Annotated in this window: 56 protein-coding genes and 1 pseudogene (2 of these 57 running past the window's edge); 42 read left to right on the top strand and 15 right to left on the bottom strand. The window is 42.5% G+C overall.

Translation table 11 applies throughout. The annotated features are described in order from the left end of the window. From NSQ34_RS14845 to NSQ34_RS14830, 4 genes are all read left to right on the top strand, one after another. Positions 1–803, top strand: the 3' portion of a protein-coding gene (locus NSQ34_RS14845) for an iron-siderophore ABC transporter substrate-binding protein (RefSeq protein ID WP_176967231.1). It extends 151 nt beyond the left edge of the window; 803 of the gene's 954 nt are visible here — the last part of the coding sequence; its start codon lies off the left edge, out of view; its stop codon occupies positions 801–803. A 73-nt stretch (positions 804–876) separates the two neighbouring features. Continuing rightward, positions 877–1893 (top strand): iron ABC transporter permease, encoded by a 1017-nt coding sequence (locus NSQ34_RS14840; RefSeq protein WP_034282660.1) that lies wholly within the window; start codon positions 877–879, stop codon positions 1891–1893. After that, positions 1886–2923 (top strand): iron ABC transporter permease, encoded by a 1038-nt coding sequence (locus tag NSQ34_RS14835; protein ID WP_342500960.1) that lies wholly within the window; start codon positions 1886–1888, stop codon positions 2921–2923. The genes NSQ34_RS14840 and NSQ34_RS14835 overlap by 8 nt, the downstream gene beginning before the upstream one ends. A gap of 21 nt (positions 2924–2944) precedes the next feature. Further along, a complete protein-coding gene (locus NSQ34_RS14830; protein WP_268456000.1) occupies positions 2945–3688 on the top strand; it encodes an IucA/IucC family C-terminal-domain containing protein in 744 nt (247 codons plus the stop codon). 13 nt (positions 3689–3701) lie between these two features. Here NSQ34_RS14830 and NSQ34_RS14825 read toward each other — a convergent pair whose 3' ends face one another. Beyond that, entirely contained in the window at positions 3702–4580 is an 879-nt protein-coding gene (locus NSQ34_RS14825) for an endonuclease (protein ID WP_268455999.1), read from the bottom strand. A gap of 171 nt (positions 4581–4751) precedes the next feature. On the opposite strand from NSQ34_RS14825, the gene NSQ34_RS14820 reads away from it, so the two are divergent. The 3 genes from NSQ34_RS14820 (at position 4752) to NSQ34_RS14810 (ending at position 8354) form a co-directional block, all read left to right on the top strand. Then, entirely contained in the window at positions 4752–5987 is a 1236-nt protein-coding gene (locus tag NSQ34_RS14820; protein WP_268455998.1) for an alanine--glyoxylate aminotransferase family protein, read from the top strand. 158 nt (positions 5988–6145) lie between these two features. Further along, positions 6146–7345, top strand: coding sequence for an MFS transporter (locus tag NSQ34_RS14815; RefSeq protein ID WP_342500959.1), 1200 nt, complete (start codon positions 6146–6148; stop codon positions 7343–7345). A gap of 280 nt (positions 7346–7625) precedes the next feature. Beyond that, positions 7626–8354: an NPP1 family protein gene (locus NSQ34_RS14810; protein WP_041115772.1), complete on the top strand. Its 729-nt coding sequence runs from the start codon at positions 7626–7628 to the stop codon at positions 8352–8354. Between the two features lie 64 nt (positions 8355–8418). Here NSQ34_RS14810 and NSQ34_RS14805 read toward each other — a convergent pair whose 3' ends face one another. Together NSQ34_RS14805 and NSQ34_RS14800 are read right to left on the bottom strand one after the other, a co-directional pair. After that, positions 8419–9576 (bottom strand): oxalate decarboxylase family bicupin, encoded by a 1158-nt coding sequence (locus NSQ34_RS14805; RefSeq protein ID WP_034282645.1) that lies wholly within the window; start codon positions 9574–9576, stop codon positions 8419–8421. A 64-nt stretch (positions 9577–9640) separates the two neighbouring features. After that, positions 9641–10810: a helix-turn-helix domain-containing protein gene (locus NSQ34_RS14800; RefSeq protein ID WP_254001429.1), complete on the bottom strand. Its 1170-nt coding sequence runs from the start codon at positions 10808–10810 to the stop codon at positions 9641–9643. Positions 10811–11102: 292 nt separating this feature from the next. Between NSQ34_RS14800 and NSQ34_RS14795 the strand changes: the two genes are divergently transcribed. The 4 genes from NSQ34_RS14795 to yunB all read left to right on the top strand — a co-directional run bounded on the left by NSQ34_RS14795 (position 11103) and on the right by yunB (position 14607). Then, entirely contained in the window at positions 11103–11954 is an 852-nt protein-coding gene (locus NSQ34_RS14795) for a DUF72 domain-containing protein (RefSeq protein WP_041115777.1), read from the top strand. 66 nt (positions 11955–12020) lie between these two features. Continuing rightward, entirely contained in the window at positions 12021–13394 is a 1374-nt protein-coding gene (locus NSQ34_RS14790; protein WP_041115779.1) for a bifunctional UDP-sugar hydrolase/5'-nucleotidase, read from the top strand. 67 nt (positions 13395–13461) lie between these two features. Continuing rightward, complete coding sequence (locus tag NSQ34_RS14785) at positions 13462–13767, top strand: DUF1805 domain-containing protein (RefSeq protein ID WP_034282637.1); 306 nt, start codon at positions 13462–13464, stop codon at positions 13765–13767. 69 nt (positions 13768–13836) lie between these two features. Continuing rightward, positions 13837–14607 (top strand): sporulation protein YunB, encoded by a 771-nt coding sequence (gene yunB, locus NSQ34_RS14780; protein ID WP_080701219.1) that lies wholly within the window; start codon positions 13837–13839, stop codon positions 14605–14607. A gap of 27 nt (positions 14608–14634) precedes the next feature. Here the strand turns inward: yunB and NSQ34_RS14775 are convergent, their stop codons facing one another. After that, positions 14635–15582 carry a M23 family metallopeptidase gene (locus NSQ34_RS14775; protein WP_240491056.1) on the bottom strand — a complete coding sequence of 316 codons (948 nt, stop codon included), beginning with the start codon at positions 15580–15582 and terminating at the stop codon, positions 14635–14637. A gap of 326 nt (positions 15583–15908) precedes the next feature. Between NSQ34_RS14775 and lipA the strand changes: the two genes are divergently transcribed. Then, on the top strand, positions 15909–16805 hold the full coding sequence (lipA, locus tag NSQ34_RS14770) for a lipoyl synthase (protein WP_008360456.1): 897 nt from the start codon (positions 15909–15911) through the stop codon (positions 16803–16805). A gap of 39 nt (positions 16806–16844) precedes the next feature. Here the strand turns inward: lipA and NSQ34_RS14765 are convergent, their stop codons facing one another. Next, entirely contained in the window at positions 16845–17480 is a 636-nt protein-coding gene (locus NSQ34_RS14765; protein WP_176967238.1) for a YhcN/YlaJ family sporulation lipoprotein, read from the bottom strand. A 120-nt stretch (positions 17481–17600) separates the two neighbouring features. On the opposite strand from NSQ34_RS14765, the gene NSQ34_RS14760 reads away from it, so the two are divergent. From NSQ34_RS14760 to NSQ34_RS14750, 3 genes are read left to right on the top strand one after another with little or no spacing between them, the layout of a single operon-like run. Beyond that, entirely contained in the window at positions 17601–17876 is a 276-nt protein-coding gene (locus tag NSQ34_RS14760) for a YutD family protein (RefSeq protein WP_024423368.1), read from the top strand. Positions 17877–17895: 19 nt separating this feature from the next. Then, positions 17896–18330, top strand: coding sequence for a DUF86 domain-containing protein (locus NSQ34_RS14755; protein WP_034282630.1), 435 nt, complete (start codon positions 17896–17898; stop codon positions 18328–18330). Positions 18331–18348: 18 nt separating this feature from the next. Continuing rightward, positions 18349–19122 (top strand): TIGR01457 family HAD-type hydrolase, encoded by a 774-nt coding sequence (locus tag NSQ34_RS14750; RefSeq protein ID WP_176967281.1) that lies wholly within the window; start codon positions 18349–18351, stop codon positions 19120–19122. Positions 19123–19160: 38 nt separating this feature from the next. Here the strand turns inward: NSQ34_RS14750 and NSQ34_RS14745 are convergent, their stop codons facing one another. Next, positions 19161–19661 (bottom strand): phosphatidylglycerophosphatase A, encoded by a 501-nt coding sequence (locus NSQ34_RS14745; RefSeq protein ID WP_025094161.1) that lies wholly within the window; start codon positions 19659–19661, stop codon positions 19161–19163. Positions 19662–19793: 132 nt separating this feature from the next. Between NSQ34_RS14745 and yutH the strand changes: the two genes are divergently transcribed. The 6 genes from yutH to NSQ34_RS14715 all read left to right on the top strand — a co-directional run bounded on the left by yutH (position 19794) and on the right by NSQ34_RS14715 (position 27650). After that, positions 19794–20816, top strand: coding sequence for a spore coat putative kinase YutH (yutH, locus tag NSQ34_RS14740; protein WP_176967240.1), 1023 nt, complete (start codon positions 19794–19796; stop codon positions 20814–20816). Between the two features lie 74 nt (positions 20817–20890). Next, positions 20891–21859: a D-glycerate dehydrogenase gene (locus tag NSQ34_RS14735; protein WP_111926663.1), complete on the top strand. Its 969-nt coding sequence runs from the start codon at positions 20891–20893 to the stop codon at positions 21857–21859. A 223-nt stretch (positions 21860–22082) separates the two neighbouring features. After that, a complete protein-coding gene (locus NSQ34_RS14730) occupies positions 22083–23387 on the top strand; it encodes a homoserine dehydrogenase (RefSeq protein ID WP_041115785.1) in 1305 nt (434 codons plus the stop codon). Beyond that, positions 23384–24445 carry a threonine synthase gene (gene thrC, locus NSQ34_RS14725; RefSeq protein ID WP_034282619.1) on the top strand — a complete coding sequence of 354 codons (1062 nt, stop codon included), beginning with the start codon at positions 23384–23386 and terminating at the stop codon, positions 24443–24445. Before NSQ34_RS14730 ends, thrC begins: the two co-directional genes overlap by 4 nt. Beyond that, positions 24442–25374: a homoserine kinase gene (gene thrB / locus NSQ34_RS14720; RefSeq protein WP_070325983.1), complete on the top strand. Its 933-nt coding sequence runs from the start codon at positions 24442–24444 to the stop codon at positions 25372–25374. Before thrC ends, thrB begins: the two co-directional genes overlap by 4 nt. 305 nt (positions 25375–25679) lie before the next feature. Beyond that, a complete protein-coding gene (locus tag NSQ34_RS14715) occupies positions 25680–27650 on the top strand; it encodes a S9 family peptidase (protein ID WP_342500958.1) in 1971 nt (656 codons plus the stop codon). Positions 27651–27866: 216 nt separating this feature from the next. On the opposite strand, the pseudogene NSQ34_RS14710 reads toward NSQ34_RS14715, so the two are convergent. After that, positions 27867–28166, bottom strand: a pseudogene (locus NSQ34_RS14710) (NifU family protein). A 121-nt stretch (positions 28167–28287) separates the two neighbouring features. On the opposite strand from NSQ34_RS14710, the gene NSQ34_RS14705 reads away from it, so the two are divergent. Beyond that, entirely contained in the window at positions 28288–28617 is a 330-nt protein-coding gene (locus NSQ34_RS14705) for a YuzD family protein (RefSeq protein ID WP_034282615.1), read from the top strand. Positions 28618–28717: 100 nt separating this feature from the next. Continuing rightward, a complete protein-coding gene (locus NSQ34_RS14700) occupies positions 28718–28948 on the top strand; it encodes a hypothetical protein (protein WP_046313316.1) in 231 nt (76 codons plus the stop codon). A 50-nt stretch (positions 28949–28998) separates the two neighbouring features. On the opposite strand, the gene NSQ34_RS14695 is transcribed toward NSQ34_RS14700, so the two are convergent. Then, the gene (locus NSQ34_RS14695; RefSeq protein WP_034282611.1) at positions 28999–30066 is read right to left on the bottom strand and encodes an NAD(P)/FAD-dependent oxidoreductase; all 1068 of its coding nucleotides are present in this window, start codon (positions 30064–30066) and stop codon (positions 28999–29001) included. 255 nt (positions 30067–30321) lie between these two features. On the opposite strand from NSQ34_RS14695, the gene NSQ34_RS14690 reads away from it, so the two are divergent. The 3 genes from NSQ34_RS14690 to NSQ34_RS14680 all read left to right on the top strand — a co-directional run bounded on the left by NSQ34_RS14690 (position 30322) and on the right by NSQ34_RS14680 (position 32119). Beyond that, a complete protein-coding gene (locus tag NSQ34_RS14690) occupies positions 30322–30558 on the top strand; it encodes a YuzB family protein (RefSeq protein WP_008346813.1) in 237 nt (78 codons plus the stop codon). Positions 30559–30828: 270 nt separating this feature from the next. Then, positions 30829–31683, top strand: a complete 855-nt coding sequence (gene dapF / locus NSQ34_RS14685) for a diaminopimelate epimerase (protein WP_034282609.1) — start codon at positions 30829–30831, stop codon at positions 31681–31683. A gap of 73 nt (positions 31684–31756) precedes the next feature. Beyond that, positions 31757–32119 (top strand): iron-sulfur cluster assembly accessory protein, encoded by a 363-nt coding sequence (locus tag NSQ34_RS14680; RefSeq protein WP_024423354.1) that lies wholly within the window; start codon positions 31757–31759, stop codon positions 32117–32119. A 275-nt stretch (positions 32120–32394) separates the two neighbouring features. Here NSQ34_RS14680 and NSQ34_RS14675 read toward each other — a convergent pair whose 3' ends face one another. Next, positions 32395–33162: a MerR family transcriptional regulator gene (locus NSQ34_RS14675; RefSeq protein ID WP_342500957.1), complete on the bottom strand. Its 768-nt coding sequence runs from the start codon at positions 33160–33162 to the stop codon at positions 32395–32397. A gap of 244 nt (positions 33163–33406) precedes the next feature. Here NSQ34_RS14675 and NSQ34_RS14670 point away from each other — a divergent pair, with 244 nt between their 5' ends. Next, the gene (locus NSQ34_RS14670; protein WP_024425965.1) at positions 33407–33613 is read left to right on the top strand and encodes a hypothetical protein; all 207 of its coding nucleotides are present in this window, start codon (positions 33407–33409) and stop codon (positions 33611–33613) included. A gap of 46 nt (positions 33614–33659) precedes the next feature. On the opposite strand, the gene yumC is transcribed toward NSQ34_RS14670, so the two are convergent. Then, a complete protein-coding gene (gene yumC / locus NSQ34_RS14665) occupies positions 33660–34658 on the bottom strand; it encodes a ferredoxin--NADP reductase 2 (RefSeq protein ID WP_034282604.1) in 999 nt (332 codons plus the stop codon). 391 nt (positions 34659–35049) lie between these two features. Between yumC and NSQ34_RS14660 the strand changes: the two genes are divergently transcribed. From NSQ34_RS14660 to NSQ34_RS14645, 4 genes are all read left to right on the top strand, one after another. Beyond that, the gene (locus tag NSQ34_RS14660) at positions 35050–36267 is read left to right on the top strand and encodes an NAD(P)/FAD-dependent oxidoreductase (protein ID WP_170825856.1); all 1218 of its coding nucleotides are present in this window, start codon (positions 35050–35052) and stop codon (positions 36265–36267) included. Positions 36268–36403: 136 nt separating this feature from the next. After that, positions 36404–36529, top strand: coding sequence for a YuiA family protein (locus NSQ34_RS14655; RefSeq protein ID WP_157840088.1), 126 nt, complete (start codon positions 36404–36406; stop codon positions 36527–36529). A gap of 81 nt (positions 36530–36610) precedes the next feature. Then, the gene (locus NSQ34_RS14650; protein WP_024423349.1) at positions 36611–36931 is read left to right on the top strand and encodes a YuiB family protein; all 321 of its coding nucleotides are present in this window, start codon (positions 36611–36613) and stop codon (positions 36929–36931) included. Between the two features lie 99 nt (positions 36932–37030). Next, positions 37031–37675 carry a 3D domain-containing protein gene (locus NSQ34_RS14645; RefSeq protein WP_024423348.1) on the top strand — a complete coding sequence of 215 codons (645 nt, stop codon included), beginning with the start codon at positions 37031–37033 and terminating at the stop codon, positions 37673–37675. A gap of 40 nt (positions 37676–37715) precedes the next feature. On the opposite strand, the gene NSQ34_RS14640 is transcribed toward NSQ34_RS14645, so the two are convergent. Further along, the gene (locus tag NSQ34_RS14640; protein WP_024423347.1) at positions 37716–38192 is read right to left on the bottom strand and encodes a divergent PAP2 family protein; all 477 of its coding nucleotides are present in this window, start codon (positions 38190–38192) and stop codon (positions 37716–37718) included. Between the two features lie 324 nt (positions 38193–38516). On the opposite strand from NSQ34_RS14640, the gene NSQ34_RS14635 reads away from it, so the two are divergent. The 3 genes from NSQ34_RS14635 to NSQ34_RS14625 all read left to right on the top strand — a co-directional run bounded on the left by NSQ34_RS14635 (position 38517) and on the right by NSQ34_RS14625 (position 42413). Continuing rightward, a complete protein-coding gene (locus tag NSQ34_RS14635) occupies positions 38517–40007 on the top strand; it encodes a leucyl aminopeptidase (protein WP_176967244.1) in 1491 nt (496 codons plus the stop codon). Between the two features lie 141 nt (positions 40008–40148). Further along, positions 40149–41477: a Na+/H+ antiporter family protein gene (locus NSQ34_RS14630; protein WP_034282597.1), complete on the top strand. Its 1329-nt coding sequence runs from the start codon at positions 40149–40151 to the stop codon at positions 41475–41477. Between the two features lie 159 nt (positions 41478–41636). Continuing rightward, the gene (locus NSQ34_RS14625) at positions 41637–42413 is read left to right on the top strand and encodes a sporulation protein (RefSeq protein WP_034282596.1); all 777 of its coding nucleotides are present in this window, start codon (positions 41637–41639) and stop codon (positions 42411–42413) included. Positions 42414–42452: 39 nt separating this feature from the next. Here NSQ34_RS14625 and NSQ34_RS14620 read toward each other — a convergent pair whose 3' ends face one another. The 3 genes from NSQ34_RS14620 to NSQ34_RS14610 form a co-directional block, all read right to left on the bottom strand. Next, complete coding sequence (locus NSQ34_RS14620; RefSeq protein WP_034282595.1) at positions 42453–43049, bottom strand: biotin transporter BioY; 597 nt, start codon at positions 43047–43049, stop codon at positions 42453–42455. 117 nt (positions 43050–43166) lie between these two features. Continuing rightward, positions 43167–44303, bottom strand: coding sequence for an alanine dehydrogenase (ald, locus tag NSQ34_RS14615; protein WP_034282594.1), 1137 nt, complete (start codon positions 44301–44303; stop codon positions 43167–43169). 110 nt (positions 44304–44413) lie between these two features. Then, the gene (locus tag NSQ34_RS14610; protein ID WP_034282592.1) at positions 44414–45643 is read right to left on the bottom strand and encodes a PucR family transcriptional regulator; all 1230 of its coding nucleotides are present in this window, start codon (positions 45641–45643) and stop codon (positions 44414–44416) included. 406 nt (positions 45644–46049) lie between these two features. On the opposite strand from NSQ34_RS14610, the gene NSQ34_RS14605 reads away from it, so the two are divergent. From NSQ34_RS14605 to NSQ34_RS14570, 8 genes are all read left to right on the top strand, one after another. Then, a complete protein-coding gene (locus tag NSQ34_RS14605; protein WP_003213769.1) occupies positions 46050–46343 on the top strand; it encodes a WXG100 family type VII secretion target in 294 nt (97 codons plus the stop codon). Between the two features lie 95 nt (positions 46344–46438). Continuing rightward, the gene (locus NSQ34_RS14600; protein WP_003213579.1) at positions 46439–46678 is read left to right on the top strand and encodes an EsaB/YukD family protein; all 240 of its coding nucleotides are present in this window, start codon (positions 46439–46441) and stop codon (positions 46676–46678) included. A 14-nt stretch (positions 46679–46692) separates the two neighbouring features. Beyond that, positions 46693–48003, top strand: coding sequence for a type VII secretion protein EssB (essB, locus tag NSQ34_RS14595; RefSeq protein ID WP_041115803.1), 1311 nt, complete (start codon positions 46693–46695; stop codon positions 48001–48003). Positions 48004–48054: 51 nt separating this feature from the next. Beyond that, entirely contained in the window at positions 48055–52530 is a 4476-nt protein-coding gene (gene essC, locus NSQ34_RS14590) for a type VII secretion protein EssC (RefSeq protein WP_342500956.1), read from the top strand. Next, entirely contained in the window at positions 52527–55412 is a 2886-nt protein-coding gene (gene esaA / locus NSQ34_RS14585) for a type VII secretion protein EsaA (protein WP_144496357.1), read from the top strand. Before essC ends, esaA begins: the two co-directional genes overlap by 4 nt. After that, positions 55402–55887: a type VII secretion protein EssA gene (essA, locus tag NSQ34_RS14580; protein ID WP_041115809.1), complete on the top strand. Its 486-nt coding sequence runs from the start codon at positions 55402–55404 to the stop codon at positions 55885–55887. Before esaA ends, essA begins: the two co-directional genes overlap by 11 nt. A 99-nt stretch (positions 55888–55986) precedes the next feature. Further along, on the top strand, positions 55987–56730 hold the full coding sequence (locus NSQ34_RS14575; protein WP_254001746.1) for a (S)-benzoin forming benzil reductase: 744 nt from the start codon (positions 55987–55989) through the stop codon (positions 56728–56730). Between the two features lie 144 nt (positions 56731–56874). Further along, positions 56875–57408 carry an HD domain-containing protein gene (locus NSQ34_RS14570; RefSeq protein WP_024423336.1) on the top strand — a complete coding sequence of 178 codons (534 nt, stop codon included), beginning with the start codon at positions 56875–56877 and terminating at the stop codon, positions 57406–57408. Here NSQ34_RS14570 and NSQ34_RS14565 read toward each other — a convergent pair. Beyond that, positions 57405–57671, bottom strand: partial view of an alpha/beta hydrolase gene (locus tag NSQ34_RS14565; protein WP_242025997.1) — the 3' portion only. It continues 1221 nt past the right edge of the window; 267 of the gene's 1488 nt are visible here — the last part of the coding sequence; its start codon lies off the right edge, out of view; its stop codon occupies positions 57405–57407. The two genes, NSQ34_RS14570 and NSQ34_RS14565, sit on opposite strands and share 4 nt — an antisense overlap.

Below are 57671 nucleotides of genomic sequence, written 5' to 3'. Positions count from 1 at the left end.
CGCCTAAACGTGTGGTGACACTGTACCAAGGTGCAACGGATGCAGCAGTCGCTATGGGCATTAAACCAGTAGGTGTTGTAGAATCTTGGCTTGAAGCACCTACGTATAAATATTTAAGAGATGACTTAAAGGATGTTAAAATTGTTGGGCAGGAAACACAGCCAAACTTAGAGGAAATTGAAAAGCTCAAGCCTGATTTGATCATTGCATCAAAAATCCGCCATGAGCAAATTTTTGATCAGCTACAAGAAATCGCTCCAACTGTTGCAACAGAAACAGTGTTCACCTTTAAAGACACAGTGAAATTAATGGGTGAAGCATTAAACAAGCAAGACAAATCAAAAGAATTGCTGACGAAGTGGGATGACCGCGTCGCTGATTTCAAAGAAAAAGCGAAAAAAGACATCAAAAACTGGCCGATGAGTGTATCTGTGGTGAACTTCCGTGCAGATCATGCTAGAATCTATCAAACTGGTTTCGCAGGATCCATTTTAACAGAGCTAGGCTTTGAAGGACCTAAGAATGTCAAAGATAAAAAGCAAGACATCATTACTCTTACAGACAAAGAGAGCATTCCACAAATGGATGCAGATGTGATTTATTACTTTATGGATGATCAGGATAAAGCAGTTGAAAAAGCATATAAAGAGTGGACGAGTCATCCTTTATGGAAGCAGCTTGACGCAGTGAAAGCGAAACAAGTGCATAAAGTAGATGAAATCACTTGGAACATGGGCGGCGGTATTATCGCAGCAAACATGATGCTTGATGATATTTACGATCGTCTAGGAATTGATAAATAAGACATAACAGAGGAGAAAATGTGAACATACCATTTTCTCCTTTTTTCCATAACAGATTGAAAGCGGGAATCAGATGAGAAGTTTATTAAAAAAGGATTCAAGCAAGGCACTGCTTTTTGCTGGATTCATTGTGTTGATGTTGGTCTTTTTTATGCTCAGTATTTCCCTTGGGCAAACCTCTATTTCCCTCAAAGCCACCATCCATGCTTTTCTTCAATTTGATGAATCGGATCCAAACAGTGTCATTGTCATGACATCCAGATTATCAAGAGCTTTAATCGCAACGGTCGTTGGATCTAGCCTGGCGATTTCAGGTGCACTCATGCAGGCATTGACAAGAAATCCGCTTGCGGCGCCTGATTTATTAGGAATTAATGCAGGCGGGCTATTTTTTATCGTGATTTCGATTGTTTTCTTTTCAACAGAGTCGTTAACAGGCTATATGTGGACAGCCTTTCTAGGCGCAGCGATTGCTGGGATGCTCGTTTTTCTATTGGGCTCCATTGGAAGAGATGGATTGACGCCGGTCAAAATTGTCCTTGCAGGTGCGGCGATATCTGCACTGTTTGCGTCTTTTACACAAGGTCTTTTAATCGTGAATGAACAGTCGATTCAAAGTATTCTGTTCTGGATGGCTGGTTCAGTGTCTGGAAGAAGCATTGATATGTTAATCCCTGTTTTGCCTTATATTTTAGGTGCGACTATTGTGGCGCTGCTTCTGGGACGTTCTATTAATGTTCTTTTGTCGGGAGACGATATTGCCAAAGGACTTGGCCAGCGTACACTGCTGCTGAAAATAACGATGGGTGTACTCGTTGTCTTTTTAGCAGGTGGTTCCGTCGCTGTTGCTGGTTCAATTGGTTTTGTTGGTTTTCTTGTGCCGCATATTGTGAAAAAGCTTGTCGGGCCTGACCACCGCTGGGTACTGCCGTATTGTGCCGTAGTGGGGGCGTCGCTTTTACTTGCCGCGGATCTGGCGGCTCGTTTTCTGATCATGCCGCAGGAAGTGCCGATTGGTGTCATGACGGCGGTAGCAGGAGCGCCTCTATTTGTTTATCTTGTGCGCAAGGGGTTGAAGACAGGTGGCTAAAACATATACAGTGCGTTCTAAAGGCGGGCGCATTTCATTTCAATTTTCAAAGCGGACATTTTTGATTTTACTTTTATTGACGGCCATTGCCTTTGGCTTATTTATTCTCAGTCTCAGTATGGGAAGCCGGTTCATTCAGCCGGTGGATGTGCTGCTTCATTTAATCAGTCAGGGAGAGGGAAACTCCTTTGTGTTAAATACGCTGAGGATTCCACGAACGCTGCTGGCTGTCTTAGTCGGAGCCGCGCTTGCGGTATCAGGGCTTATTTTGCAAGGATTGATCCGCAACCCGCTGGCATCACCTGACATCATTGGAATTACAAGTGGTGCTTCGTTTGGTGCAATTATGTTCATCGTCTTTTGGATGGGCACTGTGCCTATTGCTTATCAATCCTTATGGGCGATTGCGGGTGCTTTTGCGGTATCGTGTCTGATCTATTTGCTTTCATGGAAAAAAGGAGTCAAGCCGATCACACTTGTCCTGATGGGAATCGGGATTTCTGCCATTATGAAGGCATGTGTGACGTTTACGCTTGTACTTAGTGATACGATGACAACGACAAAGTCATACATCTGGCTGACGGGCAGCTTATATGGTTCTACGATGAAAGACGTCACTGCGATGCTTCCTTGGGTGATGATCATTTTACCGATTGTCATGGTGTTAGCAAGAACGATGAATGTAAAAGAACTTGGCGATGATCTTGCAACAGGTCTCGGGGTAAAAGTGCAGGCGAAACGATTATTCTTTCTCCTGATGAGTGTGACATTGGCTGGTGTTGCAGTCGCATTTGCAGGCGGCATTGAATTTGTTGGACTCATGGCGCCGCACGTTGCACGGATGATTATTGGCCGTTCTTTCATAGCACTTGTCCCAGCATCTGCGCTTGTTGGTAGTATTCTCGTGATGCTGGCTGATCTTGTGGCTAGAACCGCATTTCTACCGTTAGACGTCCCAGCAGGTGTATTTACGGCGGCCATTGGTGCACCATTCTTTATTTATTTGTTATATCAACAGCGCAATCGATAAACAGAAGATGGGGGTTTTGATATGAGGCCAGAGTGGGTTGAGAGAGAATTACTTGATTTTGGGGTACACATCACAAATGGACCAATGACATCTGATCGCACACTTGCTGCGCTTTTTTCAGAAGCAGCCGTCATGCGTTTATTAGAAGCTGAAAAGGAAGCGATGCATGCACCGAATCTGGCGGTAGCAGTCTCTATGTTTTCAAAGCGGTACGCCTACTTAGCTGTCAGTTCCTCTTTATACTTGATGACGCTGTATGACGGTGTCTATCAGTTTCCACCAGCAGCATGTGCATTTAGAGAGGATCGAAAAATTGAATTGGATGAGACGGCGTCTTCGTTTGTTCCACTAGAAGGAGACCGGCATGAGTGGAGAGAGAAGGTCGTGCGTGCACTGTTTACGGAGTGTGTCACGCCTCTTTTAGACGTGCTGAACCGCACATCAAAACTCTCTTATCGTATTTTATGGGAAAATGTAGCGGTTCGAATCAACTCTCTTTATCGAAGCATGATGCGGGAAGCGGAAGAACCTGCGGTGAAGCAGCGTGTGCGGGAGGATTATCTGTATCTGAAGCAAGCGGCCGGTGATGTATTCGGAGCTCAGCAAAATCCATTTCAGCACAGCCTAAACCTAGACGACAGTTTACTAGAAACATCCAACCGGAAAACCTGCTGTATGTATTATAAGCTTGAGAAAAAATCGGAGAGTCTCGATTATTGTCTTGTTTGTCCGCTTGAACAAAAGAAAGGCACTGCTTGCTCGTAGCAGTGCCCTTTTTTTATTCCCAAATCTCGCTTGCCCATTCAGGATGATCAATAAAAGGATTGCGGTTGTGCTGATACGTTTGATAGATGATCTCATTGCGGTTCCGTTCGATTTGATCGACTGGGTCCTGCTTGTGCCATTTGAGAAGTACAGACATTTTGCCGTGAAGGGGAGAGCTTCCATTATTCACTTTGTCGTTCAATTCTAAATCTGGAAAGCGGTCATCGCCTTCGTAGCGAACCGCCATATAAAAGAGCATTCTCGCGACATCTCCTTTGACCCGGTTGTGAGGTTCGAATGAGTCGCTGTCGTAGAAGTTGCCCGGCGCTCCTTTGTATTCATTACCACCCGTGTCAAAATCTAAATTTCCGCGTGTGCTATTCGTTTGCACATCTGTCGCACGAAGGTGATGGAGATCTGTCCCAGGCCCTTGGCTTGTCCCGAAATTGCCGTGAGACTTGGCCCAGACATGCTCCCGGTTCCACTGGCCCACATTTCCGCCATTCGACTGCTTTGAGCGGGAAGCACCACTATAAAGCAGCAGCACATTGTTTGGGTTATTGGGGTCTTCATCTGTTTCCTTTAATGCATTCCAAACCTGGCTGTAGGAGAGCTGCGTATGATCATCAATGATATCGTGTAAGGCTTTCTTAAGAGCGGGTCCTGACTTGCCAGCAGCAGATTGGTAATAGGAATCGATTTGACTTGTGGCGGCAGTTTGCGTTTGTTGTGCAGATGTTTCGTTTTGAAGCTGTAACGGGGAAAAGGTGATCGTTTGACTAGGTTCACTCAGATTGAAACCTTGAGCATTAGCAGCTGGAGGCAGCGGGGCGGCGAATGTGCCGAATATCATGATTCCGGCGGCCACAGTTCCAAATAAAGTTCTTTTCATTCGATTTCCTCCTTGATAGGGAATGTATTCTCTTTATTTCTATCATATTACCATGAAGAAATAAATGGATTCCTCGTAAATTTTATGTAATAAGTTCGTAGGAAAAGAGATTGCTATTTTAAGCGCATTCCTGTATAAGTGGGCTTATAAGAATGGACAGCAAGGGAGAGGATGGATCACGTGAAAGAACTGCAAACACCTTCAAGAACGATTATGACACCGGGACCCGTAGAAGTAGACCCGAGAGTACTCCGTGTAATGAGCACGCCTATTCTCGGTCAATTTGATCCAGCATTTACACACATTATGAATGAAACAATGACCTTATTGCGGTCACTTTTCCAAACAGAAAACAAATGGGCTTATCCAATCGACGGTACGTCACGTTCAGGGCTTGAAGCTGTGCTCGCCAGTATGATTGAGCCGGGAGATTCAATGCTTGTGCCTGTCTTTGGCCGTTTCGGTCACCTGCTCATTGAAATAGGACAGCGCTACGGTGCTGAGGTACATACAATGGAATGTGAATGGGGGACGGTTTTTGATCCTGACGACATCATCAAAGAAATAAAGCAGCTCAAGCCTAAAATCGTTGCCATGGTTCATGGGGAAACATCCACCGGGCGATTACAGCCGCTCAAGCAAATCGGGCAAGCATGCCGGGCTCTTGGTGCGCTGTTTATTGTAGACGCTGTGGCAACCATTGGCGGTGTCGAGGTAAAAGTGGACGAATGGAAAATAGATGCGGCGATTGGCGGCACGCAGAAATGTTTATCTGTTCCATCAGGTATGTCACCTATTACGTATAATGACCGGGTCGCAGCTGTCATTGAATCGAGAAAGAAAGTAGAAAAAGGCATTGCGACACAGGATGAATTACAAAAACAAATGGACATTTCTCCAATCAAAAGCAATTATTTTGATTTAAGCCAGCTTCAGGATTATTGGAGCCCAAGACGATTAAATCATCATACAGAAGCGACAACGATGCTCTATGCACTGCGAGAAGGGGTTCGTCTTGTGCTGGAAGAAGGGCTGTCTGAACGTTTTCAAAGGCACGCATTTCATGAGAAAGCCTTGATGAAAGGTCTTGAAGCAATGGGGCTTGAATTGTTTGGTGATCCAGATTGTAAAATGCCGGTTGTGACTTGTATTGTCATTCCAAGTGGTATTGACGGAGAAGCGGTCCGTGCCGACCTGCTCCATCATTTTGGGGTTGAGATTGCAAGCTCCTTTGGACCACTTGCCGGCCGTATATGGAGAATTGGGACAATGGGCTACAGCTGCCGAAAGGAAAATGTGCTGTTTGTGTTAGCAGGGCTTGAAGCGATCCTCATCAAACATGGTGCGTCTATCCATTGCGGAGCAGGGCTTCAGGCGGCTCTTTCTATCTATGAACAAGCTGAATAACGATATCTAAAATACCCGCCATTGGCGGGTATTTTTATTTTGGAAAAGAACGCTAATTTTTGAAAAACTAGACTTATAGATGAGGTTATCGCTATACTGGAGAAGTTCTCACCATTTTTGTCATCATTTTCATTTATTTTGCAGAAAGAGGTTTTTATATGAAGAAGATGGGCAGATTATACATTTTGATGCTCAATATTTTTATTGCCATGCTTGGCTTTGGCCTCATTGTACCTGTTATGCCGAGTTACATCGAAGCCTTTGGTGCAACAGGGAAAACACTCGGTTTTCTTGTCGCTGCAACAGGTTTTACACAATTTGCGTTATCGCCGGTTGCCGGGGCACTGACCGATCGATTTGGACGAAGAAAATTGATCATTGCGGGGATTGCGGGTTTTACGATTGCTCAGTTTATTTTTGCTTTTGCTGATCAGCTTTGGATGCTGTTCGTGTCTCGGTTTTTAGGCGGTGCTGCCGGGGCTTTGCTTATGCCGGCCATGTTTGCATACATCGCTGATATCACAAGTGAAAAGGATCGAGGGAAAGGAATGGGTCTATTCAGTGCAGCGATGACACTAGGTTTTGTCATTGGGCCGGGCGTAGGCGGCTATTTGGTTGAGTACGGGATCGCATTTCCATTTCTTATTGCCGGTTCCTTTGCTGCTCTTTCTACTTTGTTATCCATCCTCTTCTTACCTGAAACATTAACAAAGGAAAAACAGGAAGAGGCGCGGCTCAACAAGGATATTCATTTCAATCCTTTTGTACAAATGATCGAGGGTCTAAGGACATCGTACGGCTTTTTGTTTATATTGGCCTTTGTCCTCAATTTCGGAATCATTCATTTTGAATCGATTTTCGGCTTATATGTAGACCAAAAACACGGATTTTCACCTAAAGATATTGCGTTTGTGATTACGGTTGCAGGTCTTGCCGGGGTGCTTGTCCAGGGTGCGTTAGTGAATGTTTGTGTGAAACGATTTGGGGAGATGAGAGTCGTGCGTTATGCGCTGTTAGGTGCGGCTTTCATGCTGATCGCCTGCCGTTATGCGACGTCCTTTTGGTTGATTTTTACAGGTTCGATTTTATTTTTATCGGCTACGTCATTCGTCCGTCCAGCCCTCAATACATTGCTGTCCAAGATGGCAGGCAATCAGCAAGGGGTAGCAGGCGGTCTCAATACATCCTTTATGAGTCTTGCCAATATCGTCGGACCGAGTCTGGCGGGTATATTATTTGATATGAATATTGAGTTTCCTTTTATGTTTGGAACACTGGTGCTTTGCGTAAGCTTCGCTGCATCCATCGTGTGGGGGAAAAAAGTGCAGCATACTCATGCAGCGCAAGGAAGATTGTAGTTGATCTACAGTCTTTTTTTATTGAATGAAATGTATTTAGAAAAATTTCAATTAGAAATAGTATATGTTTTATATTTTATCTAAATGAATAGTAGAGTTTATCAATATTTCTAAGAGAGAATCCATATATTTAGGTCTTTGGGATCGATAAAAGCTTGTTAATAAAATACTAAATTGTACATTTTATGTAAAAAGTGATTGATTGGTTTTTTCCGCAATGGTAACATCAATCTCGACAGCATGAGGTAACTGAGATAATCAAGAGAAAAGGGGATAGAAAATGAAGAAGTTTATTTTTGCCATTATATTTTTTATCGTCACCATGTTTAGTACAGCAGTGCCTTCAGCAGTTCATGCGGCAGAAATTGATCATGACAAAGTAGTTGGTTTTAGAGAAGTCAACCCAACAACTGTTACACAAAAAGCGGCGAAAAAATTTCAGCCTTATTTGAAAGTATGGCATGGATGTGTACCATTCCCAGCTGTAGATGCTGCTGGAAACACAAGCAGAGGGTTAAAAACGAGCGGTTCACATAATGGTGGATGCAGCAGTAATATCGGTCAAGTATATTCACGTTCAGATTGGTACAATGGCAGCTGGGCGATTATGTATGCTTGGTATTTCCCAAAAGATAATCCTTCACCAGGCTTTGGTCATCGTCATGATTGGGAATCCATTGTCGTTTGGATTGACAATCCAGCTGTAGCCAATCCGCGTGTTCAATCGATTGCTTACTCAGGTCATGGACAATATAAGAAAGTAGCACCGAGTGCAGCAAGTATTTTAGGGACAAATCCTTTAGTAGGTTATGATAGCAACTGGCCATTAAATCATGAGTTGAATGTAAGCGGCAATGTGAGCGGAAAAGGAATGCAGCCTTTAATTGGCTGGGATGATCTAACGCCGGCTGCAAGACATGCACTGAATACAACAGACTTTGGTAGTGCAAACGTACCTTTCAAAGATAGTAACTTTAAAAACAATTTAGCAAAAGCGTGGTATCGATAAGGGTTAACCATGATTAAAAACCGATCATCTAAAAATGATCGGTTTTTTTATAAACAAAATCGCATCATCTTTCATATTTCACGACAGGTGATTTTTCTTTATGAAGCGCACGAATCATCGCTTCATCTACGTGTAAATGCTCTTTCACTAATTGAGGCGGGGTTAAGGCCATCCACTGATTCAACGAAATATCTGCAAACCGGTCACTTTTAAAAATCTCTAAAAACCAAAGGCTCGTTTGGCCGATATTTTGGATGTAATGCCCCATGCCAAAAGGAACATATCCAACATCACCGGCTCTGTAATTAAAGGTGCGGGCAGTACCTCCTGCTCCAAAGACCGTCATTTTAGCTGTACCTGTTAAATAGTATTGCCACTCATCATTATTAGGGTGCCAGTGCATTTCTCTCATGCCGCCAGGTTTTACTTCAACAAGTGCAGCTGCAATCGTTTTTGAAATCGGGAAATTCCGTGAATCGACAATTCGGACGGTTCCGCCAGAGGTCGTTATCGGTTTTTGACGAAGAAGCTGGTGCGTAAATGGCGGCTTGATGCTGCCGTATGGATCAGATACCATTTGGCTTTCTAAGGATGACGGCGGCGAGCCTTGAAACATATAGCGCTGCTTTTTCGGAATATGGTCAAACAATTTCTTAGGAACACCAAAATTGGCGGAGAGAATCTCTTTCGGTGTATGGGCAAACCAGTCTGTAATCGTGAATGTATCAAATTCAGAAAAATCGCCATCATCAAATACAAGAAGGAACTCACAACCATCCTCAAGTCCTTGAATAGAGTGCGGGATACCAGGTGGAAAATACCACAAATCGCCTTCTTCTATATCAGCGATCATATTTCGCCCTTCTGCATCTACAGATGTGATGCGGGCTTTGCCTAAAATCATATACGCCCATTCCGCCTGCTTATGCCAATGAAGCTCACGAACACCTCCGCGTGTGAGCCGCATGTTGACACCTGCAATCGTTGTTGAAACTGGCAGCTCCCGCTTTGTAATTTCCCTCGACCAGCCGCCGTGATTCAAATGCATGTGTGTATCAGAAAATGAAAATTTTAAATTGGGGATTGTTCCGGCATCGGTTTTAGGGGGAACGAGCATATCTGGGTTCTCTATATCTCGAAGGACATCGCGCGGGCCTAAGTCGGTGGCACCCGCGCCATCCTTTCGAATGGGCTGCGGGATGTGACGGAGCTCATCATCCATTTATCATTCCTCCTTGAGTCTCATTTTTCTCCTCCAAACTATATGAAGTTTCAGAAGAAAAAATTCAATCAGGATGGGATGAGAGAAACATTTGAATACGGAATGCTAAGCGCAGCCGCAATGTTGCGTCAGAATCTTTTAAGCTGATTCGAAGCAATTCTTCACACTTCTCGAGGCGATAAATGACCGTGTTGCGATGAATGGACAATCGTTTGGCTGTTTCTGAAATGTGGCAATGGGTTTCTAAATAGACAGATAAGGTGTGAAGAAGGCTTTGATCGACTTGTGATGGTTCAGATAACGGGTGAAGGTGGAGCTGGTGAAACGTGATCATATCCTTTCTTGGAATGAGCCTTAGTAAATCTGGCACATCCTTCGCTTGATAAAATTGAATATATTCAGTACGCGATGAGAGATGTCCTGTTTGAAGAGCCTCTAATGCTTCATTGTAGCCTTCAGACAGATGGGAGATGAGGCAGCCTGTCAAGCTCACCCCAAAAGAAATAGTATGATTCACTTGCAGTTTAACAAGCATCTGCAACTGTTTTAAAAAAGAGCTGAGCCTGCCGCTAACCTCCGGCCAACTGCCAGTCTCCTCCATCAATACAACACCCATATCACCTTTGACAAACAGAAAGGCAGGAAATGGGCAGCTTGGAAGTGCACTTTCGAGCAGATCAACCATTTGATCTAAAACCATTTGCTGCTTCATAAAACATGTGGAATCACTGCGCTCGTCAAGCTGACAGATCATACATAGATAGCGGCATTCGGCGTTTAATTCAAACGTCTGAGCGAAATGTAAGGGATCTTGCTGAGAAGACGGTGTCCTCTCTATCCATCTACGAAAGCCCTCATTTCTAGCACGCTTGGCCGTTTGCACGGCGGCATATTGTCTCATACGTGCAATTGACATTTCGTTTACTGCTTTTGCAATGATCCCATGCAAAGTTTTATTCTGCGGGTGAATGAAAGAAGGGATGACCAGATAATCACATGTTTGTTCGTTTAGATCAATTGGAAAGATGGAAAAGGTTTGTTTTGCATGTATCATTGAAAAAGAATGAGTTGTCCTGCTTTGGAAAAAGGGGAGAATGTGCATCCATTCTGGGCTCGTGATCATGGGGTGCGAGGTATAGAGAATACGTCCATGCTGGTTAAACAAATAGATGGGCTTGTGAATCTTTTTGGCCAATTCTTGTAAAATTTCAAACTGATTATCGTCTATGTTCATATCCACTGGGTCTCCTTTATTGGTGAAGATGAATAAAAAAATGGACAATCACTGTCAACATCTCTGATATGCATTTTATGTTATCAGCTAAAATCATTTTAGATAGAAAGTTGTCAATTCATATAACAAACAAACAGAGCGTCAGGACACCAGTCATCTTCATTCAGAATTACGAGCAAATATGATATGTTGTAGACAGAAGAATTTCTTTCAGAAATATGGGTATCACAAGGAATAAAGGCTTTGATGTGAGGAAGCCGTCTATACATGAGAGTGGCAAGAGGTGAGAAACATGATTTATATCGGATTAACTGGCTGGGGAGATCATGACAGTCTTTATCCGCCGAGAATCGGCAGCGCGCAAAAGCTGTTTCACTACGCATCAACGTTTCCGATTGTGGAACTGGATGCCAGCTTTTATGCGGTTCAGCCTGAGCGTAATCATGAAAAGTGGATAAAGGATACGCCAGATGACTTTCAATTTGTTGTGAAAGCATACCAAGGAATGACTGGACATCAAAGGGGCGAAATTCCGTTTGCTTCGAAGGAGGACATGTTTGATGCATTTATTCTTTCGCTGACTCCGCTCATTCGTGAAGGGAAACTGGCCATGGTGCTCTTTCAATTTCCACCTTGGTTTGATTGCAAAAAAGAGCACGTCCACTATTTAAGATGGTGTAAGGAGAAGATGGGCGATATTCCATGTGCACTCGAATTCCGAAACCGTACATGGTTTTCAGAGGAATTTTATGAGCAGACTTTGTCCTTTATGGAAACGGAAGGATGGATTCATTCCGTCTGTGATGAACCGCAAGTCGGAGAAGGCTCCATTCCGCCAGTCATACAAGCTACACACCGTGATAAAACCTTGGTCCGATTTCACGGGAGGAATAAACAGGGCTGGCTTCACCCGGCAGACCATGAGAATTGGCGTGAAGTAAGATACTTATATTTATATAATGAAGCTGAATTAAAAGAGTGGAAAAAGAATCTCGACATCCTGCATCAGCAATCGAAAGATGTCTATGTCGTGTTTAATAATAACTCTGGCGGAGATGCAGCGGCGAATGGCCAGCAGATGATTGATTTGCTGGATATCACCTATTCAAACCTGTCTCCGAAGCAGTTAGATTTATTTAGTTAACCGAGAGCTGACTGAAGCTTTCAACCTGAATGAGACGGTCAGTGACAACTTGAGGGAGAGATCAACATGCTGCAGAAGCTATGGTTATATCATACAAACGACTTGCACAGCCACTTTGAGAACTGGCCAAAAATTGCAGCTTATATTGAAGAAAAGCGTCAAGTTCACGATCAGATGCTCTTGTTTGATATTGGCGACCATATGGATCGAGTGAACCTCGTATCCGAAGCGGATTATGGAAAGGTAAACGTCAAGCTCCTCAATCAGCTTGGCTATGATGGAGTCACGATCGGGAATAATGAAGGCATTACGCTGCCACATGATCAGCTGGATCACTTGTATGAGAATGCACAATTTCCAGTGGTCCTGTCTAATTTATTTGAGAAAGGCAAAAGGCCATCATGGGCAAAGCCCTATCATATGATCACAATGGAAAACGGACTGAAGATATGTCTCTTAGGCGTGACCATTGCGTATACACCTGTATATGAAAAGCTGGGCTGGAACATTACTGATCCGTTTGACAGCATACGGGACATGCTGCAGGAAGTGAAGGGACAGGCAGATGTCATTGTGCTTTTATCCCATCTTGGTATCATCCATGATCGAGAGGTCGCCCGTGATTTCCCTGACATCGACATCATCCTAGGCTCACACACGCATCATCTGTTAGAACAAGGTGAAATGGACAATGGTGTGCTGCTTGCATGCGCTGAAAAGTATGGGCATTATATTGGCTGTGTTGAGCTGACGATCGATACAGCGCGCAAAGAGCTGATAGAGAAAAAAGCGACAGTACAGTCAGTAGATCAGCTCATCAGTGAATCAGATGAAGCCATCACCACCTTACAGCAAGCAGAAAGAAGAGCGAAAGCACTCATGCAGGAAAAAGTGACAACGATTGAGTCGAAGCTAGAAACGAAATGGTTCGACGAATCTCCGCTTCCGCAGCTCTTAACAGATGCCATTAAAGATTGGTGCGGAGCAGATATTGGCATGATGAATGCAGGTATGGTGCTTGATTCATTAGAGGCAGGGATCGTCACAAGAGAAGAAATCCACCGGATATGTCCGCATCCCATTAATCCCATTCGGGTGACGCTTACCGGTCAACAGCTGATCGAAACAGTTCGACGGGGCTGTGAAGAAAAAATGGAACAGCTGCGCATCAAAGGCTTCGGATTTAGAGGTGAGCTAATGGGGAAAATGCTATATAGCGGACTCAGCTATACGTTAGAGGAAGGCGATGCCAAACGGGTGAAGGATGTCTTTGTACATGGTCAATTGATCAAAAAAGACGCCTCCTATACAGTTGGCACAGTCGATATGTATACATTAGGCTCTCTTTTTCCTCATATCCGTGATCACGAACACATTGAATATTTCATGCCTGAATTTTTACGTGATGTTCTGACATGGCGCTTGAAGGAAGCCAATTGAAATCCGCTTCAGCCTAACAACACGCGCCCTCTTTTCACATAGATTGTGATGAGAGGAGTGAAGGGATTTGGTGAATTTAACACCTATTACAATTGATGGCCATTCCTTTACAGCGGTCACCGTCAAGCTGCCGAAGACAAATTTTATGGCAGTATCAAATGAACATGGGTATATTATGTGCGGTGCACTGGATGTCGGGCTCTTGAATGAAAAGCTTGCAGATAGAGGAATTATTGCAGGAAGAGCAGTTGGTGTAAGAACCATTGAGCAATTGCTCGATGCTCCTTTAGAATCTGTGACATACGCCGCAGAAGCGCTGGGCATCTCAGCTGGAACAATTGGAAGAGATGCATTATTAAAAATGGTGAAATAAAATAGAGAGATGATTCCTATCCCCCCGCCTGTCTGCATACACATGTAATGGAGAAGGGGGGATTTTTTATTGAGAATGAACCGCCGTTATCGCCCCTACAAGAAGGGCCCTTTGCCATTTCGTTACGTCATGCTGCTTGCGATCTTATTCTTTGTGCTCTCAACCGTAATTAGTTTATTTTTTATCAACCGATCCATTAAACCTACCCTTATTCACATTGCTGAACTAGAAACAGAGCGCATCGCCAATCACCTCATACAATATTCAGTGCAAGACTTTGCAGATGATCAGGAGAATATGAAGGATATGGTGGTCATGAATACAAGTGAGAACGGAAAAGTGACGACCATCGATTTTAATGCGCAAGCAACATCGAAAGCAATGGCTGACCTCTCGCGTCATCTTCAAAAAAATTTAGAGGACATTGAAAAGGGGAACTTTCAAAAAGAGGCAAAAGAAGCATTAAAGGATCAAACAGATGGACATGACGGCATTATATATAACATTCCGCTTGGGCAAGCATCTGGAAATGCACTCATCGCCAACCTCGGACCAAAAGTGCCTGTGCGCTTTAGTGTGATTGGTGATCCGCATACGGACGTTGAAAAAAACATTAAGCCTTATGGCATCAACAATGCCTTGATTGATATTAGTGTTCTGATCGAGGTCAAGGTAAGAGTCATTATCCCATTTGCTTCTGAAACAATCGTAGTTAAAAACTCTGTTCCTGTCTCCATACAAGCCGTTCAAGGAGACGTACCAGATTATTATAATGGCAGCGGAACAAACTCAGGTGCTCCATCAATTGTTCTCCCAGAGAAAAAGGAGAAAAAGGAATAACAGCCCAACAATGATTGGGCTGTTTTTTTACGATTTTCGTTTCCGTTCAGCTCTTTCCCACGCCCTCAAATGAGGATATGGATCAAATGACCATTCCGTTCTGCCGTTGTCTTTGTACATGCCATAGTGAAGATGCGGCGGAAACTTTCCTGCAGTGCCTGGAGGACCGTAACCGGAGCTTCCGACAGATCCAATCACCTGGCCAGGTTCAACAATTTGACCTGTCTTGAGTCCTTTCGCAAAGCCATTTAAGTGAGCGAAGTAATGATAATGATTATGAATATCTCGAATGCCTATCCGCCAGCCGCCAAAACGGTTCCAGCCTTTCATTTCAATCACGCCATACGATGTCGCACGAACGGGAAGTCCATAATGGGCAAATAAATCGGTTCCCTCATGAATTCTTCTGCCTCCAAACCCTCTCGCATCTCCCCAGGTACTTCGGTAGCTGTAGTCAGCTCCAACTGGAAGAGGAAAAGCATGCTTTCCAAGATCAAGATGGCCGTAGTGCTTATATAGCTTCATAAAAGATGAAATGATTCCAACGGTTTGATCACGTCCATAATAGTCCCATAAGCCAATTTTTAATTGATCAATGCTGCTGCCGTAGTGAAGCAAGTATTGAGCAAACGTGAACAATACATCCTCATCGTCATCGCTGCTTGCTTTGCCATCCCCATTTCCATCAAGACCAATTCCGTCAAACACTTTAATGCTTAAAGGAGAGGTATCCTGTTTATTCGGGTTTTCTGGTCCAATCCACATTTCCCGGGGAATGTAGATGCCAATGACGCCTTTTTGTTTCGGTAAATCTCTTCTGCTTTTTCGAATATTGTGTTCATACTGATCAACTGCAGCAAGTACATACCATGGAACCTGTGTTGTGATGGAGACTTTTTCATATAGGGCCATTCTTTGCTTCAATTCATCTGGCTGCTTGCCCGTCCCTTTTGCATGAACAGGTAAAGGGAGCATTGAAAGAGCAATCATGATGGCTAAAACCACTTTCACAAACGTCCATCTCCTTTCATCGAGCATTGTCTTCTACCGTTTAGTGTGGTTAGATCACTCTATTTCATAAGAAGAAAATGTTAGTAATTTTCTTCTGTTTTTTTAGGAGGCTTTTGGGTATTTTTGCAGCTCATTCCCTTGTTGTTCAATCTGTACTATGTTAAAGTGTCTAAAGAAAAGGCTTTAGGCCGAAGATTCAATTTTTTGCAGCTTCTTGGCTGCATCCATCGTATATAGCAGGAAGATTTTTGTAGATGCACCTTTAACGAATTCATATGGAGATGATGGAATTGGCAAAGAAGGAAGAGCACGTAAGAAAACCGGACTGGCTTAAAATTAAGCTGAATACGAATGAAAACTATACCGGTTTAAAGAAAATGATGCGGGAAAACAACCTGCATACCGTTTGTGAGGAAGCAAAATGTCCGAATATTCATGAATGCTGGGCAGTGAGAAGAACCGCTACATTTATGATCCTTGGATCTGTTTGTACGCGCGCATGCCGTTTCTGTGCGGTGAAAACTGGACTTCCGACTGAGCTTGACCTGCAAGAGCCAGAACGCGTGGCAGATTCAGTAGCCTTAATGAATTTAAAGCACGCTGTCATAACAGCGGTTGCAAGGGATGATCAAAAGGATGGCGGAGCAGGTGTGTTCGCTGAAACCGTTCGTGCGATTAGAAGAAAAAGCCCATTCACGACCATTGAAGTTCTCCCTTCAGATATGGGCGGTAATTATGATAACTTGAAGACGTTAATGGACACTCGTCCTGACATTTTAAATCACAACATTGAAACAGTTCGCAGATTAACGCCAAGAGTTCGTGCGCGTGCTACATATGATCGTTCATTAGAATTCTTGCGTCGTGCAAAAGAAATGCAGCCAGACATTCCAACAAAATCAAGCATTATGATTGGACTTGGTGAAACGAAGGAAGAAATCATTGAAGTCATGGATGATCTTCTTGCCAATAATGTGGATATTATGGCGATTGGCCAGTATTTACAGCCTTCGAAAAAGCATTTGAAAGTTCAAAAATACTACCATCCGGATGAGTTTGCAGAGCTGAAGGAAATTGCGATGTCAAAAGGTTTTAGCCACTGTGAAGCTGGGCCGCTTGTGCGCTCTTCCTACCATGCAGATGAACAAGTAAACGAAGCGTCTAAAAAGCGTCAGGCGCAAGCATAACAAAGAAAACGCCAGAGCTCTCTGGCGTTTTTTCTCGTATTAATTTTGGCCGTAAGGGGCGTTTCTTCTCATCGTACGGTCGGCATTCGTCATCCCATTTGCATCTTCTTGATTCGATATGTTCCCGCCTTGAGGGGAATACTTCATTTGCTGAATCGTTTTGGTTAAAATTTGGTCAAAATCACGTGAATTGGTTTGAAGACGTGAAAAATTGGCAATGGATTGAAAGTGCTCTGGATTATCAGAGACGTATACATGATAATAACGAGGGAGAACAGAAACCGCCGTTTTCTTTACTTGATCGGCAGATTCATCACGGTTTTTGTTTCCTGTTCGATACACGATGAGTGCATCCTCATCTGTCACAAGTGTGGCTGCATCTTTGATGTTTGGCAGCTGCACCGTTAGACTTGTAATCACGTGGGCAAGATGCTCACGATTTAAAGCAGGGGTTCTTTCTTTTTGATCCGTTACTTGCTGGCGCTGATAACGAACATATCCTGCTCTGTTTGTATCTGCTTCTGGCATGTTGGAATTATTTCCTTCATGACGATCCGACAGACGGATGGTTTTACTTGAAGAATCTTCATCCACTTGCCGGTTCATACCTGATTGAAAGCCGCACCCGCCTAAAAGCATGCTGAGGAGAATCGCGGCTGTTAGTTGTTTCTTCATAAATGTGACCTCCTTTTTCCTTTAGCTTCGTCTAAATCGGAAAAAACATGCTTTAGCAATTGATGGAGTTCTTCCAATGAATTATCATTAAAGATGGATCGTTTAAAAAGAGGTGAGAAGATGATCGTCGTTCAGAATGCTACCTTTGATCTTGTAAGAGATATCAAAGACGGCTTTAATGAAGAAGCGTTTAAAGCAAGGTACTCAGATATTTTAAATAAGTATGATTATATTGTGGGGGACTGGGGCTATAATCAGCTCAGGCTGAAAGGGTTCTTTGATGACCAAAACCAAAAGGCCACATTTGATACTAAAATCAGCACACTCGATGAATACATTTATGAATACTGTAATTTTGGCTGTGCCTATTTTGTCTTAAAGCGAATCAGAAAATAACGCAAAGGGGAGCGTCATAATGTATTTCGTAGACAGAAAAAAGATTGAAGAGACATTACGTTTTTTCGAGGAGCAATATGGATTGATGCAGAGTCATCAAACATGGACAAGTCCTCTTGAGAAAAAAGCGCTGGAACGAATTGTTCATTTGCTCGTCGAATGTATTCTTGATACTGGAAATGACATGATTGATGGCTTTATTATGCGTGATCCAGGAAGCTATGATGACATCATGGATATACTTGTTGATGAAAAGGTTGTACCAGAAGTGGAAGGAAGTCAGCTGAAAAAGCTTGTCTCATCCCGCAAAACACTTGTGCAGCAATATCAGGAAGTGGTTCATCATGACTTATTGCAGGTGATCAGCGAAGTAGAGCAGGCGCTAGAGGTCTTTCCAAGCCGCATCCGTACCTACTTGGAACAGGAGCTTGGCCCAGTATCAGCGTTTAAATAAACCATTGGAGTTGTGAGCATCATGAAATACAAAGGCTATTTAATTGATTTAGACGGGACCATGTATAAAGGAACAGAAAAGATCGAGGAAGCAGGTCAATTTGTTCAAAAGTTAAATGAATTGAACATCCCTTACTTGTTTGTCACGAATAACTCATCACGTACGCCAAAGCAGGTAGCGGAAAAACTCGTTTCATTTGATATCCCAGCAACAGAAGAACAAGTGTTTACAACAAGTATGGCGACGGCCAATTATATTGCTGAACAAAAGAAAGATGCGTCAGTTTACGTGATCGGTGAAGAAGGAATCAAGCAGGCCATTGAAGAAAAGGGGCTGACGTTTGGTCAGGAAGACGCTGATTTCGTTGTTGTTGGAATTGATCGGGGCATTACATATGAAAAATTAGCAGTAGGTGCGATTGCCATTCGTCAAGGCGCACAATTTGTCTCAACAAATGGAGATATAGCTATTCCAACAGAAAGAGGGCTTTTGCCAGGGAACGGCTCGTTAACATCCGTACTGACCGTGACGACAACGATTCAGCCGACATTTATCGGAAAGCCGGAATCCATTATTATGGAACAAGCGATGCGTGTACTTGGGACAGATGTGTCTGAGACGCTCATGGTGGGTGATAATTATGATACGGATATTATGGCAGGAATGAATGCAGGAATGGACACATTACTCGTCCATACAGGTGTGACAACAAAAGAGCTGCTTCAGAAGTATGAAAAGCAGCCAACCTATGTCATTGATTCATTATCCGAGTGGATCGAGCGATTATCATAAAAAAGAGGACAAGCGTTATGCGCGCGTCCTCTTTTTCTTTATTCCGCATTTCTTGCACTATGTGCCAACCTGCTTGATGCGGCAGCAGCAATAGCGCCAACAATGTCATCTAAAAAGGTGTGGCATTCGCCTGTGGATTTATCGTTGAGTTTCCCCAGAATACCTGGTTTTTCTTTATCGATATATCCGTAATTTGTAAAGCCGATTGAACCATAAATATTGACGATAGCAAAGGATAAAATTTCATCAACGCCATACAAGCTTTCGTCCGTTTCAAGTATTGATTGAAGCGGCTCAGTCAGCTTCTTTTGCTCGGCGAGTACGTCTAGTTCAACGCCCGTTAATATCGCATTTTGGACTTCACGTTTTGCGATGACACGCTCCACATTGTGGATGCACTCTGTCATGTCTAAGCCAGGATGATATTTTTCCTGTAAAAAGTAGACAAGGTCTGCTATATCTTGAATGGTTACGCCTCGTTCTTGTAAACGGCGTCTTGCTGTTTTTTCTACTTCGTTCATCTCATGATGATGCGGCATGTATTCCTCACCCAATCCTCGTAATTTGTCCACAACGTGTAAAAAGCTTCGGATAGTAAATAGTATTCATAAATCCCTCAACCTGCGACTACGATATGATAAGAGATTGATCATAGGAACGCAGGTGAAAACATGAAAGAAACCATTTATCACACATTTGGTATTGATGTTCGTCAATTTACGCCATATGGCAGTTATCAGAGCTTTCAAACGGCGGAGGCTCTCTTCCTCATTGTTACTGTGTCTCATTTGCGAGAAGAAGAACTCTCGGAGTTGTATCATATCAGTCAGTATTTACTGAATGCTGGAGACCCATACGTCGCTGTGTTTGAATTAACAAATGAAGAGAAACCCACCTTTACTCATGGGAAGGAGCAGTATGCTTTATTAAAAGCAGCGCCTCCGCTCTCAAGCCGCTCGTTTCAGCAAGCGTCAGAACTGGCAGCCTTTCATGTCAGGGGAAGAGGCTTTCCATATGAAGTATCCGAAACAAAACGTGTCGGTGCCTGGAAGGAATTATGGGCAAAACGATTAGATCAGCTCGAAGGCTTTTGGATGCAGCAAATGCATCAAAAACCGCTGGAACGGTTTGAACAAAAATTCATTGAATCGTTTCCGTATTATCTTGGATTAACGGAGAATGCCATTCAATATTTAGTCGATACTGAGCTTGATGATGAACCGAAAGAAGGTGACTCAGGCACTGTCTGTCATCAGCGCTTTTCACGTATGACATGGCCGCATGAGCAGCCGCTGCGTTTACCTGTGGATTGGGTCTTTGATCATCCAACCCGTGATATTGCCGAATACTTAAGAGAGACCTTTGTACAGCATAAGGAGGATTTAATTGAAGAAGGCTTTTCCTTTCTTCAGCAATATGAGGAGGTGACACCTCTTTCCTCCTTTTCAAAGCGTTTGTTATACAGCCGCCTGCTGTTTCCGCTTCATTACTTTGAAATTGTGGAAGGCTACTATATGTCAGGAGAAAATGAAAAGTCATACTATGAAGAGCGGTTAGATTACGTCTTAAATGATGCCAATCGCTATGAATACTTTCTAAAGGTCTTTCAAGAAATGAGTGCCATGCGAAGCGGCGGGAGCCCCATTCCGGCTGTTGGCTGGATTCAGCCTGCAGCTGATTTGAAGTTTCAGTGAACAGAGGAAACGTCTCTTTTCTCTTGAGGCGTTTTTCGTTATGCTTAAAGAAATCAATTAAAGGAGTGTTCTTCTTGCCAAAACCTTATGTCTATATCACAAGAAAGCTGGATGAAGCATCACTTACACCATTAAAAGAAGTCGCTCATGTTGAGATGTGGCAAAGCGAGGATGAGCCGTGTCCAAGAGAAGAGTTAGAAACACAAGCTGCTAAAGCGGATGCGCTTCTCACCATGCTGTCAGATCAAATAGATGAGCCGCTAATATCAAAGGCTCCAAATATCAAGGTGGTCGCAAACCTTGCTGTTGGCTATGACAATATTGATCTTGAAGCAGCCAAAAAGCACGGAATCACCGTATGTCATACACCAGACGTCTTAACAGAATCGACGGCGGATTTAGCCTTTGCTCTTCTGATGGCGTCAGCTAGACGCATTGTCGAGGCGAGTGATTGGATTAAGGATGGAAACTGGACAGGCTGGGGGCCGCTTCTTCTTGCCGGTGCTGATGTTCATCACAAAACGCTCGGGATTGTCGGAATGGGCAGCATTGGAACAGCACTTGCCAAGCGGGCCAAAGGCTTTAATATGAATGTCCTTTATCATAATCGTTCAAGAAAACCCGAAGCAGAAGCGCAGCTTGGCGTGACCTATGCGGCTTTTGAGGAACTGCTCAAGCAGTCTGATTTCATCGTCTGTCTGACGCCGTTAACCCCGGAAACGAAAGACATGTTTAATGAAAAAGCATTTGATCTGATGAAGAACTCTGCTTATTTCATTAACGTATCAAGAGGACAGACTGTGGATGAGGATGCTTTATACGAGGCTGTCACAACAGGAAAAATTGCCGGCGCTGGTCTGGATGTATTTAGACAGGAACCTGTCAGTCCGTCTCATCCGTTAACGACATTACCTAACGTCACAGTACTTCCTCATATTGGAAGTGCTAGTGTCGAAACAAGAAAAACAATGATGCGTTTATGTGCTGAAAATATTGCGCTTGTCTTACAAGACGAGCCAGCCAAAACGCCGGTTCGTTTATAATATAAGGCTTCCCGGTGTTCGGGAGCTTTTCTAACAAAAATATTTCGAAAATATAGAATCTTGATATAAATAGCTGTTAAGCGGTTTCATTCTGACAATCTCTTATTTTATTACCTTGTCAAAATGAGGATACCCCTTTATAATGTGTGTACATTGAATGTCTGTGTAAGGTTAACAAATGTCTTTTTAGAGAGGACATTTACGTAGAAAGGTGGAATTTCAGGTGAAGGCAATTCGAGTTGGGCTATTAGGATTAGGAACAGTGGGAAGCGGTGTCGTAAAAATTATCCAAGACCATCAGGATAAATTAATGCACCAAATCGGCTGTCCGGTATTAATACAAAAAGTGCTTGTGAGCAATCCCGATAAAAAAAGAGATGTGGATGTCGCAAGAGAGGTCTTCACAACTGAAGTATACGATGTGATTAGAGATCCAGAGGTCGACGTCATCATTGAAGTGATGGGCGGCATTGAAGAGACAAAACAATATTTAATAGATGCGTTGAATGAGAAGAAGCATGTCATTACAGCCAATAAAGATTTAATGGCGCTTTACGGTACGGAGCTTTTACATGTAGCGAAAGAAAATGGCTGTGATCTTTATTATGAAGCAAGTGTCGCCGGAGGAATTCCGATTCTGCGTACGCTGGAGGAAGGGCTGGCCTCTGACCGAATCACGAAGATGATGGGGATTGTGAACGGTACAACGAATTTTATTTTAACGAAAATGAATGTCGATAAAAGCGCATATGAGGATGTCTTAAAAGAAGCACAGGATCTAGGCTTTGCAGAAGCAGATCCGACAGCTGATGTAGAAGGGCTGGATGCAGCAAGAAAAATGGCGATTCTTGCAAGACTCGGCTTTTCCATGAATGTAGATTTAGAGGACGTCAAGGTGAAAGGTATTTCTGATATCTCTGATGAGGATATTAATTTCAGTAAGCGGTTTGGCTATACAATGAAGCTGATCGGAATTGCTCAGCGGGACGGAGAGAAAGTAGAGGTCAGCGTTCAGCCAACTTTACTTCCTGATCATCATCCATTATCATCCGTCAACAATGAATTCAATGCGGTGTATGTCTACGGAAGTGCTGTAGGAGAAACGATGTTTTACGGACCTGGAGCAGGAAGTCTGCCAACGGCAACAGCTGTTGTATCAGACTTAGTCGCAGTAATGAAAAACATGCGCCTTGGCGTGAACGGAAGCGGATTTATCGCACCGCAGTTTGAGAAGAAGATCAAATCCTCATCAGAAATATTTGCTCAGCAATTTTTAAGAATTCATGTTAGAGATCAAGTCGGTGCATTCTCTCGCATTACATCTATTTTTTCTGAAAGAGGCATCAGCTTTGAAAAGATCCTTCAGCTTCCTGTGAAAGGACATGATGAGCTGGCTGAAATTGTGATTATTACACATCAGACCTCAGAAGAAGATTTCTCAAATATCCTGCAAAAATTAAACGACCTCGACGTGGTGGTTCAAGTGAAGAGCACGTACCGAGTAGAAGGGAACGGTTTAAGCCGATGAAATGGAATGGACTCATTGAAGAATTTCAAGAATTCTTACCAGTAAACGAATCTACACCTAAACTAACATTAAATGAAGGGAATACACCGCTGGTCCACCTCGCCAAGCTTTCAGAAAAGCTGGGGATTGAGCTTCATGTGAAAACAGAAGGCGTCAATCCAACAGGCTCTTTCAAGGATCGAGGAATGGTCATGGCCGTTGCAAAGGCGAAAGAAGAAGGCAATGATACGATCATGTGCGCCTCAACAGGGAATACCTCTGCAGCAGCAGCGGCTTATGCAGCCCGTGCTGATATGAAATGTATTGTCATCATTCCAGACGGGAAAATTGCCTTCGGTAAGCTTGCACAGGCCGTCATGTACGGAGCAGAAATCATTGCCATTGACGGCAACTTTGATGATGCACTGAAAATCGTCCGCAGCATCTGTGAAAAAGCGCCGATTGCCCTTGTGAACTCGGTCAACCCTTATAGAATTGAAGGACAAAAGACAGCGGCATTTGAAATCTGTGAGCAGCTAGGCTCTGCCCCGGATGTACTGGCGATTCCTGTTGGAAATGCCGGGAACATCACGGCCTACTGGAAAGGCTTCAAGGAATATCACGAGAAAAAGGGAACAGGACTGCCTGTCATGCGCGGTTTTGAAGCAGAAGGTGCAGCGGCAATCGTTCGAAATGAAGTGATTGAGCAGCCAGAAACAGTGGCAACGGCTATCCGTATCGGAAATCCAGCGAGCTGGAAACAAGCTGTGGCAGCCGCAGATGAATCAAACGGAAAGATTGATGAAGTGACTGATGAAGAAATTCTTCATGCATATCAATTGATTGCACGTGAAGAAGGTGTGTTTGCAGAGCCGGGCTCATGTGCGTCGATTGCGGGCGTTCTAAAGCAGGTGAAATCTGGAGAAATCAAGCCAGGCAGTAAAGTTGTTGCGGTACTAACAGGCAATGGGCTGAAAGATCCAAATACGGCTATCGATATTTCACAAATCAAGCCGGTCACACTCGATGCAGATGAAGATCAAATTCTTGAACACTTAGAAAAGGCCGCACGCGTATGAGTGAAGCCTCCATGCTTTTTTCAATCACAGTACCGGGAAGCACTGCCAATTTAGGACCAGGCTTTGATTCAGTTGGAATGGCGCTCAGCCGCTATTTAAAGCTATCGGTCTTTGACCATGATAGCTGGCTGTTTGAAGCAGAAACAGATGTCGTGTCTGGGATTCCATCAGGCACCGACAACCTGATTTACCAAACAGCCAAAAAGGTCGCAGATGACTTTGGAAAAACACTCCCGCCTGTTCATGTCAAAGTGTGGAGTGATATTCCATTGGCACGGGGGCTTGGCAGCAGTGCTGCTGCCATCGTGGCCGCCATTGAACTTGCCAATCAGCTTCTTGAATTAAACATGACAGATGATCAGAAGCTCTTTTATGCAAGTGAGGTAGAAGGTCATCCAGATAATGCGGGTGCCTCTTTATTCGGTGGTTTACTGATTGGTCTCCACGAAGAAGACAAAACACATGCCGTGAAAGTGCAGCATGTGGATGTAGATGTCGTCGTGGTGATTCCTTTTTATGAAGTGCTGACAAAGGATGCCCGTGATGTCCTGCCAGAGGATTTCTCCTATAAACATGCCGTCAGTGCGAGTGCTGTGAGCAACGTCCTAGTGGCCGCCTTAATGACGCAAAACTGGCCGCTTGTTGGAGAAATGATGAATAAGGATTTATTTCATCAGCCTTACCGCACAATGCTTGTGCCAGAGCTTTCAAAGGTAGAGCATGTCGCTTCTCTCAAAGGAGCCTATGGAACGGCTTTGAGCGGTGCTGGGCCGACGATCCTCACCTTAGTGGAAAAAGGGAAGGGAGAAGCGCTGAAAGAACAGCTTGCCCAAAACTTCCCGCATTGCGAAGTCGATTTGCTGACGGTGCCAGTAGAAGGTGTTGTCGTGCAGCATCATCCTGTTAATCAAGTAAAGAACGTGCTGTGAATCTGCACGTTCGCAGCGTGTAGACAAACCCTCGCATTCGTTGTCAGTCCTGCGCGCTGGTGCTCACGAATGTTCAATTCGCTCCGCGCCAGTGCTCGTTCTTCCTAGACTGCAAAGGTTTTCAGGTCACGCTGAAAAGAAGAAAAAGAGCTAAAATAAAGATCATTTTAGCCCTTTTTCAACAATCTAAGAACGTGCTGTGAATCTGCACGTTCTTTTTTTATGCTTGTTTTTATATGAAGAAGCAGGGATTATTATTTAGAGGATCGAACTATTTTTTAAGCATAAAAGGGGGAGATACGTTCATGAAGAAATTGATGACGGCAGAAGATTTAACGAAGATTGTTTCTGTTTCCCATCCGGTTTATTCACCAGATGGAAAAAAGGCAGTCTTTACAAAAGTCACTGTGAATGAGAAAAAAGACGATTACAACATCCATTTATGGGTTCGAAATGAAGAGACAGAGGAGCTGGCACAATGGACATTTGAGGATGGAAAGCATCATCAGCCAGTTTGGTCAAAAGACGGCAGGCAGCTTGCTTTTATTTTACAAAAGCCAAAGGAAGTCCCTCAGCTGGCGCTCATGAAGAGCGAAGGAGGCGGCGTGCGAACCTTAACGACGATTCCTTACGGAGTATCTCATCCTGTCTTTTCTCCAGATGGTGCTTTTCTTTATGCGGCTGTGTCATTGAAACAATCAGAATCTGTTCATGATGAAAAAAAGGAAGAGCAAGATGACTTTGCTCCAGCGGTATATGATGATTTGACCTATAAAGCAGATGGAAGAGGCTTTTTAGATGGGCGTGTCACGCAGATCGTGAAGGTGGATATCGATTCAGGAGAGATAGAGCCTGTCACGAGCGAGCAGGTTCATCATATGAATCATACGATTTCTCCTTGCGGCAAATGGCTTGCCTTTATTCAATTAAATCCACAGATACCTTACATAAGTGACGTGTGTCTTCTGTCATTAGAAGATGGTCAGACAAAAAAGATCACACAAGCAAATGGCGCTTATTCCACCGTATCTTTTTCTCCGAATGGAGAGAGTCTTTTGTATATTGGACATGAGCGTGAATTTCAAAATGCCACCTTCCCATCACTATGGTTGTATGATCTGAAGGAAGAAAAGACGGTTCAACTGTCAGAAATGCTCGATATGTATGTTGGGAACTGTATGGCAGGAGATAGCGTGATGGGAGAGGTCTATCAGCTTCCGCAGTGGACAAAGGACAGCCAAGGGTTTTTTGCGCTTGTTTCTGATCAAGGCAGTACAGGGATTTATTATTTCTCTATTGAAGGTTTAGCCTATCCTGTTCGACTAGAGGCGGAACATATCACCAATTTCAGCCTTCATCCAGATGAATCCAAACTGCTGCTCAGCCGGCTTTCACCTGTCTCACCAAGTGAGCTGTATGAGATGACATTAGGGGAGACAGAACTAAAGCAAATCACATTCGAGCATCATGATTTTCTAAAGGAGCATATCGTATCGGAACCTGAACCATTTTCTTTTCAGTCAAAAGATGGAGACGAGGTGCATGGCTGGTTTATGAAGCCTTCCAAGATGGAAGAGGGAAAGAAATATCCGCTCATTCTAGAGGTTCATGGCGGACCGCATGCGATGTATGGTCATACGTATTTTCATGAATTTCAAATGCTCGCTTCTGAAGGCTATGCCATCGTGTATATCAATCCGCACGGCAGTCATGGGTATGGACAGATGTTTACCGATCGCGTGAGAGGAAGCTATGGTGACGTTGATTATGACGATGTCATGCAGGCTGTTGATCATGTGCTCACAGCCTATGATTTCCTTGATGAAACAAGGCTTGGCGTGACAGGCGGCAGCTATGGCGGTTTTATGACCAACTGGATTGTCGGTCAGACCGACCGCTTTCGCGCAGCGGTCACACAGCGTTCCATTTCAAACTGGATTAGCTTTTATGGCATCAGTGATATCGGTTATTTCTTTACAAGGTGGCAGATTGATGGGGATATTTATGATTCTGTCGATAAGCTATGGGATGGTTCGCCGCTAAAATATGTGAAGCAGATGAACACGCCGCTGCTCATCTTGCACAGTGATGAAGATTATCGCTGTCCAGTTGATCAAGCAGAGCAGCTTTTTGTGGCCTTGAAGGAGCTTGGGAAAGACACAAGATTGGTCAAATTCCCGAAGGCATCTCATGATTTATCCAGAAGCGGCCACCCGGGGCAGCGTATTCAAAGACTGACTTTTATAAAGGAATGGTTTAGAGAAAAGCTAGCCTAATAAAAAACGACCCTTCAGCGTGCTGACAAACCCTCGCATTCGGTGTCAGTCCTGCGTGCTGGTGCTCACGAATAGAAAATTCGCTCCGCGCCAGTACTCGTCCTTCCTAGACTTCAAGGGTTTTCATATCACGCTGAAAAGAAGACAAAGGGCTAAAGCCTTTGTCAATCATGAAAAAAACGACCCAAATCGGGTCGTTTTCATGTCATATATGAATTAGAAAACCTGTTCAACTTCTACAACGCCAGGCACTTCTTCTAATAATGCGCGCTCAATACCGGCTTTCAATGTAATGGTTGAACTTGGGCAGCTGCCGCATGCACCAAGAAGACGTAATTTCACAATGCCATCTTCAATGTCTACAAGCTCACAGTCTCCACCATCACGTAATAGAAATGGACGAAGTTTGTCCAGTACTTCCTGTACTTGGTCTTTCATTTCGACTTCAGTCATTAGATATAATCGCTCCTTTCACAACATATCACCATTATATTCATCTGGACGATAAAAATCTATTGATTGGTTTCAAAGTTTCCTTTTCATTATAGCACAATCTCATCTTGAAACAAAAAGTGATTTTTGCTTTTTTCATCCAGAAAATTCAGCTAAAATGAAGTAAGAATAGGGGGCTTGTCAAATGAACAAAACCGTCGATCTTTATGTTTATGGAAGAGATGTACTGTGCGCCAGCTGCGTGAATCTGCCTTCTTCAAAAGATACGTTTGAATGGTTAGATGCAGCATTAAAACGAAAATATCCGAATCAGCCATTTCGCATCACATATATTGATATTGAGCACCCGCCAGAAAATGAACAACAAAAGGAATTGTCTGAACGAATTCTTGATGATGAATTCTTTTATCCGCTTGTCTTAGTAGAGGATCAAATCGTTGGAGAGGGCAATCCAAAATTAAAAGACATTTATCAAGAAATGGAGAAATACGGGTACAAGGAGAGCAGTGAATAAGCTGTTCTTTTTTTGAGGAAGAAAATAGAACAAACGTTCCATTTTGTGTTGAAAAAGAACGTTTGTTCGTTTATAATGAAATGAAAGGAGCGTGAGCATCATGAATTATTTACTGAAACAATCTCTTCATCAGCAAATACCGATTGAGATGATTTATATGAAGAAAAATGGAGAGTGCACAAAGAGAAAAATCATTGTCCACCGTCAAACGGATCAGCTCATCCAAGCATATTGTTTATCGAAAAAGACGATGAGAACCTTTCGTAAAGACTGCATCCTTGCCCTTGCTCCGATCAAATGGACCCACTCATCGGCACATGCCGTTTCATAGAAAAAAGCTCCCTCATCATGAAGGAGCTTTGAGAAAAAATTCACATAATTTTAGCCGTTGTGATGTTTGTACATCCAAAGGAGTCCAGATTTCAGGAGTCTTGGCACCCGCCCAACAAGTGGACGATCAGCCACTAAGCCAAAGCCGGCTTTTTTCCCTAAAGAACCTAAAACACCTTTTAGCTTAAACTGTGGATAAGCCTCAGGAAGCGGCTCATTTTTCCAGCGTTTTTGCAGCGATTGGACAATTTGTTCTGCCTGCGCCTCAGCAAGCTGTGCACTTGGGGCATGCGGCAGACTTGCGCAGTCACCTACAACATATACATGCTCATCCCCTGGGAGGTTGTGATGAGGAGTTAATACGACGCGGCCTTGTGCGTCTTTTTCAACATCCATCTCACGTACCACTTTGCTTGGCTGTATTCCTGCTGTCCACACGATGACATCTGCTTCAATCGCGTCATCATGGTTGTAAACGACACCTTCTTCAACCTTTGTAATATTGGCACAGTTAATGATCTTTACGTCATTTTCTTCAAACCACTTTTGCACATACAAACTTAATCTTTTTGGGAAGCTCGATAGAATCAGCTCTCCGCGGTCGAAAAGAATAATGTTTAAATCAGCACGGCTTTCTCTTAGTTCACTGGCCAGCTCTACCCCGCTAAGTCCAGCACCGACGATGCCAACCGTTGCACCTGCGCTCAAATTGTTTAATTTGTTATACGCATGTCTTGACTGATCAATGGTTTGAATGCTGTATGTATGTTCTTTCGCACCAGGGACATTATGATACTTGTCCTCACAGCCGAGTCCAATCACCGTGTCATCATACGGAATCGGTTCACGGTCGCTGAATAAAATCTGTTTGTTTTCAATATCAATTTTTTCTACTTCCCCGTATTGAATATCCAGCTTCGGATGCTCTGGAAAAGATACTCGAATGTGATGATCAGAGATCGTTCCAGCAGCAAGTGCATAATATTCTGTTTTTAAACAGTGGTAAGGATTTCGATCAATTAATGTGATAGTGACATCATCAGGTAATTGATTTGGCAATAAGCGGTGGAGAACCCGCATATTCCCGTAACCTCCGCCGATCAAGACTAAATTTTTCATGACGATTCTCCTTTTCCCCGTAGACATTGAAAAACACTTATACTAAAAAACTTTAAGTTAAAATACCAAATAAAATTATATCGAATTTACTGTGAAACCACAATAATTGTTTCAAAATAACCTACATATTCATCAGTTAGTCCTAAATAGTAAAACATTTTACGAGGAATAGGCGTAACGATACAGATGAAGCTCATATTTTGACTAATACAAGGAATTTCGGTAGGATGGTAAGGCAATGTGAGGTGAAGCACAGTGTTTCCACTGATCGAATTTTGTGTAAGTAATCTTGCACAAGGGTCTCAAGAAGCAAAAGAGAAGCTTGAAAAAGACCCAAACCTAGACGTAATGGAATACGGCTGTTTAAGCTATTGCGGCAAATGTATGGACTCCCCATTTGCACTTGTGAATGGAGAATTTGTTTCAGGAGAAAATGCAGAGCAGCTAGTCGAGCGTATTTATGCTTTTATAGAGGAAAACGACATGTTTTAAATGCACCACATGGGTCATGAGGTGCATTTTTTTCACATTTTCATCTTCCATTTTTAAGGAGAATTAATAGAAAGCGCATCCAATATGTTATGCTAATAAAATATCATCAATATGAAGCATCACACGAGAGAAAAAGAGGCATATGCATAATAAAAGCCCTTTGCCATGACAGCAAAGAGCTTCTATGTATGAAAAACGGGGGATGATAAGATTGTCTCCTGAATCGACTCCTTTTATACTATAAAGAAACAACATTTTTGGAGGAAGCTCATGACATCATTTCAATTCACGAAAATGCACGGATTAGGAAATAATTATATTTACGTCAATCAGATGAAGGAACAGCTTCCAGAAGAGCAGCTATCAGAGATAGCGATCCGCGTTTCTTCTGTTTATACAGGAATCGGTTCTGACGGGATGATCCTTATTTGTCCATCAGATGTTGCACCTGTGAAGATGCGCATTTTCAACAATGATGGATCAGAGGGCAAAAACTGCGGTAACGGGCTGCGCTGCGTTGCAAAGTATGTGTATGAGCATCAAATTGTGACGGACACAACGTTCCAGATTGAGACATTGTCAGGACTCGTTGAAGCGACCGTTCACGCTCAGGATGGTCACGTTCAGCTAGTCACAGTAGATATGGGAAAACCACGTTTTGAAAAAGAAGCGATGCCAATGCTTGGTGAACCGGACAGCACAACGATTAATGAGGCACTTGATTTTGGCAAGGCAGTTTTAAATGGAACGGCCGTTTCAATGGGAAACCCGCACATCGTTTTTTATTTAGAGGACATTGAAAAAGCACCGCTTCATACACTTGGACCAATCATCGAAAAACACCACATGTTCCCAGAAGGCGTCAATGTAGAATTTGTTGAAGTTGTCAGTGAAACAGAACTGCATTTTCGTGTGTGGGAAAGAGGTTCAGGGATTACACAGGCCTGCGGAACAGGGGCCTGTGCTGCGGCTGTATCCACAATTGTGAATGGTCAGGCGAAAAAAGAAACAGACATGACCGTTCATTTAGCAGGCGGAGACCTCATCATTCGCTGGAAAGACAATGACCACGTGCTCATGACAGGACCTGCTGAAACGATTTGTGACGGCACATTTTATCTCTAAACCATTTATTTGAGAAAAGGCATCATCACGTTTATAATTGAAAAGAAACATCCAGTCAAAAGGAGGGATGATCATGAGTACACCAGTAACCATTACAGAAGCTGCTGCACTGCAGATTAAAGATATGATGAAAGAACATGAAGAAGAAAATGCGTTCCTTCGAGTGGGCGTAAAAGGCGGCGGCTGCAGCGGTCTCTCATACGGCATGGGCTTTGACCATGAAGTCTCAGAGAAAGACACGCAGTTCGAACAGCACGGCATCAATGTCCTTGTCGATTCCGAAAGCCTTGATATCATGAACGGAACCATCATTGATTTCAAACAATCATTAATGGGCGGCGGTTTCACCATCGACAATCCGAATGCCATCGCGTCATGCGGATGCGGTTCTTCTTTCAGAACAGCGACGAATACCGGTACGCCGGAAGAGTGTTAAGGGTTAAAACGATTCATTCTGTAAAACCATTTGTATAATGAAGACCTCCTCATATTAATCATTTTCTTGAGGAGGTTTTTTGTGTTGTTTTTAAAGATGCAAAAAAAGGACATGACTTCAATCACTCAGCACGTCCTCAAAAACCTTGCAGTTTCTTAGTATTTCCTCTGTTCATCTTTCACATCTTTTCAAAAGATTTCATCATGGTATGTCGGAAAAAATGTTCTATGTTGTGTTTCGTTTAGAATAACGTTTCGTGTTAATCGATTGTATTCTCAATCATCATTTTCAAAGCTGTTCCCTCTTTTATGAAGAGTAGTAAAGACTTTCATCGCTTCGCTCATAAATGATGCCAAGCCCTCACCATAACGATCTATATTCTTTGTGAAACGTTCATCTTGAATATAGAGTTGGCCTAAACCGTAAAAAGCATCAAGAGAGTAATAACGAAAGTTTTCGTTTAAAAAGTCGTACCATTGTTTGATGACGATTTGCACCTCTTTGGATTTAGGGGAATGGCTGCGAAGAGAGGCTAGTTTATTCAATATGCTATCCCAGCTATCAGATAATTCAATTTGTTCATCTTTAGACAAATGATTTAGTTTTGAGCTGACTTCATCAACAGCTTGATTTCCCCAACGGTGACGAGCTTCTTCTTCATATTGGCTAAAATTCATATTCATATTCTCAAACCTTTCTTTATAGGTGTATTGAGTTACTCCCGTTAAATGCTGCAGCGTCTTATCAATATTACCGATCATTTTATCGAGATTATCTCGTTTCTCCATTAACATTTTTCTTTGTAGCATAAATGCTTCTTTCTTATTAAATGAAGGATTGTGCATCATCTTTTGGATTTCCTTCAATGGAAATCCAAGTTCTCTGAAAAATAATATTTGCTGCAATGTTTCAAGGTTTTCTTCTGAATAGAGTCGATAACGATTATCTGTGACTTCACTTGGGGTCAATAAACCAATCTTGTCGTAATGATGAAGTGTACGAATGCTAATACCAAATAATTCAGCCACTTCTTTTACTTTCATTTCAATTCACCTCTCTTGATATCCACTATAAAATATGACGTTGCGTTAGGGTCAATCATCTTTTTTAAAATTTAAATCATGGATTGTTGATCTTGTTTGAAGCAGCGGATTCAAGGAGCTATGTTTTTTTCTCGCAAATCGCTCAATTTTGTTACAGCTTGGCCGAACAACTGGCTATTTCCACTCGAAAAGAGTATCATGAGAACCAAACATAAACTGTAGTTAGAAAAGAGGTTGCTGAGGTTTGAGTGAACAAATCAATTGCAGGAACTGTCATGAACTGATTCCGTATCGGTCCAAAACGTGTCCGTCTTGCGGGATTGAGAAGCCGCTTCCAAAAAAAGAACGTGTGAAGGATCGGGTGATTTTGGTTGTGGCAGGGATTGTTGTGGTGCTGCTTGCTGCAATGGTACTTGGGATGGCAAATGCCTATATTGGGATTTTTAAATAAACGAAAAAGGAGTTCCGCGAGTGGGAACTCCTTTTTTGATCCGCTCTTATTTGTTTTCAAATAAGCTTGTGGAATGGAGAGGCTGTACACGGGCTTTCGGGTCCATGTAAGCTTTCGCATTGTTGACAGCAGTTGGTGCTTCACCAAATCCGCTTGCGATCAATTTGACTTTTCCTTCATACGTACAGATGTCTCCTGCCGCATAGAAGCCTTCAATGTTTGTTTCCATTGTAGATTTCACCACGATGGAGTTCTTTTCGATTTCAAGGCCCCATTGTTTGATTGGTCCAAGGGAGGAAACAAAACCGAAGTTGACGATCACGTCGTCCACATCAAGCACTTGTTTTTTGTCGCCTTTGACTTCTTCGAGCACGATTTGTTCAATGCGGTCTTCACCAATGAGCTCAGTTGGTACAAATGGTGTCAGTACATTGACCTTCGAGTTGTGCAGGTTTTCTACACTGTGCTCATGCGCGCGGAATTTATCGCGGCGGTGAATAATGGAGACTTCTTTTGCGATTGGTTCAAGCATAAGTGCCCAGTCCACCGCAGAGTCTCCGCCCCCAAGAACGGCAACACGTCTGCCGGCAAATTGGTTCAAGTCATTAATGAAGTAATGCAGGTTGCTTCCTTCAAATGATTCTGCTGCATCTAGTTCAAGCTTTCTCGGTTGGAATGCACCGTTACCAGCTGTGATGATGATTGTTTTAGAATAATGAATCTCTTGATTTGTCACAAGTTTAAAGATCCCATCTGCCTGTTTTTCAACCGTTTCAACTGCCTGCTCTAAGCAAATGGTTTGATCAAATTTATCCATTTGTTCCTTTAAGTTATCAACTAATTCTTGTGCGCGGATTTTTGGGAATCCAGCCACATCATAAATATATTTTTCAGGGTAAAGAGCGGAAAGTTGACCGCCGAGCTGAGGAAGGCTTTCAATGATTTTCACACTTGCCTGTCTCATGCCTCCGTAAAACGCAGTAAACAATCCAACTGGGCCGCCCCCGATAACGGTAATGTCATATACCTTAGAATCTTCTTGCATTCCTTTAATCCTCCCAAATGAAAATTGTTATCACTATATCATATCATACCACATATCGTCGTTTGACTTGTTTTGAAAAACTTGTCGTTTTTTGATGCTGAAGCTTTGAAAAGGAGGAAAAAGTGAGAAAGACCGTTTATCATAAGGATTTTCAGTTTAAAGCCTTGAAAATTGGAGCAGAACTCGCTATTATTGTTAAGGGAACTAAATATTAATTTTTTATGAATTTTTGTCGGATACGGTCAAATGCTTTCGTTTTATGTAGGTGAAAGTTCAGATTTTCACATACTTATTTTTTTGTTTAAATTTCATAAAATGCCGCAAAGCGGTTGAGAATAACGATATGTAATTCTTTATCCGTTTTACAGCAAATTTAAAAAAGGTGGATGTGATTCCAGTGAATAAACCGAAAATCGTTGTATTAGGTGCAGGTTATGGCGGATTAATGACTGTAACAAGATTAACAAAACAGCTTGGCACAAATGATGCGGACATTACTCTTGTGAACAAGCATAATTATCATTACGAAACAACATGGCTTCATGAAGCAAGTGCAGGTACACTTCATCATGACCGCTGTCGTTATCAAATCAAAGATGTGATTAACAGTTCCCGTGTCAACTTTGTACAAGCAACAGTTGAAAGCATTGATAAGGAAGCAAAGAAAGTTGTGACATCAGAGGGCGAACTTTCTTATGACTACCTTGTTGTTGCACTTGGTGCTGTTCCTGAAACATTTGGTATTGCAGGACTGAAAGAATACGCATTCTCAATCTCTAACATCAACTCTGCTCGTCAGCTTCGTGAGCACATTGAGCTTCAATTTGCGACGTATAATACGGATGCTGAAAAACGTCCAGAGCGTTTGACAATCGTTGTCGGCGGCGCAGGATTCACAGGTATTGAGTTCCTTGGTGAGCTTGGAAACCGTGTGCCTGAGCTTTGCAAAGAGTATGACATTGATCAAAAAGACGTGCGTATCATCTGTGTAGAAGCTGCGCCAACAGCTCTTCCTGGATTCGATCCAGAATTGATCGACTATGCGATGAACTACCTTCAAGGTAAAGGTGTTGAGTTCAAAATTGGTACAGCGATCAAAGAATGTACGCCTGAGGGGATCATTGTTGGAAAAGACGATGATACAGAAGAAATCAAAGCTGCAACTGTTGTTTGGGCTGCAGGTGTACGCGGTAACCCAATCGTTGAAGAAGCTGGTTTTGAAAACATGCGCGGCCGCGTAAAAGTGTCTCCAGATCTTCGTGTACCAGAAAATGATGATGTCTTCATCATTGGTGACTGTTCATTGATTATCAATGAAGAAATCAACCGTCCATACCCACCAACTGCACAAATCGCTATGCAGCAAGGTGAAACAGTAGCGAAAAACCTTGCAGCACTAGTAAAAGGCGGTTCTCTTGAAAGCTTTAAGCCAGACATCAAAGGAACAGTTGCTTCTCTTGGTGAACACGACGCTGTAGGTGTTGCGTTTGGTAAAAAACTTCAAGGAACAAAAGCTTCTGCAATGAAGAAAATCATCGACAACCGTTCTTTATTCATGGTTGGCGGACCAGGACTTGTTCTGAAAAAAGGAAAATTCAAGTTCTTCTAAACCATCATAGACAAAAACGTGTATCCTCATGATACACGTTTTTTTTATGTGTTGTGGTATATTTTCTCACTTGGTCATCGGCAGCAAAATATGTTATGATGAATTATCAGAAAATTTAGATTAATGAGTGAGCAATATGAATGCACAAACAAAGGAAAAAACATCAACCTGTCAATATTGTTCAGGAAAAGGGTATTTTCAGCTATTGCTCGGCGGATCTGAAACGTGTGAGGAATGTAAAGGGACAGGAAAGAAGCGTTAATCGATCTGCTTTTTCCATTGATTGACTTCATCTCTATTTCCAAGTTAAACTAATGATGGGATATTTGGGGGTGGAGATGAAGTGATCAGTTTACCAGTCGTTATCATTTCAGTTATTTTATTTTTCGTGTTATTCTTCGGCATTGGCTTTTTGCTCAATATGCTGCTGAGAATGTCATGGATTATGGCTATTTTATATCCAATTGTATGCCTTTTCATTATCAACAATCAAAAGATGATCGCTTATGTAAGAGAGCCTGGCACCGCTTTTTCAGGAATAGGAGACCGGATCGTCTCACTCGCTGCGGCAGATATCATCATCTTATTAAGCGGCCTGATCGGTGCAATCACATCAGGTTTTGTCATTAATGCACTTCGAAAAAGAGGGTATCAAATGTTTTAACTCACTTGTGGACACGCAAGTGGGTTTTTTTGTTTCTCCTTTGCATAGTTTCCATTTTGTTTGGAAACAAATAGATGGGTAGAGGAGTGACAAATAGAGATGAAAACATGGATGAAACGATTGTTCATGACCGCCTTATTCATGCTTGCACTTTTGACAAGCTTTACGGGCATATCTGGAGTTGAACCAAGTGATTTAGCTGTATGGGTGAAAAAAACCGATGCGGGCAAGCAAGTATCTTCTTTTTTTCAGCAGCAAAAAAGGGAAACGATCGCACTCAAAAGTGAAGATTCGCGGGCTGTTTCTCTCGAAGAAGCGTTTAATTGGAACGATTACCCGAAGCAGAAAGTTGTTGCAACCGGCTATACAGCAGGTGTGGAATCAACAGGCAAAACGAAGGAACATCATGCATATGGTATTACATATTCAGGCGTCAAAGTGAAACGTGATTTATACTCAACAGTGGCAGCCGACCCATCTGTTTTTCCGATTGGAACGGTGCTGTTTATCCCAAACTATGGCTACGGTGTGGTTGCAGATACCGGGAAAGCCATTAAAGGTCATAAGCTTGATTTATACTATGAAACCGTTGATGATGTGTATAGAGAATGGGGTAAAAAAGTGCTCGATGTGTATATCATCAAAAAGGGTGAAGGGACGTTAACGGAAAAAGACTTAAATCAGCTTAATGAAGCAGAATCGATGCAAGTATTCCGTCAGCAGTTTCAAGCCAATAAAGAATAAAAAAGCTTTGGGCCGTTTAAGGTCCAAAGCTTTTTCGCTTCTACATGAAGTAATAATCTAAGATGAGTGTCAGCAAGATCCCTGTTAAACCGCCGAAGAAGACTTCAATCGGCTTATGACCAAGAAGCTCTTTTAATTTCTTTTGTTTTTCTTTTTCTTCCGCATTCGGGAAATTCTTTGCTTCGGAAACAAATCGGTTAAAATCTGTTACGAGCTTGTTGAGAACAGTCGCCTGTTCTCCTGCCTGTCTGCGAACGCCTGTCGCATCAAACATTGTAATAATGGCAAAGATGGCGGAAATGGCAAAGATAGATGTATCTAGCCCGTGCTCTAAAGCCACTGCTGTTGAGAGTGCTGTTACTGCTGCGGAGTGTGAACTTGGCATTCCGCCTGTGCTTGTAATGAGCGACCAATCTAGTCGTCTAGAAATGATAAATTGAATCGGTACTTTTACAAATTGAGCAAAAAAGATGGCTGCAAGGCTGGCAAGCAGCGGAAAATTCGTCAGTACGCTCATGAACAAGAAACATCCTCTCTTTAAGAAAAAATATCGTGCAAAATGATGGACTAAAAATCCTAGTATGATGAAAAAATGATAGCAGTAAAAAATGCTGCCAAGTCCATGTTCATTATAACATTAAAGAAAGTAGATGTGGAACGAGGAGAACAAGGACAGGCTGCACAGGTTTTCGCCGCTTTTTCATGATGCCCTTCCGCGTTTGAAAATATAAATGTTCATCAAGTAAAGACAGACTGGCAATGATCGTATAGGCACGCAAATTTTGATATAATAGAAGTTCCAATGTGAAAAATGGAGTTCATTAAGGAGCGTGTGATAAATATGTTTTTCTCGACAAATGAATTGCAGCATAAAGATACACTGGCGATCGGACTTTTTCAAAAGAGCCAATTATCAGGAAAAGCAAAAGAAATGGATGAATTACTTGAAGGAAGAATCACTGAATTATTAAAAGAAGGCGACATTTCATCCAAACGAAATCAGCTTTCGAAATTTTTCCCATCCCCTGAAACAGGCATCAAACGCATTTATTTTGTCGGGCTTGGGAAGGAATCAGATTACACGTTTGAAGAGGCAAAAGAAGTGTTTGCCCATTTATTCAAAAAGCTTCATCAAGATAAAAAGCAAGCGGTTTCTGTCTTGCTGGATACGTTTATTGGAAAGGATCTGCCTGCTCAAGATGCAGCCCATGCCCTTTCTGAAAGCTGCCTTTTAGCTACATATGAATTACAGGATTTTAAACATAAAACAAATGAACCGGATCGTTTTATCGAGTTTGTTTATGCAACGACAGAGCATGATCAAGCTGAAATTCAGGCGAGTTTGAAAGTCGGCGAAGTGTACGGACAGTCAGTTAATTCGGCCCGTACCCTTGTGAATATGCCGCCAAACATGCTCACATCCTCTGATCTGGCTTCGTATGCGGCAGAGCTTGCATATAAATATGAATTTGAGATTGAAATTTTAGATAAAGAACAAATGGAAGAGCTCGGAATGGGCGGTATTTTAGCCGTCAATAGAGGCTCAACAGAACCGCCAAAACTCATCGTATTGAAATATCAAGGCAAGGAAGAATGGACAGACGTCATCGGCCTTGTCGGTAAAGGCATCACGTATGATACCGGCGGCTATTCTTTAAAGCCAAGAGCGAGTATGGTTGGCATGAAAACAGATATGGGCGGCTCAGCCTCTGTTCTAGGCGCAATGGAAATCATCGGCGAACTTCGCCCAGAGCAAAATGTCATTGCGGTCATCGCCTCAACCGATAATATGATCTCGGCAGACGCTATGAAGCCGGACGACGTGATTGTGTCACTAAGCGGTAAAACAATCGAAGTGCTCAATACGGATGCAGAAGGCCGTCTTGTTTTAGCAGATGGGGTCACATATGCGAAGCAGCATGGTGCCTCTGTCCTTGTAGATGTGGCCACATTAACAGGCGGTGTCATTGTGGCGCTTGGAAATGAGACAACAGGCGCGATGACCAATAACGATGAGCTGTACGCTCAGTTTAAAGAAGCATCAGAAGAATGCGGTGAAATGATCTGGCAGCTGCCAATCACGGAAAAAGAAAAGAAACGAGTACGAAACAGCAAAATGGCGGATCTCAATAACTCACCAGGCCGTGATGGTCATGCGATCATGGCAGGTGCTTTCATTGGCGAATTCGCAGAGGAGACGCCTTGGGTTCACTTAGATATTGCAGGAACTGCAACAACAGAAAAACCTTCATGCTTTGGACCAACAGGGGCAACAGGTGTAATGGTAAGATCACTCGCAACATTTGTGGAACGATTTGAAGGAAAGAAATAAAGGAGAAGGCTCTGCCAAGTGGCAGGGCTTTTTTTATGTAGGACATACGCCATTTGACGAAGTTTTTTTTCTATGGTAACATACGTTGGTACTTTAATTATCTACTACATTAGTAAACTAAAGGATTTCGGGGGTTTCACCATGAATGCAGTTGTTTTAGCGGTTGTTTTAATGTTGATATTAAGCTTGCTGCGGGTCAATGTCGTGATTGCGCTGGCTATAGGCGCTTTAGCTGGTGGACTTGCAGGTGGATTAGGCTTGGGAGGAACAGTGGACGCCTTTACGGACGGACTCGGAGGAAATGCAACAGTGGCGATTAGTTATGCGTTATTAGGGGCATTTGCTGCGGCACTGACGAAAACAGGTCTTCCAGATGCCATGGTTGAAGGAGCAGTGAAGCTTCTAGGAAAAGAAGGCGATTCAAGACGGAAAACACTATCAAAAGTGCTCATCGTTCTTGTCATTTTGATCGTGTCCTGTTTTTCACAGAACGTCGTCCCTGTTCATATTGCCTTTATCCCAGTCTTAATTCCGCCGTTATTAAAGGTGTTTAACGAGCTTCAGATTGACCGCAGACTGCTAGCGTGTGTCATGACCTTCGGACTCACTGCACCATATATATTACTTCCAGTCGGTTTCGGACAGATTTTCCACGGAATGCTTCGTGACAATATGAAGGAAGCGGGGCTGACTGTAAACTTAGCAGATATTCCATATGCCATGCTGATTCCTGTTGCGGGGATGGTTCTTGGTTTGATCGTTTCCATTTTTGTATATCGAAAGCCGAAGGTATATGAGGATCGTGAAATTACAGATGTAGAAAAATCGGCTTATACGAAAAAAAGCTTATTCTTTGCCGGTCTTGCTATTCTTGTTTCGTTGATTGTCCAGCTTTATTTATCGCAAAGCCTTGGTGTGGAAGGAATGATCTTCGGTGCACTCTCAGGACTGCTTGTCTTGTTTGTGACAGGAATGATGAAACGTGATGAAGCAGATGAACTGATTACATCTGGAATGAATATGATGGCATTTATCGGTTTTGTCATGCTTGTTGCGGCTGGATTTGCCAACGTGTTAACAAAAACAGGAGACATTGAATCCCTTGTCAAAGCATCTTCCCAATTTATCGGAAACAGCCAGAGTCTTGCGGCGATTTTAATGCTGCTCGTTGGTCTGCTTGTGACAATGGGAATCGGATCATCATTTGCAACCATTCCGATTATTACAACCATCTTTGTTCCACTTTGCTTACACTTAGGATTTAGTCCAATGGCCACCATTGCCATTATTGGCTCTGCTGCGGCTGTTGGAGATGCAGGTTCACCTGCAAGTGACAGTACGCTTGGACCAACATCTGGATTGAATATGGATGGACAGCATCACCATATTTGGGGAACTTGTGTCCCAACTTTTATTTATTATAATATTCCGCTTGTTCTGTTCGGCTGGCTGGCGGCCATTATTCTGTAAAATGAAAAGCTTGTAGAGAAAACGATGATGTTTTTTTCTATAAGCTTTTTGTTGTTCGCAGATGAAAAAATAATTAGGACAAAAGTATGAATTAAATGAATCTTTCTTCCTCTATCTTACGTATATATGCTGATAAAAATGAAAAGGGGAAGATGGGACATGTCATTTTTTAAAAAGCTAGCGGCAAGTGCAGGAATTGGTGCGGCAAAGGTAGATACCATTTTAGAGAAAAACGCTTATTATCCAGGACAAGAAGTAACGGGAACTGTCCATGTAAAGGGCGGAAAAATTGCTCAGGACATCCGTTATATCAATGTCAAGATTCAAACACAGTATGTGATTGTGAAAGATGATGAAGAGCATAGAAAATATGTGAATATCTTTACTTTACGGGTGACGGATTCTTTTACCATCCAGCCTGGGGAAAAGCATGAATTTCCGTTTTCATTTATTCTTCCTATCGATACCCCGATGACGATCGGAAAAGTAGAAATTGCAGTAATGACAGACCTTGATATCCAAGGCGGAATCGATAAATCTGACTATGACCGTATTTTCGTTGAAGCACATCCTTGGGTGAAAAATGTGCTGGAAGCCACTAGCAATCTAGGTTTCCACCTGAACGAAGCAGACTGTGAACAAGCACCTTACTTCCAGCGGCGCCTGCCATTCGTCCAAGAATTCGAGTTCATTCCGACATCAGACTACTATCGCTATATGCTTGATGAGTTAGAGCTGATTTTTCTGATAGATGAAGGCGGATTAGACATTGTTTTCGAAGTCGACCGTAGAGCAAGAGGCCTGAGAGGCTGGCTTGAGGAGATGTATAATGATGGAGAACAGCTTGTACGCTACCGCTTCAGTCCATCAGATCTTGAAGATGTAGAAGTGCTTGAAGGAATGCTGGAAGAAATCATAGACCAATACGCTGAGTAATGATGAAAAAAGAGCCTGAATGAAGATAGGCTCTTTTTTCTATGATACAGCTTCTTGTTTTCGAAAGGATGTGGCTTTGGAAACAGAGCGATAAATTTTAGGTGCCAGCATCGCAAGTAATATCGTCAATGCGTAGTCTTTTACCATAAACCAGATCATAAAGAACCACGTGGTTTGATAGGAAATCGGTGCATTGAGCCATACATTTAATGCGAGGTATGTATAGGTGGTTCCGATCACATACATCACGGTCGTACCAGCAATGGCTGCAAGCAAAAAGCGGCCAAAGCCAGGGTTTTTTCTTTTCTCTAGAATGAATCCAGCAAGCCAGGCAGCAGGGATGTACGATAATACAAAGCCGCCGCTTTTGCCTAAAATGACCCCAAAGCCCGCAGAGAACTGGGCGAATACAGGTGCACCAGCAATTCCGACCAAGGCATAGACAATCATAGCTAATGCGCCAAGCCGTCTGCCGAGTAAGAGACCAGCAAGCACACAAAAAAACGGCTGCATCGTAAGTGGAATTCCGCCGACCTGTAAAAACGGCACAATGGATGTGATATTGGCTCCGATAGCCATGAGTGCAGCAAACATTCCCACTAGCACAAAGTCAGCAGTTCTTGTCTTCTTTTGCATGATGTTTCCCCCCTGTCTTATCTGTACAAATAGATTAAGGGGAAGAAGGATTTTTGTCAACTTGTTTTTATTTTAGGTTAACAATAAAACCCGCCCATCAATAGGGCGGGTAGCTGATTAAGCTTCGGTCATAAAAGTGGCATCGATGGCTTTGCTGACAGGTACGTAATCATAGCCGAGATCACGAGCGACCGCTTCGTACGTGATATGTCCGTTCATGACATTGACACCTTCTGCGATGGCATTGTTTTCTCTAATGGCTTTTGCAGCGCCTTTATTCGCAATTTGCAGCGCATATGGAACAGTGACATTCGTTAGAGCAACAGTTGATGTCCGCGGAACCGCGCCTGGCATATTAGCGACAGCATAATGTAAAATGCCATGTTTTTCATAAGTAGGCTGATCATGGGTTGTGATATGATCAATGGTTTCGACAATGCCGCCTTGATCAATCGCTACATCCACAATGACAGAACCAGGCTTCATTTGTTTCACCATTTCTTCTGTCACTAGCGTCGGTGCTTTGGCACCAGGAATCAGCACAGCACAAATGAGAAGATCAGCTTCACTGACTGAATCTGCAATGTTGACAGGATTGGACATTAACGTTTTCATTTGATGGCCAAATTGGTCGTCCAGCTGACGCAGGCGTTCTGCGTTTACATCAATCAGGGTGACATCTGCGCCAAGTCCGATCGCCATTTTCGCTGCGTTTGTTCCAACAACACCGCCGCCAATAATGGTGACCTTTCCTCTTGATACCCCTGGTACCCCTGCAAGTAAAATACCTTTTCCGCCTTTTGGCTTTTCTAAAAATTGTGCACCAATTTGAGCGGCCATTCTGCCTGCTACTTCAGACATAGGTGTGAGAAGAGGGAGTGATTTTCCGTCCGTTACTGTTTCGTAAGCAATGGCTGTAACGCCTTTTTGTTTTAATGCTTCAGCCAAGGAGGGCTCTGCGGCTAGATGCAGGTACGTAAATAAGATGAGTCCTTCTCTGAAATAAGGATATTCCTCAGGTAATGGTTCTTTTACTTTCATGATCATATCAGAAGATGCCCATACATCTTTCGCCTGATCAAGAATCTCTGCACCAACAGATACATAATCGTCATCAGTGAATCCGCTTCCAAAACCAGCGTTTGTTTCAATTAAAATCTGATGTCCAGCTGAAAGCAATTGAGAAGCTGCTCCTGGTGTTAAAGCCACTCGGTTTTCATTGTTCTTAATTTCTTTCGGAATGCCGATGATCATGTTTATTCCTCCTATGCTTATCTATTGATATTGTATGTCTAGTGTATCCGGAAAGTTTAGAAAATTCTTCGGTTGAAATAAAAAATAAAAAAACGCCTCTTTGTGAAATTTCACAAATGGACGTTTTTGAGCTTCATATCAAGGTAGATGGTCATTTTCTCATTCATGTTTTTTAAATCAATTTCTGCGATGTCTGTAATCCGTTTTAATCGATAATTTAAGGTATTGATGTGGATGTTTAATTGCTTTGCGGCAATATTGGCATTGCTGTCACAGTCAATAAACCGCTCAAGGGTTTCGACAAGGTTGGAATGATGCCTCAGGTCGTAATCCTCCAGCTTTGATAAAGAGTAACTGGAGTAAGAAGATCCCTTTCGCTTCTCAGCAAGCACATCAAGATATTGATAAATGCCTAGTTCAGAAAAGCTGTTTAAACGTTCTGTTTCAACTGGAAAGCGTTCTTTCGTTTTTAATACAGCCAGTGCTTCTTTATAGGAAGGCTGAATATGAGAGATGTTATCGTAAATTCCTCCAATTGCTGCCTGAACATGCTGAATATGATACCGGTCCGCAAGCTGCTGCAGCATGCCGCTTGTGAATTGCTTAATATCTTGAAGCGGATGTTCTGTTTTTGGTGAGACAAGAATAATGAATTCGTGAAAATCAACAGTCGTTAACAGTACCTGTACTTGCTGTGTTGTTTCAAGCAGATAGGACAGCTTTTTTTCTGTCTCCTCTGTGAGTTCGTCACGAAGACGGAAGATGATGATGGCATATGTGTCTGGACATCTGATGCCAAGCCTTAAAAATAGGTCAAGCATCTCATCCTTTTCATGAATATGACCCGTGAGCATCTTCCAGAAAAGCTCCTGATTACGTTCTTCTGTTTTCGTTTTTCGAATTTGTAAATTGAGTAATTTGTTTTTCACGGCATGCGCTGCCATTTTGAGAAGGTCCATTTCTTCTTCTGAAAAAGGCTGTGCGGATTCAATCGCCCAAATAAATCCGAGCACTTCTTTGTCCTTCCAGATCGAAATGGCGACCCTGCTAGATAAACCCACCTCTGCAATTTGAGGGACACGAAGCGGTTCGTCTGTTTTAAGGAGTGTAGGAATGATGCCGTCCTTCCAAAGCCGATTAATGACTTTTTCCGGTACTCGGCGGGAGATAATGGTTGAAGTTCTGGCGGGATCAGTAAAATCATTGTGTGTGCTATATGCCAATAATCGATGATGAGTATCTTCTATAGTAATAGGGCAATTGAGCACATCACTAATTTGGTCTGCCACATCCTCTAAACGATCAAGACTATACTTAAACGGATCTGTCTTTTTTGTCATAAAAAACCCCTGCTTTTTCGAATATTTCACGTACTTACATTATGAAGAGAATGAGGTACGTAAATCAACAAAAAACTGCCATAAACTTAAAAAAACAAAAAGTGTGAGAAGCAAGCAAATGGATGTTGAAGCACGCTGAAAAAGAAATAGTACAATAATAACGTAGTAAAAAATCAATAGGCGGAAAGGTCCACCGAAGCAGGTGCATACTTATTAAGAATATATGACCAAAAAACTGTTAAATACTAGATAAAAAGCGAAAAAACAGTAATTCTATAGACTCATTTTGTAAAATAAAAACAGATTTGTTTGACTGTGTATCATTTCTGTTTTTATAATAATAACGTCAAAAAATAAGTGGATTAGCCCATTATATGGCGGCTATGCACGGGAGGTAATGAGGAATATGTCAGGAATTATTCGCGTAACCCCAGAAGAACTAAGAGCGACCGCTAAGCAATATGGTGTTGAAAGTCAAGAAGTGTTAAACCAAGTTGATCGTCTAAATAGAATGATCTCTGATTTAAAAGGAATGTGGGAAGGTGCTTCTAGTGAAGCATTTGCTGATCAATACGAGCAGCTTAAGCCTTCTTTTATCAAAATGTCTGATCTATTAACAGATGTCAGCAATCAGCTTGATCAAACGGCAAATACACTTGAAAGCACTGACCAAGACATCGCAAGCCAAATTCGCGGCTAATCAAAGGGATTTCCTTTCTAAGTGTGAAATGCAGAAAAAGCGCCGAGTCTGTCAATGGATGCCGGCGCTCTTTCTATTTTGTGAGGTGGAAATTTGTGTATATCGATATTACCATCGACTTAAAAAATTATGATGGCAGTGTGTTTGATTTGAGACTATCAAATTATTTACATATTAAACAAGTCATCCATATCGCCTGGCAGGCAAAACAAATCTCACTTCCAAAGCGAGAAGGCGGATGGGTGCGAGTAGTCAATAAGAAAGCTGTGTTTTCAGGCGAATATAAGCTGTCAGACTGTGGAATTACCACAGGAGACAGGCTGGAAATACTATGAAAGGACTTTTGTAAATGGCAGATAAAAAGAGTTCCTATTTAGAAGAACAATTAGAAGCAGTCATGAAAAAAGAGGGAGGCACCTATACCTTTATTTTTCAAAAAGAGACGATTAAACTCTTAGACGGTTTAGAAGCGGCACCGATCAAAGACATCAATCCTTCATTTCAGAAAGAGATTCAATTAACTGAAGATGAGGTCATCATTTCTATACAACCGCCTCCTGCCTATCAGGAATTTCGTTTCATCCATGCAAAGGATGAAAAAAGCAAATGGATTTTTTCATACCAGCTTGTCGATGCAGTTCTTAAACACGATGTGAAACGGCTGCATCCTATTGTTTCTCCTGAAAACATTGTTTTTCATCAAGGCTTAGCTCCTGCATTTTTGCATTATGGGGTTAAAGAAAGCATTCCGCCATATGAAACCGATGAGTATCGCCTGTTAAAAGAGGTCAAGGCTGTTGTTCTTCGAGTGGTCGACCATGAATATCAATTTCAAGAATATGCGGCTTACAATGAAACGTTGAAATTATCTGAGCTGGCAAAAGAAATTAGTGAAACGAAGTCGCTGGAAGAATTGTCAGCTTTGATTGAGCAAAAGATCAAAGCAATCGATGCGAAAGAAAAAACGCTCTTAACCATACCTAAAAAGAAATGGAAGATCGAGCGATACATCGGACTAGGTCTGCTTGTCCTGTTAATCCCTGCATTGGTGTACACCATTTACACCTTCTTTTTTGCCATGCCAAAACAAGAAGCGTACGTCGAGGCAAACAAATATTATCTCAACAAGCAGTACAGTCAAGTGGTGGATACGTTAGAGAAATATCCAGCCAATCAAATGCCAGTCTCTCTTCAATATGAACTGGCCATTTCGTATGTACAAACGAACCAAGGCAGTTTGTTGCTTGATCAGCATAAAAAAGAAATCACAGAAACGTACACATTGCAGACAGATCCGCAATACTTCCTATTCTGGATTCATATTGGACAAGGCAATAGCAAGGAAGCACTTGATATTGCACGGGTGCTTGGAGACGACAGGTACATATTTACGGCACTCGTCGCCTACCGCAATGAAATTCAAAACGATGACAGCCTTTCTGCTGAAGAAAAACAAAAACAGCTAGATCCGATCATTAAGGAAATGGCGAAATATGAAGAAAAAGAAACAACCGAGACAAGCACAAGTGACTCCTCAGACGCAAGCCAAACAGATGAAACAGCTGAACAAAAAGAGTCAAAAGCCGATCAAGAGAAAAAAGAGAAAGAATCTGAAGCGAAAAAGAAAACCTCTCAGACGAAAAAAGATGAGAAAAAATAATTCTTTCGATACAACTGACAGTTGGTGCTGTCCCATGAGGAGGTGGAGCGTTTGAGTCTTCTTTGGGTTTTTTATGAGGAGGATTATCAAACTGTCCGTTTAGATGAGCAGTTCAATCGAGAAGCTCTGATAGGACCTGAAATAGAGCATACGGTGACAATCCCTTCACTTTCGTTTGATGAAGGGGTCATTCGTTTATCTCCTGAAGAACCGAATGATGGTTTTTATATTTATCAGGGAGATGAGAAGAAGGGCAAATTACTTCCACATGAACCATATCAGCTTGGTTCACTTACACTTATTTTAATGGATGCACATCATGATCAACATATTTATTACCTAGGAAATAGAGTTGAGCTGTCTTTTTCACGTGAAGAGAAAGATGAGATAGATGTGTGGAAAGAACAAGCCCATTCCATGTTTCAAGATGCCAGCCAGTTCACTTTAGAGAAAATTGAAGGAACATGGTATGTCATGCCTCAAGACGAGGAGATTTACGTGAACGGAAAGAAAATTCACGGTCCAGAGGAGGTATATGCAGGAGATGAGCTGTTCTGGAACTTTCTGACGGTGACATTTAAAGACGATGATTTATTACAGGTGACAGCTTACGAACCTTTTCATACACGTTTGGAAAAAACAAGACCGCCAAGTACGGAAACAAAACAAAAATACCCTTCATACAGACGTACACCGCGTTTGATTTATGATTTGCCAGATGACAGGGTATCCTTTAGCTTTCCTTCGCAGGAGAGTGAAAATAACAGCAGAGGGCTTTGGCTTGTTGTCCTTCCGCCGCTTGTGATGCTCCTTGTGATGGGGATTGTTGCCCTAATCCAGCCGCGCGGAATCTTTATTATCGTGTCGATGGCGATGTTTATCATGACGTTAATTACATCGTCCGTTCAATACTTTAAGGAAAAATCACAGCGCAAAAGAAGAGAAGAGAAGCGGCAGCGAGTCTACTCTCTTTATTTAGAAAATAAGCGGAAAGAGCTGCAGGAGCTGTATGACCGCCAGCAATATATTTTGACGTATCATTATCCGTCATTTGAACAAATGAAGTATTTAACATCAGAAATCAGCGGACGCATTTGGGAAAAGACGCTTGTGAGTGACGACTTCTTGCACCTGCGTCTTGGAACAGGCGCAGTCCCATCAAGCTATGAATTATCGATGAGCGGCGGCGATATGGCCAATCGAGATGTTGATGACTTAATGGAACAAACGCAGCACATGCAAAAAGTATATCGTGAAGTGAAGAATGTCCCAATTACATTCGGTCTTGCGGATGGTCCAACAGGATTAATTGGGAAGCCTGCGATTGTGAAAAATGAGCTTCATCAGCTTGTCGGACAGCTTGCTTTCTCACACAGCTATCACGATTTAAGATTTGTCTTTATCTTTCATGAGCAGGAGTATGAGAATTGGGAATGGATGAAATGGCTTCCGCACTTCCAGCTGCCTCATACATATGGAAAAGGGTTTATTTACAACGAACAAACACGCGATCAGCTGTTGTCCTCGATTTATGAAATTTTACGCGAGCGTGATTTAGAAGAAGAAAAAGAGAAGAAAATCTTTACGCCTCATTTTGTGTTCATCGTGACAAATCATGAGCTCATTGCCGAGCATGTGATTTTAGAATACTTAGAAGGCAGCCGGACAGATCTTGGTATCTCCATCATCTTTGCAGCAGAAACAAAGGAAAGCTTAGCTGAAAATATTTCGACGCTTGTCCGTTATATTAACGAAGAAGAAGGAGATATTCTCATTCAGCACAAGAAGGCAGTACGAATTCCGTTTCAGCTTGATACACATCAGCGCGGGGACAATGAACTGTTTGCCAGAACACTGAGAACATTAGATCATCAAGTCGGTATGACCAATTCGATTCCTGAGACGGTCTCATTCCTTGATCTTTTCCATGCCAAACAGGTAGATGACATTGGCATTCGTGAAAAATGGCTGACTTCAGAAACGGCCAAATCATTATCAGTTCCAATTGGTTATAAAGGGAAAAACGACATTGTCGATCTGAACCTGCATGAAAAAGCACACGGCCCTCACGGACTGTTGGCGGGAACAACGGGATCAGGGAAAAGTGAATTTTTACAGACGTATATTTTATCGCTCGCTGTACATTTTCACCCGCATGAAGTTGCTTTTCTGTTGATTGACTATAAAGGAGGCGGAATGGCGCAGCCGTTTCGAAATATTCCTCATTTACTTGGAACGATCACCAATATTGAAGGCAGCAAGAACTTTAGTGAAAGAGCGCTTGCCTCAATTAAAAGTGAATTGAAGAAAAGGCAGCGGCTGTTTGATCAGTATCACGTGAATCACATCAATGATTATACGAAGCTCTACAAGGAGAAAAAGGCTGAGCAGGCAATGCCTCACTTGTTCTTAATCTCTGATGAGTTTGCTGAATTAAAAAGTGAAGAGCCAGACTTTATTAGGGAGCTTGTCAGCGCTGCACGTATCGGCCGAAGCCTTGGGGTCCATCTCATTTTGGCTACCCAAAAGCCAGGCGGGGTCATTGATGACCAGATTTGGAGTAACTCCCGTTTTAAGGTCGCACTAAAAGTACAAGATGCGTCAGACAGTAAGGAAATTTTGAAAAATAGTGATGCAGCGTCCATTACGGTCACAGGCCGCGGTTATTTACAAGTGGGCAACAATGAAATTTATGAATTGTTCCAATCGGCTTGGAGCGGTGCACCATATATGGAAGATGGCTACGGCTCAGAAGATGACATTGCCATTGTGACAGATACTGGTCTTATTCCGTTATCAGGGGTAAGCACAGAGCCAGCAGTGAAAAAAGAGACAGTGACGGAGATTTCCGCTGTTGTGGATGAAATTGAACGTATGCAGCAGGAGCTTGGAATTGAGAAGCTGCCAAGTCCATGGCTTCCACCGCTTGAAGAACGGATTCCAAAAACGCGTTATGCGTCGAGTGAAGAGCATGTCTTCCATTTTGCGCTTGTTGATGAACCAGATCAGCAAAGCCAGCATCCACTTTCTTATCAAATGATGGAAGATGGGAACATTGGCATCTTCGGTTCCTCCGGCTACGGCAAATCACTTGCTGCTACAACACTGCTGATGAGCTTTGCGGAGAGGTATTCACCTGAAGAATGGCATGCATATATTTATGACTTCGGAAACGGAACATTGCTTCCGTTAGCCAAACTGCCGCATACGGCGGATTATTTCTTAATGGATCAGATGAGAAAGATCCAAAAATCAATGAAGCGTCTGCGGGAAGAGGTTGAATATCGCAAGCGGTTATTTAGACAGCAAGAAATGAGTCATATCAAAATGTACAACGCCTTAAATGAGAAAAAGCTTCCGTTCATTTTTATCGTGATTGACAACTTTGACATTGTGAAAGACGAAATGCATGATCTCGAATCTGAATTTATTCAGCTGAGCCGTGACGGACAATCACTAGGTATATACTTCTTGATTACAGCAACCCGGGTAAATGCAGTGCGTCAATCGCTGATGAACAATTTGAAAACAAAGATTGTCCATTACTTAATGGATCAAGGAGAGGCGTACTCGATTATTGGCAGACCGAAATTCAGCTTAGAGCCGATCCCAGGACGAGTCATTATTAACAAAGAAGAGCTTTATTTTGCGCAAATGTTTCTGCCAGTTGAAGGAGAGAACGATCTCGAATTGTTTGAGCATTTGAAACAAGAGATACAGCTTCTTCATGACCGCTTTGAAGCATCCGAAAAACCAAAGCCTGTGCCAATGCTTCCTGATAAGCTGACAGTTTGGGAGCTTGAGAGTCGTTTAGATGAACAAAAACCGCCTTATGACATTCCAGTCGGATTAGATGAGGAATCTGTGGCACCTGTTTATTTTGACTTGAAAAAGAATAAACATTGTCTCATCATCGGTCAAACGCAGCGCGGGAAAACAAATGTGACAAAACTGATGCTCGATCAGCTTTTAGTGGCAAAGCCTGAAAAGCTGGCTGTCTTTGATTCAATTGATCGAGGTCTATCCCATTATGCAAAAGAAGAGAACATTGATTACCTTGAAACAAAAGATGATATCACCGAATGGGCAGAAGAAATGGACCGCATATTCAAGGTGCGGGAAGAAATGTATGTCGAAGCTGTGCGCCAAGGGGAGACCGATCAGCTGTCATTTCCTCAAATTGTGCTTGTGATTGATGGCATTACGCGTTTTCAGCAGACGATCGATCCGCGTCTTCAAGATCAATTAGCTGATTTCATGAAGTCATATGCACACTTAGGCTTCAGCCTGATTGCATCAGGGAATCATACCGAGTTCAGTAAGGGCTATGATGCACTCACAAACGAAATCAAACAAGTTCGTCATGCTATGTTACTCATGAAAAAATCAGAGCAAAACATCATACCGCTTCCGTATGCAAGACAAGAACCAGAGATTCAGCCAGGCTTCGGGTATTTGGTTGAAAACGGAAAAGAGAAGAAAATCCAGGTTCCTTTATGTGCGGTAGAAAGGAAGAGTGTTCAATGACAGAGCAGCAAAAAAGCTCCATCAAAATCGTATCCACCATGATATTGATTCTTGTGCTGCCGGTTTTATTTTTCCACCTGATTGGAGATGACCCGGCAAAACAGAAGAAGAATGCCACAAGAAATATTGCAGTGGTCAATGAGGATATGGGAGCGAGCGAAAGTGAAAACACGGCTCGTTTCGGACAGGATGTTGTGGCAGCATTGTCAGAGCGTCCTGATTATACATGGACTGTAGTGAATCGCAGTGCGGCGGAAAATGGACTGAAAAACAGAAAATATGACGCTGTCCTTTATATTCCGTCTGATTTCTCTAAAAATGTGCTGAGCTATGATAAAGACCATCCTGAAAAGGCGTCCATTCAATTTTCAATTCAAGATCAGCTCAATGCAGTCAATAAAGAGAAAGTGCAAAGAGAGCTGGAAAATGCACAAAAGAAAATGAATGAACAGATGTCGACGCTATACTGGAGTTTTGTATCACAGGAAATCGGCAATGTAAGAGAAGAGTTTGAGCATATTGTCGGCAAAGAAGTCGAATTCCAAAACACGATGTACAACTTCTATAAACCGAACTCAAACAAACTATCAGATGCCGTCCAGCAGCAGAAGAAACAAATAGAAGAATTAAAAAATGCGATGGCCGATTCACAGAAAGAGTATAAAGACGGCTTGAGTACAACAGAAGAAGCAAAGAACCAGTTAAAGGACTTTGTGAAAGCAGTCGATCAATATCAGCAGTATCAAGACAAACAAAAGGATCTCTTGATCAAAGCGCAATCAGCAAGTCAAAAGCAAATCCAGCAAGGGCTCAAACAACTCGCTGACATTCAAAACCAAAATGCCCGCAGCTTTAGTGATCAAATGGGCGGACTCAAAACAGACATCAACGGGGTACAAAGTCAGCTGAAAACAACGGACAGCGCCATCCAATCTGTTCAAAAGTCGAGAGAAGACGTTATTCCTAAGCAATCCACGGGGTTAAAGGAACTTGTGATAGCGTCTCAGAAGGAACTGATTAAAAACTATGAAGAGCGGTATCTGGACTACTATAAAAATAAGATGAAAACCTTGCAAAATAATTTAAAAGAAAAAAGGGAGCAGATTTTAGCTGAAACTGAAAAGCCAGATGACTCCAGCAATGACGGACCATCAGATCAAGATAAGGAAAACCCTGAAGAGATTGGGATTAATTTAGATGAAGAAACAAATGAACTCTCGCAAATTTCAACAGAAATGAACGATCTCGCCGATCAATTAGCAGATCAGGAGACGCCACCTTCTATTGAAGGTGATAAAGAGGTGGACAACGGTGAAAATCCTGCTCAGCCGGATTCCGGAAACACGAATCAGTCGCAAGAAGATCTAAAAGCACTCTCGACTCGTTTAGATGAAGTGAAAAAGAAAATTCAAGAAAAAGCTGCCGCTCATAATGACGAATTGAAAGACAAAGTGAGTCAGATAAATAAAGAGCTTAAGGACCTTTCTGATAAAATAGATAAACTTGAAAAGATCATAAATCGATATAATGTGATGCCGAACGAAATCAAAAATCAGGAAGCGGCTATTTTAAGCAAAGTGAAAAATCTGCAGCAAAGAAATTCACCGATTAGTAATCTCTTAGATGATGATCTTTTTAAGAAGAAATTTGAAGTGAAGACAATAAACACTAAGAATTTAATGGAGTATTCCAATCAACTCTCTCAACTAGAAATGATGCTTGGTGACTTATACGAACCACCAAATAACTCTTCTCTAATAGACACAAAAGGAGATGAGATTAAATCCATCCTCTCCATCAAAAAAGAAGAAACAGAAAACTGGGATAAGCTCAAAAACCAAATGCTGACATCAAACGATGATGTGTCTACTTTTATTGATGAGATGCAGAAATTTTCAGATGGTTATGCGGAGTACATTACGACTCAGCAGGCAAGCATGGAACAGGAATTACAAACAATTTCTGAAAGTGCGGACAATGTAGCTGAGCAAATGGCTGATCAAGGAGATGCGGTGTATACAGCAGACCTTGCAGGCAGTTCAATTGTTGTCAGTGCACAGGATTCAATTGGTCAGGAAGTGCTTCGTCTTTCTGAAAATATGAGTTCGTTAACCGACCGCCAAAAAGGGGTGGCGGATTATACGAATAACATTGAAGAGAGTGTTACAACAGTTCAAGATAAAGCAGATACGCTGAATGAAAACTGGAGCAAGAATGTCGATTCTACGAAACTTGTTCAGCAAGATTTAAAGGGTATTTTAGGAAATACATTAAGTGATCAAGGCAACAGCAACTATGTGTATAACCATTTAGCCAATCCGCTGAAAATCAGCGGCGATGTGCCGGAAGAAAAAACGCAGACTGTACCGCCGGTCGTCATTTTGGTCATTGTGATGATCAGCAGTTTGTTAATTGGCTTTTTCAGCTCGTATTATGCGTCAGCTCCGATGCTGGTCAAAGGTGCACTGTTTGGCATCTTGAATCTATTAGTCGGACTCATGATCAGCTTGTTTGGACTGAACATTTACAAACTTGCAGATGATCAAGCCATTCAATGGTCGATCTTCACCATTTTGTTGTTAGTGGCGTGCTCTGCCTTTATTCGCACGGCCTTCCTTTTCGGTTCCATTGCCGGATGGATGGCAGCAACGGCACTGATTTTCTTCTTTGTCGCACCGTTAATTGATTTGGTGATGCCGAATTTCCACTTTACCAATCCAGTGACAGACGTGTACCTGTCGATCCAATATGGAAATGGAGACACCTTTGGAATGGGCGTCACAGGGTTAGTGATTTTAACTGTCCTTTTCATGGTCGTACCGCTTGTGAAAAAGCTATGGAAAGATAAAACAGAGGAACGTGATGTGACTCATGAAGCTTAATCTATTCGTGAAAGGGGCGGCACTCGTTGCCGTTTCCCTTTTTCTCCTCATCCCTGCTGCTTTCGCTGCTGGTGAAGATACGGATACGAATGTCAAGCCGAATGAATATCAGGAAAAGGAACTTAATATTAACTCGAGTATATTGAGGGATCAAACAAAATACGAACAAAGCAAAACGACGTCAAAAATCAAAACAGACATTCATTTTGCTGAACCGCCCAAAGCCCCGGGGGGATCTCTTTCTCCGCAGCTTTTTAGTGATCTAAAGGAGAACCCGCCCAAAACACCGGCTCGTATGATGAAAGAGATGAATATCTCTTTTAGTGATTCGGCTGTATCAGCACCTTCTGAGGATGATCATGAGAAGCAGACATCGGCACTGCTTCCGATGATCTTTGGTTTCTTGATAGCCCTTGGTCTCGTTGTGATGATTATCCTGATTCCAAAGGTGAATGTGAAGGCTGAAAAGAAATAGTCTGTCTCTTTTAATAGAGGCAGGCTTTTCTTTATGCAGATTGCTTGATGTCATACCGTTTCACTACGTAAAATAGTGATATCAAGGGAGGAGATTGTCATTCGAATTTCAATCGTTACAGGCGGATCAAAAGGCTTTGGCTTAGCACTTGTGAACAGGCTGCTTTCACGCGGGGATCATGTGTACACAGCAGCAAGAAGTGCATCGCCGATATCCCATCCGAAGCTTACACATACCCAGGTTGATCTGACCGATGAAGAAGCAGCGGCCAAATGGATTCAAGATAGTCTCACGCCGCAAACTCTGGCAGATGCTGATGACATCTTACTTGTCAACAATGCAGGAATGGTCACACCTATCAAGCGCGTTGGACAAGGCGGACAGGATACGCTTCATCAGCATTACAAGCTGAATCTTGTCATTCCTATTTTACTGAGCCATATGTTTGCTAAGCAGACTCAATCATTTAACGGAAAGAAAACGATCGTTCATCTTTCTTCTGGAGCGGCGAAAAACCCATATAAAGGCTGGAGTGCGTATTGCAGTTCAAAGGCAGGACTCGATATGTTTATGAGGACTTTTCATGAGGAACAGCAGGACGAGGCGCATCCGATCAACACGTTTTCCTTTTCACCCGGCACGATCGATACAGATATGCAGGGGGAAATTCGGAAGTCATCAAAACAAGACTTTGAACAAATAGACCGTTTTCAGCAATTATATGAAACAGGCACGCTGAAGAGCCCAGATGAAGTCGCAGGTATTTTGCTCGAACTTTTAGCGGATGATCCAGCTGGCGGATGTGTCTACGATGCACGTGAGTATGTGAAAAAGCAGTCATAACGACTGCTTTTTTCGTATTGTACAAGCAAAAACAGCTCATTTGACATAAGCTGTTCTTGAGACTCATAGAAAATATAACAGAACATTTGAGTTTCTTTTCAGAATATGTTAGGATGCTAAAAATATAGATAAGGAGGGGTTTCCATGAGAAAGGTTACATTAATGGATGTTTACACCCATCCAGTCGCTCAAAAATATTTAAATCGTTCAGGAAAAGCCCATGCGATTGCTTGTGCTTATCACGCATTCAAACTGGCGGTGCAGGCTGGGATTAATCCAGATCTCGCTGTGAAAGCAGCCCTCTTGCATGACATCGGCCACTATGAATGGTATACAGCTGGCGGAGAATGGGATTACGAGACATATAGACGGAATGATATCCATGCCATTAAAGGCGCAGAGCGGGCTCACAAACTGCTCATACGCCTCGGTGAGGAACCAAAGGCAGCCAAAGATATTGCGCTTGCGATTCTGCTTCATACAGATTCATATTTGCCAGAGGGCGACCTTCATAAAGACACACTTCAGCAAATCGTCAAGAAGGCAGATGAAATGGATGAAGAGCCTGGCGGACATCACCATTACAGACAAATAGACGAGTCACTTGCAATGAAAAAAATCACGGAATTGGATCAAAAAGTGCAGCAGGCACTTCAGCCTATGAAACGCTCTGTTTAGTATGGAATGTCTCCATGAATATTTCCATCCTGATCGACATACAATGTGCGAATAACGGTACGGTTAAATGCAGATGTACCTGATGCAGTGAGTCCGGTGTAATGAACCGTGACAGAATAAGCACCTTCTTTTTTCAATTCAACAGCGGATGAAGCAGTTGTTTTGAGTGGATGATCTTTTTGGGCATCCTTAAAGTAAAAGGTTTCTACTTTCTTGCTTAATCGTTTAATCAGACCGCTTGAATGGGTCGATGCATCATCCCC

Origin of the sequence: Bacillus sp. FSL P2-0069 (assembly GCF_038593315.1) — a bacterium.
Taxonomy (GTDB): domain Bacteria; phylum Bacillota; class Bacilli; order Bacillales; family Bacillaceae; genus Bacillus; species Bacillus safensis.
Note: the sequence above shows the minus strand (reverse complement) of the source record. Positions and strands in the feature narration are given on the sequence as shown.

Bases quoted from the DNA above. Each gene is read 5' to 3' on its own strand.
- NSQ34_RS14715 (WP_342500958.1), top strand. From the start codon at position 25,680: ATGAAGAAATTGATGACGGCAGAAGATTTAACGAAGATTGTTTCTGTT.
- NSQ34_RS14605 (WP_003213769.1), top strand. From the start codon at position 46,050: ATGTCAGGAATTATTCGCGTAACCCCAGAAGAACTAAGAGCGACCGCT.
- NSQ34_RS14655 (WP_157840088.1), top strand. From the start codon at position 36,404: ATGAATGCACAAACAAAGGAAAAAACATCAACCTGTCAATATTGTTCA.
- NSQ34_RS14800 (WP_254001429.1), bottom strand. From the start codon at position 10,810: ATGAACATAGACGATAATCAGTTTGAAATTTTACAAGAATTGGCCAAA.
- NSQ34_RS14705 (WP_034282615.1), top strand. From the start codon at position 28,288: ATGAACAAAACCGTCGATCTTTATGTTTATGGAAGAGATGTACTGTGC.
- NSQ34_RS14815 (WP_342500959.1), top strand. From the start codon at position 6,146: ATGAAGAAGATGGGCAGATTATACATTTTGATGCTCAATATTTTTATT.
- NSQ34_RS14790 (WP_041115779.1), top strand. From the start codon at position 12,021: ATGCTGCAGAAGCTATGGTTATATCATACAAACGACTTGCACAGCCAC.
- NSQ34_RS14620 (WP_034282595.1), bottom strand. From the start codon at position 43,049: ATGCAAAAGAAGACAAGAACTGCTGACTTTGTGCTAGTGGGAATGTTT.
- NSQ34_RS14645 (WP_024423348.1), top strand. From the start codon at position 37,031: ATGAAAACATGGATGAAACGATTGTTCATGACCGCCTTATTCATGCTT.
- NSQ34_RS14680 (WP_024423354.1), top strand. From the start codon at position 31,757: ATGAGTACACCAGTAACCATTACAGAAGCTGCTGCACTGCAGATTAAA.
- yumC (WP_034282604.1), bottom strand. From the start codon at position 34,658: ATGCAAGAAGATTCTAAGGTATATGACATTACCGTTATCGGGGGCGGC.
- NSQ34_RS14700 (WP_046313316.1), top strand. From the start codon at position 28,718: ATGAATTATTTACTGAAACAATCTCTTCATCAGCAAATACCGATTGAG.
- esaA (WP_144496357.1), top strand. From the start codon at position 52,527: ATGACAGAGCAGCAAAAAAGCTCCATCAAAATCGTATCCACCATGATA.
- NSQ34_RS14675 (WP_342500957.1), bottom strand. From the start codon at position 33,162: ATGAAAGTAAAAGAAGTGGCTGAATTATTTGGTATTAGCATTCGTACA.
- NSQ34_RS14630 (WP_034282597.1), top strand. From the start codon at position 40,149: ATGAATGCAGTTGTTTTAGCGGTTGTTTTAATGTTGATATTAAGCTTG.
- NSQ34_RS14820 (WP_268455998.1), top strand. From the start codon at position 4,752: ATGGATCACGTGAAAGAACTGCAAACACCTTCAAGAACGATTATGACA.
- NSQ34_RS14625 (WP_034282596.1), top strand. From the start codon at position 41,637: ATGTCATTTTTTAAAAAGCTAGCGGCAAGTGCAGGAATTGGTGCGGCA.
- thrB (WP_070325983.1), top strand. From the start codon at position 24,442: ATGAGTGAAGCCTCCATGCTTTTTTCAATCACAGTACCGGGAAGCACT.
- yutH (WP_176967240.1), top strand. From the start codon at position 19,794: ATGAAAGAAACCATTTATCACACATTTGGTATTGATGTTCGTCAATTT.
- NSQ34_RS14830 (WP_268456000.1), top strand. From the start codon at position 2,945: ATGAGGCCAGAGTGGGTTGAGAGAGAATTACTTGATTTTGGGGTACAC.
- NSQ34_RS14760 (WP_024423368.1), top strand. From the start codon at position 17,601: ATGATCGTCGTTCAGAATGCTACCTTTGATCTTGTAAGAGATATCAAA.
- NSQ34_RS14640 (WP_024423347.1), bottom strand. From the start codon at position 38,192: ATGAGCGTACTGACGAATTTTCCGCTGCTTGCCAGCCTTGCAGCCATC.
- NSQ34_RS14825 (WP_268455999.1), bottom strand. From the start codon at position 4,580: ATGAAAAGAACTTTATTTGGAACTGTGGCCGCCGGAATCATGATATTC.
- ald (WP_034282594.1), bottom strand. From the start codon at position 44,303: ATGATCATCGGCATTCCGAAAGAAATTAAGAACAATGAAAACCGAGTG.
- essA (WP_041115809.1), top strand. From the start codon at position 55,402: ATGAAGCTTAATCTATTCGTGAAAGGGGCGGCACTCGTTGCCGTTTCC.
- NSQ34_RS14765 (WP_176967238.1), bottom strand. From the start codon at position 17,480: ATGAAGAAACAACTAACAGCCGCGATTCTCCTCAGCATGCTTTTAGGC.
- NSQ34_RS14810 (WP_041115772.1), top strand. From the start codon at position 7,626: ATGAAGAAGTTTATTTTTGCCATTATATTTTTTATCGTCACCATGTTT.
- NSQ34_RS14755 (WP_034282630.1), top strand. From the start codon at position 17,896: ATGTATTTCGTAGACAGAAAAAAGATTGAAGAGACATTACGTTTTTTC.
- essB (WP_041115803.1), top strand. From the start codon at position 46,693: ATGGCAGATAAAAAGAGTTCCTATTTAGAAGAACAATTAGAAGCAGTC.
- NSQ34_RS14610 (WP_034282592.1), bottom strand. From the start codon at position 45,643: ATGACAAAAAAGACAGATCCGTTTAAGTATAGTCTTGATCGTTTAGAG.
- NSQ34_RS14635 (WP_176967244.1), top strand. From the start codon at position 38,517: ATGTTTTTCTCGACAAATGAATTGCAGCATAAAGATACACTGGCGATC.
- NSQ34_RS14695 (WP_034282611.1), bottom strand. From the start codon at position 30,066: ATGAAAAATTTAGTCTTGATCGGCGGAGGTTACGGGAATATGCGGGTT.
- dapF (WP_034282609.1), top strand. From the start codon at position 30,829: ATGACATCATTTCAATTCACGAAAATGCACGGATTAGGAAATAATTAT.
- NSQ34_RS14795 (WP_041115777.1), top strand. From the start codon at position 11,103: ATGATTTATATCGGATTAACTGGCTGGGGAGATCATGACAGTCTTTAT.
- NSQ34_RS14570 (WP_024423336.1), top strand. From the start codon at position 56,875: ATGAGAAAGGTTACATTAATGGATGTTTACACCCATCCAGTCGCTCAA.
- NSQ34_RS14840 (WP_034282660.1), top strand. From the start codon at position 877: ATGAGAAGTTTATTAAAAAAGGATTCAAGCAAGGCACTGCTTTTTGCT.
- NSQ34_RS14805 (WP_034282645.1), bottom strand. From the start codon at position 9,576: ATGGATGATGAGCTCCGTCACATCCCGCAGCCCATTCGAAAGGATGGC.
- NSQ34_RS14775 (WP_240491056.1), bottom strand. From the start codon at position 15,582: ATGCTCCCTTTACCTGTTCATGCAAAAGGGACGGGCAAGCAGCCAGAT.
- thrC (WP_034282619.1), top strand. From the start codon at position 23,384: ATGAAATGGAATGGACTCATTGAAGAATTTCAAGAATTCTTACCAGTA.
- NSQ34_RS14745 (WP_025094161.1), bottom strand. From the start codon at position 19,661: ATGCCGCATCATCATGAGATGAACGAAGTAGAAAAAACAGCAAGACGC.